The 55970-nt window shown below is 69.6% G+C and carries 55 protein-coding genes, 1 tRNA gene and 1 pseudogene (2 of these 57 cut by a window edge); 36 read left to right on the top strand and 21 right to left on the bottom strand.

The window, feature by feature from the left end; translation table 11 throughout:
• The 4 genes from SPF06_RS05435 to SPF06_RS05420 all read left to right on the top strand — a co-directional run.
• Window positions 1-244: the final stretch of an ABC transporter ATP-binding protein gene (locus SPF06_RS05435; protein WP_323277944.1), read on the top strand. Its footprint begins 1658 nt before the window's first position; the window shows 244 of its 1902 coding nt (coding positions 1659-1902); the start codon falls outside the window, past its left edge; the stop codon is at window positions 242-244.
• A gap of 66 nt (window positions 245-310) precedes the next feature.
• Entirely contained in the window at window positions 311-724 is a 414-nt protein-coding gene (locus SPF06_RS05430) for an NUDIX hydrolase (protein ID WP_323277943.1), read from the top strand.
• Window positions 725-829: 105 nt separating this feature from the next.
• Window positions 830-2110: an alkaline phosphatase family protein gene (locus SPF06_RS05425; RefSeq protein WP_323277942.1), complete on the top strand. Its 1281-nt coding sequence runs from the start codon at window positions 830-832 to the stop codon at window positions 2108-2110.
• Entirely contained in the window at window positions 2107-3255 is a 1149-nt protein-coding gene (locus SPF06_RS05420; protein ID WP_323277941.1) for an alkaline phosphatase family protein, read from the top strand. Before SPF06_RS05425 ends, SPF06_RS05420 begins: the two co-directional genes overlap by 4 nt.
• Window positions 3256-3312: 57 nt before the next feature.
• Here the strand turns inward: SPF06_RS05420 and SPF06_RS05415 are convergent, their stop codons facing one another.
• Both SPF06_RS05415 and SPF06_RS05410 read right to left on the bottom strand, forming a co-directional pair.
• A complete protein-coding gene (locus SPF06_RS05415) occupies window positions 3313-3771 on the bottom strand; it encodes a DUF6314 family protein (RefSeq protein WP_323277940.1) in 459 nt (152 codons plus the stop codon).
• A gap of 1 nt (window position 3772) precedes the next feature.
• Window positions 3773-3846, bottom strand: a tRNA-Arg gene (locus tag SPF06_RS05410).
• 92 nt (window positions 3847-3938) lie between these two features.
• Between SPF06_RS05410 and SPF06_RS05405 the strand changes: the two genes are divergently transcribed.
• A complete protein-coding gene (locus SPF06_RS05405) occupies window positions 3939-4739 on the top strand; it encodes a DUF998 domain-containing protein (protein WP_323277939.1) in 801 nt (266 codons plus the stop codon).
• Here the strand turns inward: SPF06_RS05405 and SPF06_RS05400 are convergent.
• Entirely contained in the window at window positions 4699-5334 is a 636-nt protein-coding gene (locus SPF06_RS05400; protein WP_323277938.1) for a hypothetical protein, read from the bottom strand. The genes SPF06_RS05405 and SPF06_RS05400 overlap by 41 nt on opposite strands.
• A 299-nt stretch (window positions 5335-5633) precedes the next feature.
• Here SPF06_RS05400 and SPF06_RS05395 point away from each other — a divergent pair, with 299 nt between their 5' ends.
• From SPF06_RS05395 to pcrA, 5 genes are all read left to right on the top strand, one after another.
• On the top strand, window positions 5634-6452 hold the full coding sequence (locus tag SPF06_RS05395) for an inositol monophosphatase family protein (protein WP_323278024.1): 819 nt from the start codon (window positions 5634-5636) through the stop codon (window positions 6450-6452).
• 107 nt (window positions 6453-6559) lie between these two features.
• The gene (locus SPF06_RS05390; protein WP_323277937.1) at window positions 6560-6751 is read left to right on the top strand and encodes a hypothetical protein; all 192 of its coding nucleotides are present in this window, start codon (window positions 6560-6562) and stop codon (window positions 6749-6751) included.
• A 163-nt stretch (window positions 6752-6914) separates the two neighbouring features.
• Window positions 6915-7424 (top strand): DUF892 family protein, encoded by a 510-nt coding sequence (locus tag SPF06_RS05385; RefSeq protein ID WP_323277936.1) that lies wholly within the window; start codon window positions 6915-6917, stop codon window positions 7422-7424.
• 16 nt (window positions 7425-7440) lie between these two features.
• The gene (locus SPF06_RS05380; RefSeq protein ID WP_323277935.1) at window positions 7441-7800 is read left to right on the top strand and encodes a hypothetical protein; all 360 of its coding nucleotides are present in this window, start codon (window positions 7441-7443) and stop codon (window positions 7798-7800) included.
• A gap of 62 nt (window positions 7801-7862) precedes the next feature.
• Window positions 7863-10382, top strand: a complete 2520-nt coding sequence (pcrA, locus tag SPF06_RS05375; protein ID WP_428985714.1) for a DNA helicase PcrA — start codon at window positions 7863-7865, stop codon at window positions 10380-10382.
• A 15-nt stretch (window positions 10383-10397) separates the two neighbouring features.
• On the opposite strand, the gene SPF06_RS05370 is transcribed toward pcrA, so the two are convergent.
• On the bottom strand, window positions 10398-11114 hold the full coding sequence (locus tag SPF06_RS05370; RefSeq protein WP_323277933.1) for a haloacid dehalogenase type II: 717 nt from the start codon (window positions 11112-11114) through the stop codon (window positions 10398-10400).
• A gap of 32 nt (window positions 11115-11146) precedes the next feature.
• The gene (locus SPF06_RS05365; RefSeq protein ID WP_323277932.1) at window positions 11147-12598 is read right to left on the bottom strand and encodes an amino acid permease; all 1452 of its coding nucleotides are present in this window, start codon (window positions 12596-12598) and stop codon (window positions 11147-11149) included.
• A gap of 309 nt (window positions 12599-12907) precedes the next feature.
• Between SPF06_RS05365 and sucC the strand changes: the two genes are divergently transcribed.
• Window positions 12908-14086, top strand: coding sequence for an ADP-forming succinate--CoA ligase subunit beta (gene sucC, locus SPF06_RS05360; RefSeq protein ID WP_323277931.1), 1179 nt, complete (start codon window positions 12908-12910; stop codon window positions 14084-14086).
• Between the two features lie 11 nt (window positions 14087-14097).
• Window positions 14098-15033: a succinate--CoA ligase subunit alpha gene (gene sucD / locus SPF06_RS05355; protein WP_323277930.1), complete on the top strand. Its 936-nt coding sequence runs from the start codon at window positions 14098-14100 to the stop codon at window positions 15031-15033.
• A gap of 159 nt (window positions 15034-15192) precedes the next feature.
• Here the strand turns inward: sucD and SPF06_RS05350 are convergent, their stop codons facing one another.
• The 3 genes and pseudogenes from SPF06_RS05350 to SPF06_RS05345 all read right to left on the bottom strand — a co-directional run bounded on the left by SPF06_RS05350 (window position 15193) and on the right by SPF06_RS05345 (window position 17887).
• Window positions 15193-15777 (bottom strand): NAD(P)/FAD-dependent oxidoreductase, encoded by a 585-nt coding sequence (locus SPF06_RS05350; protein ID WP_323277929.1) that lies wholly within the window; start codon window positions 15775-15777, stop codon window positions 15193-15195.
• A gap of 113 nt (window positions 15778-15890) precedes the next feature.
• Window positions 15891-16310 (bottom strand): annotated as a pseudogene (locus tag SPF06_RS22085) (FAD-dependent oxidoreductase); the annotation flags it as partial.
• 218 nt (window positions 16311-16528) lie between these two features.
• Window positions 16529-17887 (bottom strand): helix-turn-helix transcriptional regulator, encoded by a 1359-nt coding sequence (locus SPF06_RS05345; protein WP_323277928.1) that lies wholly within the window; start codon window positions 17885-17887, stop codon window positions 16529-16531.
• An 88-nt stretch (window positions 17888-17975) separates the two neighbouring features.
• Between SPF06_RS05345 and SPF06_RS05340 the strand changes: the two genes are divergently transcribed.
• Window positions 17976-19046 (top strand): zinc-dependent alcohol dehydrogenase family protein, encoded by a 1071-nt coding sequence (locus SPF06_RS05340; RefSeq protein ID WP_323277927.1) that lies wholly within the window; start codon window positions 17976-17978, stop codon window positions 19044-19046.
• Window positions 19043-19477 carry a nucleoside deaminase gene (locus SPF06_RS05335; RefSeq protein ID WP_323277926.1) on the top strand — a complete coding sequence of 145 codons (435 nt, stop codon included), beginning with the start codon at window positions 19043-19045 and terminating at the stop codon, window positions 19475-19477. Before SPF06_RS05340 ends, SPF06_RS05335 begins: the two co-directional genes overlap by 4 nt.
• A gap of 227 nt (window positions 19478-19704) precedes the next feature.
• Here the strand turns inward: SPF06_RS05335 and SPF06_RS05330 are convergent, their stop codons facing one another.
• The 3 genes from SPF06_RS05330 to SPF06_RS05325 all read right to left on the bottom strand — a co-directional run bounded on the left by SPF06_RS05330 (window position 19705) and on the right by SPF06_RS05325 (window position 22151).
• Entirely contained in the window at window positions 19705-20460 is a 756-nt protein-coding gene (locus tag SPF06_RS05330; protein ID WP_323277925.1) for a flavodoxin family protein, read from the bottom strand.
• 66 nt (window positions 20461-20526) lie between these two features.
• Window positions 20527-20685, bottom strand: a complete 159-nt coding sequence (locus SPF06_RS22200) for a PLDc N-terminal domain-containing protein (RefSeq protein WP_487399473.1) — start codon at window positions 20683-20685, stop codon at window positions 20527-20529.
• Window positions 20686-20774: 89 nt separating this feature from the next.
• Complete coding sequence (locus SPF06_RS05325; protein ID WP_323277924.1) at window positions 20775-22151, bottom strand: FAD-binding oxidoreductase; 1377 nt, start codon at window positions 22149-22151, stop codon at window positions 20775-20777.
• A gap of 201 nt (window positions 22152-22352) precedes the next feature.
• Between SPF06_RS05325 and SPF06_RS05320 the strand changes: the two genes are divergently transcribed.
• The gene (locus SPF06_RS05320) at window positions 22353-23696 is read left to right on the top strand and encodes an MFS transporter (RefSeq protein WP_323277923.1); all 1344 of its coding nucleotides are present in this window, start codon (window positions 22353-22355) and stop codon (window positions 23694-23696) included.
• Here SPF06_RS05320 and SPF06_RS05315 read toward each other — a convergent pair.
• Window positions 23693-24523: an HAD hydrolase family protein gene (locus SPF06_RS05315; RefSeq protein WP_323277922.1), complete on the bottom strand. Its 831-nt coding sequence runs from the start codon at window positions 24521-24523 to the stop codon at window positions 23693-23695. The two genes, SPF06_RS05320 and SPF06_RS05315, sit on opposite strands and share 4 nt — an antisense overlap.
• Window positions 24520-25206: a histidine phosphatase family protein gene (locus SPF06_RS05310; RefSeq protein WP_323277921.1), complete on the bottom strand. Its 687-nt coding sequence runs from the start codon at window positions 25204-25206 to the stop codon at window positions 24520-24522. Before SPF06_RS05310 ends, SPF06_RS05315 begins: the two co-directional genes overlap by 4 nt.
• Window positions 25207-25335: 129 nt before the next feature.
• On the opposite strand from SPF06_RS05310, the gene SPF06_RS05305 reads away from it, so the two are divergent.
• From SPF06_RS05305 to SPF06_RS05260, 10 genes are all read left to right on the top strand, one after another.
• Complete coding sequence (locus SPF06_RS05305) at window positions 25336-25740, top strand: tautomerase family protein (protein WP_323277920.1); 405 nt, start codon at window positions 25336-25338, stop codon at window positions 25738-25740.
• A 119-nt stretch (window positions 25741-25859) separates the two neighbouring features.
• Window positions 25860-26849 (top strand): 5-dehydro-2-deoxygluconokinase, encoded by a 990-nt coding sequence (gene iolC, locus SPF06_RS05300; protein WP_323277919.1) that lies wholly within the window; start codon window positions 25860-25862, stop codon window positions 26847-26849.
• 41 nt (window positions 26850-26890) lie between these two features.
• The gene (locus SPF06_RS05295) at window positions 26891-27868 is read left to right on the top strand and encodes a Cgl0159 family (beta/alpha)8-fold protein (protein WP_323278022.1); all 978 of its coding nucleotides are present in this window, start codon (window positions 26891-26893) and stop codon (window positions 27866-27868) included.
• 14 nt (window positions 27869-27882) lie between these two features.
• The gene (iolD, locus tag SPF06_RS05290; RefSeq protein ID WP_323278020.1) at window positions 27883-29811 is read left to right on the top strand and encodes a 3D-(3,5/4)-trihydroxycyclohexane-1,2-dione acylhydrolase (decyclizing); all 1929 of its coding nucleotides are present in this window, start codon (window positions 27883-27885) and stop codon (window positions 29809-29811) included.
• A 30-nt stretch (window positions 29812-29841) separates the two neighbouring features.
• Entirely contained in the window at window positions 29842-31341 is a 1500-nt protein-coding gene (locus SPF06_RS05285; RefSeq protein ID WP_323277918.1) for a CoA-acylating methylmalonate-semialdehyde dehydrogenase, read from the top strand.
• A gap of 25 nt (window positions 31342-31366) precedes the next feature.
• Window positions 31367-32296 carry a sugar phosphate isomerase/epimerase family protein gene (locus SPF06_RS05280; protein ID WP_323277917.1) on the top strand — a complete coding sequence of 310 codons (930 nt, stop codon included), beginning with the start codon at window positions 31367-31369 and terminating at the stop codon, window positions 32294-32296.
• Window positions 32297-32335: 39 nt separating this feature from the next.
• A complete protein-coding gene (locus SPF06_RS05275) occupies window positions 32336-33373 on the top strand; it encodes a Gfo/Idh/MocA family protein (protein ID WP_323277916.1) in 1038 nt (345 codons plus the stop codon).
• On the top strand, window positions 33370-34254 hold the full coding sequence (locus tag SPF06_RS05270; RefSeq protein ID WP_323277915.1) for a sugar phosphate isomerase/epimerase family protein: 885 nt from the start codon (window positions 33370-33372) through the stop codon (window positions 34252-34254). The genes SPF06_RS05275 and SPF06_RS05270 overlap by 4 nt, the downstream gene beginning before the upstream one ends.
• A gap of 216 nt (window positions 34255-34470) precedes the next feature.
• On the top strand, window positions 34471-35040 hold the full coding sequence (locus SPF06_RS05265) for a hypothetical protein (RefSeq protein WP_323277914.1): 570 nt from the start codon (window positions 34471-34473) through the stop codon (window positions 35038-35040).
• Window positions 35041-35357: 317 nt separating this feature from the next.
• Window positions 35358-35828 (top strand): hypothetical protein, encoded by a 471-nt coding sequence (locus SPF06_RS05260; RefSeq protein WP_323277913.1) that lies wholly within the window; start codon window positions 35358-35360, stop codon window positions 35826-35828.
• A 24-nt stretch (window positions 35829-35852) separates the two neighbouring features.
• On the opposite strand, the gene SPF06_RS05255 is transcribed toward SPF06_RS05260, so the two are convergent.
• Window positions 35853-36428 (bottom strand): TetR/AcrR family transcriptional regulator, encoded by a 576-nt coding sequence (locus tag SPF06_RS05255; RefSeq protein ID WP_323277912.1) that lies wholly within the window; start codon window positions 36426-36428, stop codon window positions 35853-35855.
• A 124-nt stretch (window positions 36429-36552) separates the two neighbouring features.
• Between SPF06_RS05255 and SPF06_RS05250 the strand changes: the two genes are divergently transcribed.
• Window positions 36553-37182 carry an NAD(P)-dependent oxidoreductase gene (locus SPF06_RS05250; RefSeq protein ID WP_323277911.1) on the top strand — a complete coding sequence of 210 codons (630 nt, stop codon included), beginning with the start codon at window positions 36553-36555 and terminating at the stop codon, window positions 37180-37182.
• 15 nt (window positions 37183-37197) lie between these two features.
• Here the strand turns inward: SPF06_RS05250 and iolB are convergent, their stop codons facing one another.
• On the bottom strand, window positions 37198-38100 hold the full coding sequence (iolB, locus tag SPF06_RS05245; protein ID WP_323277910.1) for a 5-deoxy-glucuronate isomerase: 903 nt from the start codon (window positions 38098-38100) through the stop codon (window positions 37198-37200).
• 50 nt (window positions 38101-38150) lie between these two features.
• Window positions 38151-38891, bottom strand: coding sequence for a GntR family transcriptional regulator (locus SPF06_RS05240; protein ID WP_323277909.1), 741 nt, complete (start codon window positions 38889-38891; stop codon window positions 38151-38153).
• A 216-nt stretch (window positions 38892-39107) separates the two neighbouring features.
• Here SPF06_RS05240 and SPF06_RS05235 point away from each other — a divergent pair, with 216 nt between their 5' ends.
• Both SPF06_RS05235 and SPF06_RS05230 read left to right on the top strand, forming a co-directional pair.
• Window positions 39108-40112 (top strand): Gfo/Idh/MocA family oxidoreductase, encoded by a 1005-nt coding sequence (locus tag SPF06_RS05235; protein ID WP_323277908.1) that lies wholly within the window; start codon window positions 39108-39110, stop codon window positions 40110-40112.
• The gene (locus SPF06_RS05230; protein WP_323277907.1) at window positions 40109-41134 is read left to right on the top strand and encodes a Gfo/Idh/MocA family protein; all 1026 of its coding nucleotides are present in this window, start codon (window positions 40109-40111) and stop codon (window positions 41132-41134) included. Before SPF06_RS05235 ends, SPF06_RS05230 begins: the two co-directional genes overlap by 4 nt.
• Window positions 41135-41204: 70 nt before the next feature.
• On the opposite strand, the gene SPF06_RS05225 is transcribed toward SPF06_RS05230, so the two are convergent.
• On the bottom strand, window positions 41205-42254 hold the full coding sequence (locus tag SPF06_RS05225) for a LacI family DNA-binding transcriptional regulator (protein ID WP_323277906.1): 1050 nt from the start codon (window positions 42252-42254) through the stop codon (window positions 41205-41207).
• Between the two features lie 145 nt (window positions 42255-42399).
• Between SPF06_RS05225 and SPF06_RS05220 the strand changes: the two genes are divergently transcribed.
• From SPF06_RS05220 to SPF06_RS05210, 3 genes are read left to right on the top strand one after another with little or no spacing between them, the layout of a single operon-like run.
• Window positions 42400-43587, top strand: coding sequence for a Gfo/Idh/MocA family oxidoreductase (locus SPF06_RS05220; protein WP_323277905.1), 1188 nt, complete (start codon window positions 42400-42402; stop codon window positions 43585-43587).
• Window positions 43584-44597 carry a sugar phosphate isomerase/epimerase family protein gene (locus tag SPF06_RS05215; RefSeq protein WP_323277904.1) on the top strand — a complete coding sequence of 338 codons (1014 nt, stop codon included), beginning with the start codon at window positions 43584-43586 and terminating at the stop codon, window positions 44595-44597. Before SPF06_RS05220 ends, SPF06_RS05215 begins: the two co-directional genes overlap by 4 nt.
• Before the next feature lie 38 nt (window positions 44598-44635).
• Window positions 44636-46183, top strand: a complete 1548-nt coding sequence (locus tag SPF06_RS05210) for a succinic semialdehyde dehydrogenase (protein WP_323277903.1) — start codon at window positions 44636-44638, stop codon at window positions 46181-46183.
• Between the two features lie 49 nt (window positions 46184-46232).
• Here SPF06_RS05210 and SPF06_RS05205 read toward each other — a convergent pair whose 3' ends face one another.
• Window positions 46233-47240 carry a LacI family DNA-binding transcriptional regulator gene (locus SPF06_RS05205; RefSeq protein ID WP_323277902.1) on the bottom strand — a complete coding sequence of 336 codons (1008 nt, stop codon included), beginning with the start codon at window positions 47238-47240 and terminating at the stop codon, window positions 46233-46235.
• Window positions 47241-47379: 139 nt separating this feature from the next.
• On the opposite strand from SPF06_RS05205, the gene SPF06_RS05200 reads away from it, so the two are divergent.
• Together SPF06_RS05200 and SPF06_RS05195 are read left to right on the top strand one after the other, a co-directional pair.
• Entirely contained in the window at window positions 47380-48480 is a 1101-nt protein-coding gene (locus SPF06_RS05200; protein WP_323277901.1) for a Gfo/Idh/MocA family oxidoreductase, read from the top strand.
• Window positions 48477-49244: a TIM barrel protein gene (locus SPF06_RS05195; RefSeq protein WP_323277900.1), complete on the top strand. Its 768-nt coding sequence runs from the start codon at window positions 48477-48479 to the stop codon at window positions 49242-49244. Before SPF06_RS05200 ends, SPF06_RS05195 begins: the two co-directional genes overlap by 4 nt.
• Window positions 49245-49374: 130 nt before the next feature.
• Here the strand turns inward: SPF06_RS05195 and SPF06_RS05190 are convergent, their stop codons facing one another.
• A complete protein-coding gene (locus SPF06_RS05190) occupies window positions 49375-50370 on the bottom strand; it encodes a LacI family DNA-binding transcriptional regulator (RefSeq protein WP_323277899.1) in 996 nt (331 codons plus the stop codon).
• Window positions 50371-50497: 127 nt separating this feature from the next.
• On the opposite strand from SPF06_RS05190, the gene SPF06_RS05185 reads away from it, so the two are divergent.
• Window positions 50498-51535 (top strand): Gfo/Idh/MocA family oxidoreductase, encoded by a 1038-nt coding sequence (locus SPF06_RS05185; RefSeq protein ID WP_323277898.1) that lies wholly within the window; start codon window positions 50498-50500, stop codon window positions 51533-51535.
• 249 nt (window positions 51536-51784) lie between these two features.
• On the top strand, window positions 51785-52909 hold the full coding sequence (locus tag SPF06_RS05180) for an LOG family protein (protein ID WP_323277897.1): 1125 nt from the start codon (window positions 51785-51787) through the stop codon (window positions 52907-52909).
• Between the two features lie 12 nt (window positions 52910-52921).
• Here the strand turns inward: SPF06_RS05180 and SPF06_RS05175 are convergent, their stop codons facing one another.
• Complete coding sequence (locus tag SPF06_RS05175) at window positions 52922-54043, bottom strand: VIT1/CCC1 transporter family protein (protein ID WP_323277896.1); 1122 nt, start codon at window positions 54041-54043, stop codon at window positions 52922-52924.
• Window positions 54044-54262: 219 nt separating this feature from the next.
• Entirely contained in the window at window positions 54263-55780 is a 1518-nt protein-coding gene (locus SPF06_RS05170; RefSeq protein WP_323277895.1) for a sodium:solute symporter family protein, read from the bottom strand.
• 112 nt (window positions 55781-55892) lie between these two features.
• Between SPF06_RS05170 and SPF06_RS05165 the strand changes: the two genes are divergently transcribed.
• A protein-coding gene (locus tag SPF06_RS05165) for a zinc-dependent alcohol dehydrogenase family protein (protein ID WP_428985706.1) crosses the window boundary here: on the top strand, window positions 55893-55970 show its beginning. The gene runs 978 nt beyond the window's last position; the window shows 78 of its 1056 coding nt (coding positions 1-78); the start codon lies at window positions 55893-55895; the stop codon falls past the right edge of the window.

Raw genomic sequence — 55970 nt, 5'->3', positions numbered from 1 at the left:
GGCCGCGGTGCAGGCTGCGCTCACCGAGGCGCTTGAGGGCCGCACCGCGCTCGTCATCGCGCACCGGCTCTCGACGGTCCGGGCCGCGGACCAGATCCTCGTCGTCGAAGGCGGGCGAATCGTCGAACAGGGAACCCACCTCGCGCTGCTCGCAGCCGGGGGACGCTACGCGGAGCTCTACAACACCCAGTTCGCTGAGGCCGTCGCCGTGGCCGAGGATGCCGGGGCGGACCTCGCGAGCTGAGCGTCGAGCCGGGGGTCCGGCCGGACGCGCTCCGAGGCGCCGCCCGCGAGAGGCTAGGCTCGAAGCGTGACTCCCCGCATCGTCGTCTCCGCCGTCTGCGTCTTCTCGCCCGAAGGACGCCTCCTCACGGTGCGCAAGCGCGGCACCGACCGGTTCATGCATCCGGGAGGGAAGCCCGAGCCCGGCGAGACCGCGGCCGAGGCTGCGAGCCGCGAGCTCGCCGAGGAAGTCGGCATCCGCGTCGCGCCGGACGATCTCGAACTCATGGGATTCTGGGTCGCGCAGGCCGCGAACGAGGCGGGCAGCGTCATCGACGCGACCGTCTTCAGCGCGCCGGGCGTGCACGATCCCGCGGAGATCAGTGCGTCCGCGGAGATCGCCGAGCTGCGGTGGCTCGATCTCGACGCCGAACTGCCCGGCGACCTCGCACCGCTCCTCACGGACCACGTGATCCCCGCGCTCGAGTCGGCGCGCCGCTGACGCAGGAACGGCGTCTGGGCGTTCGCTGGGAATTGGGCGACGTCCGGCTGAACTCTTGGGAACATCGGGAGTTTTGCGGCCTACCGTTGGGTAACTTAGTGGGTCGTGACCATCCCCCGCCGCAGTTTCCTCTCGGCCACAGCGCTGGCAGCTGTCAGCGCCGCCGCACTTCCGGGTGCCTTGCCGCAGGCCGACGCCCGCGGCGTCGTCCCCACGGCCCTGCCCACCCCCGCCACGTCGGGGATCGACCATCTCGTCGTCGTGATGATGGAGAACCGCTCGTTCGACCACTTCCTCGGCTGGCTCCCCGGCGCCAACGGCAAGCAGGACGGGCTCACCTACACCGACCGCTACGGCATCCAGCATGGGACCTATCACCTCTCGGACTACCAGGGGTGCAGCCATCCCGATCCCGACCACTCCTACGAGGGCGGAAGGATCGAGTTCAACAACGGCAAGTGCGACGGCTGGCTCCGGGCGGGCGACAACGACCCATTCTCGATCGGCTACTACACGTCCTCGGACCTCGCGTTCTGGGCCCAGGCTGCGCCGGCGTGGACCGTGTGCGACAACTACTTCGCCGCCGTCATGGCCGAGACGTATCCGAACCGCTTCTACCAGCACGCGGCCCAGACGGACCGCATCCACAACTCGACCGCCACCGCGACCATGCCGACCATCTGGGACAGCCTCGCTGCGGCGGGCGTCTCGGGCCGGTACTACTTCTCGGACGTCCCATTCCTCGCCCTCTGGGGAACGAAGTACCTCCCGATCTCGGCCCCGTATTCGCAGTTCCTGAGCGATTGCGCGGCGGGAACCCTTCCCTCGGTGAGCTTCGTGGATCCGCGGTTCATGGACGAGGGCTCGGGCACCTCGGGCGACGACCACCCGCACGCCGACGTCCGCTCGGGCGAGCTGTTCCTCAACGAGGTCTATAGCGCCGTGACGACGTCCCCCGCATGGTCGCGCACCCTCCTCGTGGTCAACTTCGACGAGTGGGGCGGCTTCTACGACCACGTCGCCCCCGGCGTGGCCCCCGACGTGAGCACGACGACGGCGCAGCGCGGCTTCCGCGTGCCGGCCCTCGTGGTCTCGCCATACGCGCGGCGGGGCGCCGTCGCCTCGGGCGTCTACGACCACACCTCGGTCCTCAAGGCGATCGAATGGCGCTGGGGCCTCCCGGCGCTCACGCCGCGGGACGCGAACGCGAGCAACATCGCCGAGGTGCTCGACTTCGCGAGCGGCCCGAATCTCTCGGCGCCGAAGTACATCGTTCCGCCGTTCGTCGCCGGTCCGGCGTGTACGCCGCTGCCCGGCGGGGACCCCGAGGACGAATGGCACCCGCTCAAGGACAAGGCCATTGCGGAAGGATGGAAGCTCCCATGACCCGAAGCCAACTCGCCGCCGTGGCACGCCGCCGGCCCCTCGCCGTCGTCCTCGCGGCCCTCGCCGTGCTCGCGCTCGCCGCCGTCGTGCTCGTGCGCGGCGGGCTCGGCCAGGCCAAGGCCGACGACGCCGCGCCCCGCTACCTGCCGCCGAGCGCCCACGTCTTCGTCATCAACCTCGAGAACGAGGGCTTCGACACGACGTGGGGCGCGAACTCGGCCGCGCCATATCTCTCCCAGACGCTCCGCGCGCAGGGTGTCCTGCTCAACAGCTACTACGGGATCGGGCACAACTCGCTCGACAACTACATCGCGGAGATCTCCGGCCAGGGGCCGAACAGCCAGACCCAGGGCGACTGCCAGGTCTACAGCCCGTTCGTCCAGACCGGCACGGTGGCGCCCGGCCAGGCTGTCGGGAGCGGGTGCGTCTACCCGACGGGCGTGCAGACGGTTGCCGATCAGCTCACCGCAGCGGGGAAGATCTGGAAGGGCTACATGGAGGACATGGGCACGCCATGCCGCCACCCTCAGCTCGGCGCGGTCGACGACACGCAGAAGGCCAAGGTCGGCGACCAGTACGCGGCCCGGCACAACCCGTTCGTGTACTTCGCGAGCATCACGGGCTCGCCTGCGTGTGCCGCGAACGACGTCGACCTCTCCGCCATGAGCGGCGACCTCGCCTCCGTCGCGACGACCCCGAGCGTCTCCTTCATCACGCCGAACCTGTGCCACGACGGCCACGATTCGCCGTGCGTCAACGGGGAGCCGGGCGGGCTTGTCTCGGCCGACGCGTGGCTCAAGCAGTGGGTTCCGGTCATCACGGGCTCGCCCGCGTTCCAGCAGGACGGGATCCTTGTCATCACGTTCGACGAGGCCGACGTCGCAAGCGGCGACGCGAGTGCGTGCTGCGGCGAGGGCCCCGGCCCGAACGCGCCGCTCCCGGGGCTCACCGGCCTCGGCGGTGGCCGCGTCGGTGCCCTCGTGCTGTCGCCGTTCACGGCGGGCGGGACGTGGTCGACGACCTCGTACAACCACTACAGCCTGCTCGCGAGCATCGAGGACCTGTACGGCCTCCCGCACCTCGGGTACGCGAACACGCCCGGGCTCAACCGCTTCGGCCTGGACGTCTACAACAAGGGTCTCTGAGCGAAAGCTGGCCACTCGTCGGGCGGGAGGCGGCCAGGCGTTAAAGGGGCCAGGCGTTCAGGTGGCTCTGCGGCGCAGCGTCGTGGAGAGGAGCAGGTCCTTCGCGGGTCCCGTGACATCCCATTCGTAGCGGAGCTCGTCGGGGCCCACGGGCACATAGGCCACGCGGTACGTGTCCGGTTCGCACCAATGCGCCGCGTGCGAGCCGGGTTCGCCGGCGGCTCTTGGGCCGGCGAGCCGCACCGAATGGAAGAAGCGCCCGTCGGGGAAGAACACGTCCATGGCCTCGGGGGAGGGGCCCGGCCGCCACACATAGGAGCGCGTTGCGGGCCCCACATGAGCACCCCAGCGGACGGTGCCCTCTTCGTGCTGGAGGAGGGCGCCGTCGTCTGCGTCCTTGAACACCACGACGCCGGAGAAGCTGCCGCGCTCGCCGGACGAGCGGTCGAGCATCGTGCGTTCGACCGTCCACTCGCCGCGGAGATACGCGCGCAGAACTGGGACCGGATACGACAAGTGCCCCCGACCGGAATCGAACCGATGGCCTGCCCTTTAGGAGAGGGCCGCTCTATCCTACTGAGCTACGGGGGCCCGCCCGGCGTGCCGGGCACGCTCTCAAGCATATCCGTTCGCAACGCCCGATTCGCACGGGCCTGGCGCGGTGCGCTCGCTACGCTGGGCTCGTGCGCTCCCGGAACCCGTACCCCGCCCCGGCCGACATCCGCCACTATCTTGGCGCGTGGTCCGCTGTGAGCGTCATCCAGTACATCGTGGCCGAGGCGGCGGCCGCGATTGCGTGGGCCGGGTACGAGGCCTACAGCTACGCGACGAACGTCATCAGTGACCTCGGGGCGGCCCATTGCGCCGTCCACAACGGCCGTTACGTGTGCTCGCCGCTCAACTGGCTCATGGACGGCTCGTTCGTCCTCCAAGGCGTCGGGCTGATCATCGCGGCCCTGCTCATTTCGACGACCGTCCTCCGCGTCGCGGCGCACAGGACCGCTGTGCAGGCCCACGAGCGGCTCGCCGCCGCGATCGGGGGTGCGGCGGCACGCCGGCACCCCGCCGTGCGGCGCGGGCATCTCGTCGCGCTCGCGGTGCGCATCCTGTTCGGCGTCGGCGGCGTCGGGCTCATCGCCGTGGGGCTCGTGCAGGAGGACGTCCTAGGGTGGCTCCACGGGGCGGGGGCGCTCGCCTATTTCGTGAGCGGCTCGGCGGCGCTTGTGCTCCTCGGCGTCCAGTGGCGGCGGCGCACGCGCGCGGGATGGGTGCTCGTGGCCCTCGGCGTCGTCGCTGGCGCCTCGACCGTGATCCTCGTCGTCACCCGCCTCGCCGTCCCGTTCCCGGGGACGCTCGAGCGCGGAATCGTCTACCCGATCACGCTCGGGATGGTCGTGATGGGCGGCGTCATCGCGACCGGCGCGCGGCGCACGCGGGCAGCGGTCAGGCGCGAGCGGGCGGCCGCTGCCGCGCGCGCCACGTGAGCACGCCGAGCGCGGCGGCGCCGAGGAGCACGACGGCGAAGAGCACCCAGCCGACGACGACGAGCACCGAGGCGAGCACTGCCTGCCCCGCGCTGAGCGGCTGGCTGCCGAGCGCGCCGTCGATCGCGACGTAGCTCCCCACACGGACGACGACGAACGCGGCGACAAGAGCGAAGCCCGCCCAGCGCGCGGCACGCCGCCGCAGGAGCATCCCCGCGACGAGCGCGAACGTGAGGCCGAACGCGAGCGCGAAGATCGTGCCCGCCGTCTTGTGCACGTAGCTGAGCTGGCCGAGCGCGTCCCCGTTCATAGCCGCCCGAAGCTGCTCGATATAGGCGGGCGGGAAGCCCGCGAGCATCGAATCGGGCATCGCGAGGCCGTTGGAGAGCTGGGTCATCTGGGCGAGCGTGAGCAGATGGAAGTACCAGAACATGAACACGGTCGCGCCGAGTGCGGCGATGACGATGAGCTTGGGATTCCCCTCGCCCGGCTGCGCCTTCCGCTTCGACGGCTCGGGCAGCGAGGTGCGCCCGGACGGGGCGACGGCGGCGCGCTCGCCATGCTTGCGCGCACGCTGGGCGGGGGTCTTGGACATACCTTCATTATCGCTAAAGCCTGTCGAACAATTCGTTCGGCAGCGCCCTTCTCGGGCGTCCGTTGGTCAGGCTGCTGCCCCGGTCGCTGGTTCCCGCGTCGTCCACGCTGCGAGGAGGCCCAAGCGAACCGCCGAGGCTATCGACGCCTCGACAAGGGCTACACCGGCCAAATCGTCGCCGAAGCCGCCGCAGCGGCAGGGATCGAGACCGTGATCGTCCCAGGCCAACTCCGCCCCATCCTCAAACGCCTCGACAAGGCCAATTGTTCGACACGCTTTAGGCTTGGTGTGTGCCTGAGCTGACCGACGATCTTGCCCTCGATCCCGCCCTCGACGACTCTGCCCTCGCCGCCGCGCTCGTGCGCAACGCGGGCGGCCTCGCGCTGCGCATGCGCACGGAAGGCCTCTCCGCCGAGCGGAAGACCTCCGTCTCCGACATCGTGACGGCCGCGGACAAGGCCGCGGAGGCGTACGTCGTCGACCAGCTGGCGCGCTGCCGGCCCGACGACGGCGTGTTCGGCGAGGAGGGCGCGTCGGTTCCCTCGGCCTCGGGGCGCACATGGGTCATCGATCCCGTGGACGGGACGTACAACTTCTTCGCTGGTTCGCGCTATTGGTGCTCGGCGATCGCGCTGCGGGGCGAGGCCGATTCGAGCGAGGCGGACCCCGCCGTCGAGCTCGGCGCGATCTATCAGCCCCAGGAAGGCAAGCTGTGGGTCGGCGGTTCCGGCACTCCCGCGACGCTCAACGGCACGCCGCTCGCCGGCCCTGAGGACCTAGAGCTCGCGCTCCTCGGCACGGCGACGTCGATCCAGCCCAAGTGGCTTGCGCAGCCGCTCTCTGCGATGCCGTGGCACAACGCGGCGGTCAAGGCGGCGTCGATCCGGATCCTCGGCTCGGGCTCGTGCGATCTGGCCCGCGTCGCCGAGGGCGAGATCGGCGCATGGTTCCAGCACTCGTGCCCCCAGTGGGACTGGCTGCCGGGCAAGGCGATCGTGGAGGCCGCGGGCGGCGCAACAGGGACGGTCGTGGTCAACGGCCTCACGTGGTTTGCCGCGGGAGGGACGACGGCGGTGGGCGAGATCCTCGAGGCCCTCGCCGAAGTGCATTTCGCGTGAGGCGCCGCCCGGTCTGAGGCGCAGGAGCCCTTGACCTGCCCTCTCCGCGGTGCTGTGCTGGAGGGATCCTGAGGGACACCCGCGAGGCCTCATCCAAGGAGGACACGATGGTCAGCGTCGAAGGTCAGGACCCGGTTCACAGCCTCAACGAGGACGAGGACCCGTCACTCGACTATTCGGTGGAGCCGGACCTTCCGGTGTGGGACGAAGAGGATGGCTTCATCGACAGCGAAGAGGTCGTTGTCCCGGAAGCCGACCCGGCAGATGTCGCCGAACAGCATCGGGACGTCGAGGCCTGAGCGGCGGCGCGGCAAGAGCTGCTTCCCCGCTCGGCGCCCCGAGCCATTGCCCGCCCCTCTGCGGCGCGGGAAAATTGACTCAGGCACTGCCCGGCACGGACAGCATGTCGTTAGAGCCTGAGGCTCTGGCCGATGCGGCGGCAGTGCGGAAAGCGAGGTCGCTGTGTTCGAGTATTTCACCGAAGCCCATGAGCTCTTCGTCTATCGCCTGGGGATCGCGCGCGGCGCGAGCCGCAGGGCGATCGTGACCCTCGGCACCCTGGAGCAGCACGCCCAGCGTCGCGAGGTCAACGCCCTCCTGCGCGATCTGCAGGAAGAGGCACGGGCCCACGCGGCCATCCTCGAGGACGTGTTCGCCGATCTCGAGCGGAATGTCGCCGTTCCGCCGGGGCATGCGGCCGACGGCCTCGACCACGAGGCCCACATGGTGCTTCGCAAGACCGAGACCGCGATCATGGACGTCGCGGTCCTCCCGCTCGCCCTCGAGGTCCTCTATGGGGCGCTCGCCGCGTACGAGCCGCTCGCCATCTACGCGCGCGATTGGCTCGACGAGGGCGTCGCGTCGCGGCTCGAGAAGATCCTTGTCGAGCTGCTCTCGTCGAGGAACCGCGTGCTCGAGATGACCCGCAAGGTGTTCGCGAGCAGCGAAACCGTTGAGGCGCAGAAGGACTGAGAGGAGGGAACCATCCATGGGCGAATCGACGACCGATGGCGAGCCGCGGCTCGACGACAGCACTCCCTTTGAGGACGAGGTCCGGGAAGACGAGGTGCGTGAGCATCGGGGATCCGGCGAGCCGCGAGGTGAGCAGGGAACCCCGCATACGAAGGTCGGGCGCTTCATGCGGACCATGGGGCATCTTCGCAGCGTCTACGGACCCGCGGATCATCGCGACCTGAGGGAGTCGCAGCCGGATACCCACAATCCGGAGGACGTCAAGGAATCCCACGAGCTCGACGGGATCGACGTCCAGACGGACTCCCAGGGCCACCATTACGGCGTGCGGCGGGAGCCGGGCGAATCCCAGGGGTCCGAAGAGCCAAACGAGTAGGCGAGGGGCCGGCGCGGGCCGAAAATGTCGGGGTGCGGTCTTAAACTGGGTTCACCATGGAGATGCTCTTCGACCCCTATGCTGATCTGCCCAAGCCCGGCACGCCCGGAGGAGCGGAAGAGCCGGACCCAGGCGACCCTATGAGCCACGCCGACCCGTCCATGGGCGGGGGCATGGCGCCTCCCTCGTGGGCCACGAGCGATCCTGACGGCGCGGCGTCGTCGTACGTGCCGCCGTCGGCGATCGTCCCGTCCGCCGCCGCGGAAGCGCTGCTCGAGGGGCTCAACCGCCAGCAGCACGAAGCGGTCGTCCACGCCGGCAGTCCGCTGCTCATCGTCGCGGGCGCGGGCTCGGGGAAGACCCGGGTGCTCTCGCACCGGATCGCCTACCTCATCGCGACGGGGCGCGCGCATCACGGCGAGATCCTCGCGATCACGTTCACGAACAAGGCCGCCGCCGAGATGCGGGACCGCATCGAAGGCCTCGTGGGAGACCGGGCGAAGCGCATGTGGATCTCGACGTTCCACTCGTCGTGCGTGCGGATCCTGCGCCGCGAGGCCTCCTCGGTTGGCCTCAACTCGAACTTCTCGATCTACGATTCGGCCGATTCGCTGCGGCTCATCACCCTCGTCCACAAGGGGCTCGAGCTGGACCCCAAGCGCGTCCCGCCCAAAGCCGTGCAGCACAAGATCTCTGCGCTCAAGAATGAGCTCATCGACGCAGACGACTTCGCGTCGCGGGCCAACATGAACGATCCCTTCGAGTCGGGCGTGGCCGAGGTCTACAGGGGGTACGCGGAGCGGCTGCGGCAGTCGAACGCGATGGACTTCGACGACCTCATCGCGCAGACCGTGTACATGTTCCGGGCGTTCCCCGCGATCGCGGACGGTTACCGGCGCCGCTTCCGGCATGTCCTCGTCGACGAGTATCAGGACACGAACCACGCGCAATACGCGCTCGTGCGGGAACTCGTCGGGGAGGGCGCCGCCGCGTCGGAGCTTACCGTGGTGGGCGATTCGGACCAGTCGATCTACGCGTTCCGCGGGGCGGACATCCGCAACATTGTCGAGTTCGAGAAGGACTACCCCGACGCCCGCACGATCAAGCTCGAGCAGAACTATCGCTCGACCCAGACGATCCTCTCCGCCGCCAACGCCGTGATCTCGCGCAATCCCAACCGCCCCGAGAAGACGCTCTGGACGGCCGAGGGCAACGGCGAGAAGATCATCGGCTACGCGGCCGAGAACGAGCACGAAGAGGCCCGGTTCATCGCGGGCGAGATCGACCGGCTCGTCGACACCGGCGACTACCGGCCGGGCGACGTCGCGGTCTTCTACCGCACGAACGCCCAGTCCCGCAGCCTCGAGGAAATCCTCATGCGTGTCGGCCTGCCTTACCGGGTGGTCGGCGGCACGCGCTTCTACGAGCGCAAAGAGATCAAGGACGCGCTCGCCTACCTGCGCGTCCTCGTCAATCCGGACGACGACGTCAATCTCCGCCGCGTGCTCAACGAGCCGAAGCGCGGGATCGGGGATCGGGCCGAGGGCGCGCTCGCCGCGCTCGCCGAGCGGGACCGCATCCCCTTCATGGCCGCGATGCGGCGCGCCGGCGAGGCCCCGGCGATGGCGACGCGGTCCGTCAACGCCGTCGTGGGCTTCGTGAAGCTCCTCGACGACCTCGCCGTTGTCGCGGCGGGATCGGGCGCTGTCGCGGCGCTTGAGGCCGTCCTCGAGCAGACCGGCTACCTCGCGGCGCTGCGCAACTCGACTGATCCCCAGGACGAGTCGCGCGTCGAGAACCTCGCCGAGCTTGTCGCCGTCGTCCGCGAATATGAGCGCGACAACCCGGAAGGGACGCTCTCGGAGTTCCTCGAGCAAGTGGCCCTCGTCGCCGACGCGGACCAGATCCCGGACGCACCCGGGGCGTCGCCCGCCGAGGTGGAGGCGGCCGTCGCCGAGGCGAAGCGGCAGGGCGTCGTGACGCTCATGACTCTCCACACGGCCAAGGGGCTTGAGTTCCCCGTCGTGTTCCTCACGGGCCTCGAGCACGGCGTGTTCCCGCACCGTCGTTCGGCGACGGACCCCGAGGAGCTCGCGGAGGAGCGCCGGCTCGCGTACGTGGGGCTCACGCGAGCGCGCGAGCGCCTATATCTCACGCGGTCCGAGGTGCGGAGCCTGTGGGGCCAGAGCGAGTACTACCCCGCGAGCCAGTTCATCGGCGAGGTCCCGGCCGAGCTCGTCGAGTGGAAGCGCGAGGGATCCGCCCGCCCGCCCGCCGTGGGGACGGCGGGGGACAGGTTCTCGTCGCGGTACGGCGGATCCTCGTGGGGCGCGAGCGTGAGCCGGAACGCCCAGTTCGACGCGATCTCGTCGCCGCCGGCCTCCGTCCGGGCCAACCGCGTGCAGCCGCAGAAGGAGATCATCTCCGTCTCGGTCGGGGACAAGGTCAACCACACGGCGTTCGGAGACGGCACCGTGATCGGCCTCGAGGGCTCGGGGGACAAGACTGTCGCGAAGGTGACCTTCTCGATGGGCGAGAAGCGGCTCCTCCTCCGGTACGCACCCCTCACGAAGGTCAGCTGACCACGGCCCCTCGCCTCAGCTAACCGGGGCTGGCCGCGGGACTGCGGCGTCGGCGAATTCGGCCATGGAGGTGAAGGTCCAGTCGGGCGTCACGTCCTGGCCGGGGTCGGGGGTCGCGCCCCAGCCGGGGCGGTCGTGGCGGCGGTTGATCCAGACGCCCCTGAGGCCGGCCCGCCTGCCGGGGACGTGGTCGTGGAAGAGGCTCTGCGCCACGTGGAGGAGCGTGAGGCCCTCGCGGTCCGTGTAGTCCTTGAGGGCGTCGAAGTTCTTCTGGGCGGGCTTGTAGCTTCCCACCTCCTCGGCCGTGATGACTCGGTCGAACTCGACGCCGAGGCGCGCGTTGCTGCCGGCGAAGCTCGCCTTGTCGATGTTCGAGAGGACGATGAGCTTGAACCGCGTGCTGAGCCTGCGCAGGGCCTCGGCCGAATCCGGGAAGGCGGGCCACTCTGGGACGGAGGAGCCGAGTCGTTCGGCGTCGGCATCCGCCACGGGGATGCCGAGCTTGGCGCCGGTGGCGCGGAAGGCGTCGGCCAAGACCTCGGGGTAGAGGGCAGTCGGGTTCTCCCTCTCGACGCGCGCCTCCTCGTCCGCGTAAGCGAGCAGGAGGTCCTCGTCCGTCAGCTCGGGACGGACGGCCCGCCCCCACGGACCCAGTACCGCTGCGATGCCGGCCTCCCAGTCGATGAGCGTGCCGTAGCAGTCGAAGCTCAGGGCATCGAATTCTTCGAACATGGTGCTTTCCTTCTCTGGATGTGAGGCCTTACTCAGGCGTGGAGGCTGCGTTCGCGCTCATGGCGCGGGCTGTCAGGGTTCATGAGGGAATGCCTGCGCCCGTACCCGAAGTAGACGGCCAGGCCGATAACGAGCCAGACCACAAAGCGGAGCCAGGTCTCCCAATGCAGCTGGGTGATCAAGAGCAAGGAAGCGATGACGCCGAAGGCGGGAACGACCGGCATCCATGGGAGACGAAACGTGCGCGGGGCGTTGGGCTTGGTGTAGCGGAAGACGATGACGGAGATGCATACGACCACGAATGCGGCCAAGATGCCGATATTGGTCAGGTCCGCGACTGCGCGAATGGGGAAGACGCCCGCCAAGAACGCGGAGCCGATGCCGGCGATCCACGTGACTCGCTGCGGAGTCCCGTGGCCGTCGACCTTCGAGAACCACCTGGGGAGCAGGCCGTCGCGGCTCATGGAGAACCACACGCGGGTCACGCCGAGAAGGAAGGTCAGCATGACGGTGAGGATCGAAAGCACCGCGAACACCGAGATGATGCTCGCGATGACGGGGAGGCCCACACCTGCGAACGCGGACGCGAACCCGGCCTTGGGGTCGATGTCCTTGTAGTTCTGCATGCCCGTCAGCACGAGGGTCGCTGCAACGTAGAGCAGCATGGCAATGATGAGCGAAAGGATGATGGCCTTCGGCATGTGCTTCTTGCCGTCTTTGGCCTCCTCGGCCGCCGTGCTCATGGCGTCATAGCCGAAGACGGCGAAGAAGACCGTGGCGGCGCCGCTCGCCACCGGGCCGAAGCCGCTGGGCATGAACGGGCTGTAGTTGTTCGTGTTGATGTAGAAGACACCGAGGCCCACGATGAAGAGGATCAGCACCACCTTGATGGCCACAACCGCGAGTTCGAAACGGCCGAACGCCTTGGTCCCTCGGCTCAGGATGAAGGTCACGACGAGGCAGATCAGGATCGCAGGCAGATTGATGAGGCCGCCTTTCCCCTCGTCGACGGTCGACGCCATCCAGCTGGGCAGGTGAACCCCGAATCCACTGAGGAAGGCATCCAGATAGCCCGAGATGCCGATGGCCACCACCGCGACGATCGCGATGTACTCGAGCAGGAGGTCCCAGCCGATGAACCAGCCGGTGATCTCGCCGAGCGCGACATAGCCGTACGTGTATGCCGACCCGGCTCGCGGGATCATTCCCGCGAACTCGGCGTAGGAGAGCGCGGCAGCCGCGGAAGCCAGACCGGCGATGAGGAACGAGACGAGGACGGCGGGTCCCACGGCCGGATTGGCTGCATCGCCGTGCGCGACGAGCCCCGCGAGGGAGAAGATGCCGACTCCGATAATGCCGCCGACGCCGATGGCGGTGAGCTGCCATAGGCCAAGACTCTTGAAAAGCCCGCTCTTGACGGTTTCATCCTCCATCTCTTCCACGGGCTTGCGGCGCCATACGGATCGTGGGTTGTGGATGCTCATGCGGAACTCCTTCGACGTGACGGCGGTTACACGAGTCCTGAACAGTATGAAAACGACCCTTCGATAAGGTAAAGCGACTATTTCGGACTTATAGTGTTCAGCTTTTCTGATGGTTCCGCCGGTGAGCCGCTTATTCTACAGGTTGTAGAGCTGTGCGCTTGGTCACGAAACAGGCCCCGGTAGGACGCTGCCGCCGGGGAGGGGCTAGAGTTTCCCCTTGGAGCACTGGGCCCGCCGACGGGGGAGCTCCCGCGGCGAACCACACGGTGTTTCGAGTCAGAACTACTTCGACGTAGAGGACACTGAACCGTGGACCTGTTTGAATATCAGGCGCGCGATCTGTTCGAGGCACACGGCGTTCCCGTGCTGGCCGGAATCGTTGCGCACACCCCTGAGGAAGCGAAGGCTGCCGCCGAGAAGATTGGCGGCGTGACCGTCGTCAAGGCCCAGGTGAAGGTCGGTGGCCGCGGCAAGGCCGGCGGCGTCAAGGTCGCGAAGTCCGCGGATGAGGCGTTCGACTACGCGCAGAACATCCTTGGCATGGACATCAAGGGCCACACGGTCAAGAAGGTCATGATCGCGGCTGGCGCGGACATCGCCGAGGAATACTACTTCTCCGTCCTCCTCGACCGCGCGAACCGCAACTACCTCGCGATGTGCTCGGTCGAGGGCGGCATGGAGATCGAGCAGCTCGCGGTCGAGCGCCCCGACGCGCTCGCGAAGATCCCGGTGGACCCGGGCACGGGCATCGACGCGGCTAAGGCTGCGGAGATCGTCGAGGCCGCGGGGTTCGCCCCCGAGCTGCGCGAGCAGGTTGCGGCCGTCATCGTCAAGCTGTGGGACGTCTTCAAGGACGAGGACGCCACACTCGTCGAGGTCAACCCGCTCGTGAAGACGGGCTCGGGCCAGATCATCGCGCTCGACGGCAAGGTCTCGCTCGACGAGAACGCCGCGATCCGCCACCCCGAGCACGAAGAGCTCGCGGACAAGGAGTCCGAAGACCCGCTCGAGGCCAAGGCCAAGGCGCTTGACCTCAACTACGTCAAGCTCGACGGCGAGGTTGGCATCATCGGCAACGGCGCGGGCCTCGTCATGTCGACGCTCGACGTCGTCGCCTACGCGGGCGAGAAGCACGGCAACGTGAAGCCGGCCAACTTCCTCGACATCGGCGGCGGGGCCTCGGCTGAGGTCATGGCCAACGGCCTCTCGATCATCCTCGGCGACGAGCAGGTCAAAAGCGTGTTCGTGAACGTCTTCGGCGGCATCACGGCGTGCGACGCCGTCGCGAACGGCATCGTCGGCGCCCTCAACAAGCTCGGCGACTCGGCCAACAAGCCGCTCGTCGTGCGCCTCGACGGCAACAACGTCGACGAGGGACGCCGCATCCTCCACGAGGCCAACCACCCGCTCGTGACCCTCGCGGAGAACATGGACCAGGGCGCCGACAAGGCTGCCGAGCTCGCTTACTCGTCGAGCGCTGCGAAGTAAGGACGAAGAACATGTCGATCTTCCTCAACAAGAACAACAAGGTCATCGTCCAGGGCATCACGGGCAGCGAGGGCTCCAAGCACACCGCCCGCATGCTCGCGGCCGGGACCAACGTCGTCGGCGGCGTCAACGCCCGCAAGGCCGGCACGACCGTCAAGCACCAGGACCAGCACGGCACCGAGATCGAGCTCCCGGTCTTCGGCTCCGTCAAGGAGGCCATCGCCGAGACCGGAGCGGACACGTCGATCGTGTTCGTTCCCCCTGCCTTCACGAAGGACGCCGTGGTCGAGGCGATCGAGGCCGAGATCGGCCTCGTCGTCGTCATCACCGAGGGCGTGCCGGTTCAGGACTCGGCCGAGTTCTGGGCCCTCGCGCAGTCGAAGAAGGACGCCGACGGCAAGCAGACCACGCGCATCATCGGCCCGAACTGCCCCGGCATCATCACGCCGGGCGAGGCCCTCGTGGGCATCACGCCGGCGAACATCACGGGCAAGGGCGGCGTCGGCCTCGTGTCGAAGTCCGGCACCCTGACCTACCAGATGATGTACGAGCTCCGCGACCTCGGCTTCTCGACCGCGATCGGCATTGGCGGCGACCCCGTCATCGGGACGACGCACATCGACGCCCTCGCGGCGTTCGAGGCGGACCCCGAGACGAAGGCGATCGTCATGATCGGCGAGATCGGCGGCGACGCCGAGGAGCGCGCGGCCGAGTTCATCAAGAACAACGTCACGAAGCCGGTCGTCGGCTACGTGGCAGGCTTCACGGCGCCCGAGGGCAAGACCATGGGCCACGCCGGCGCGATCGTGTCCGGCTCGTCCGGCACCGCCCAGGCGAAGAAGGAGGCCCTCGAGGCCGCGGGCGTCAAGGTCGGCAAGACGCCGTCCGAGACAGCCCACCTGCTCCGCACCGTGTACCCGAAGCACGAGGCGCAGTCGAACCTCTGAGCAGAGGCCGAACCTCGGAGTGAAGCCTGACGGCGGCCGGCGCCTTCCCGAGCGGAAGGCGCCGGCCGCCGTCGTCTTCGTTTCTTGGGGGGCACGTTCCGTGGGTGGGACCCGCGTGAGGTGACTCCTGAACGGGGTGGGACCCGCGTTAGGCGACTCTCAAACCGTTTGGAGGGCCCGGGAGGCGGCGCGCTCGGCGATACGCTCCGCGATGAACTTGGCGTCCCGGCCCACGCCGCCGACCAGGTGCGAAGTGAATCCGCGCTGGAAGAGGAGCCCCACGAAGAACAGGCCTTCCACGCCGTCGGCCACACCCTCCGTCTCGGCCGGGAACCCGTCGTCGCCAATCCGCAAGGGGCGCGCGAACGAATAGTCCGGCCGGAATCCTGTGCACCACACGATGTTGGAGACGTCGAGGACGGTGCCGTCGTCGAGCTGCGGCTTGCCGTCGACCGAGCCCACCGTCTGGGCCTGCGTTCGCCTCACGCCCACCGCGTCGAGGTCGGCGCGCTTGGTACGGATCAGCGGCGCGCCGCCGGGGCGTAACTTGGGACGGAACTTGCGTCCGATTGGCGTCTTGAGCGTGAAGATGTAGTTCCCCAAGAGCCGCATGATCGGTCCGGCAATCCGTTCATCGATGGGAATCTCTCCAGGGTGCCGTCCCGAGAGCCACGTCTCGTGCCCGGACTGAGCCACCTCGTAGGCAACATCCGCGCCCGACTGGCCCGCGCCGACGACGAGCACGGGCCCGGAAGGAGCTGGCCCGGATTCCGGTACGCGATCGAATGCAGCTGACGGATGCCCGGATCGAGCTCCGCAGCCACCTCGGGAATCTTTCCGGCCGCGTCGGTGCCGATCGCCAGAACGACGTTGTCCGCCCTCAGCTCCCCAGCGCTTGTCGCGAGTACGAAGCCGTCGCCAACTGGGTCCCGCTCCACCGACGTCACGCGGACTCCCATGCGCAGTGGGGCGCTCACGAAGCCAGCGTACGACTCAAGGTAATCGGCGAGTTCTTTCGCCGTCGGGTAGTCCGAACGCCGGCCCGGGAAGGGCATGCCCGGCAGGCCGTTCGTGCGCGCGGGAGTGAAGAGCCGGAGTGAGTCGTAGCGTTCGCGCCATGCCTCGCCGACCCTCGTGTGATCGTCGAGCACGACGCATTCGCGGCCAGCGCGCGTAAGCCAGTAGGCGGTCGCGAGCCCGGCTTGGCCGCCACCGATGATCACCGTCTCGACGCGGTCGCGGCCGCCGGACGCAGCGTCCTGTGCGAGGGGCTCCATGCTCGTCATGATGCGCTCCCAAGAAGCTCTGAGGCCCGCCGTCCGGACCGTTTGTTCGACGGTACGACCGGGGGTGACCGGCCCGCGTCGGGCGGATTGCGTATCTTGGCCGCCGGTCATGTGGGCAATTCTGTGCAGCCGGAACAGTACGCCACATTTCACAGTGCTTATGGGCCGCCAAACGCTCGAAATGGCTCTGAATTGTGGCGAATGAAACCCTACGGACGCTCGACGAGCCCGTGGTCGTACGCGTACGCGGTCGCGGCGGCCCGCGAGGCGATCCCGAGCTTCGCGTAGATGTTTGCGAGGTGCCGTGCCACGGTCTTCTCACTCAGCATGAGTTCCTCGGCCACGGCTCTGTTGGTGAGGCCTCTGGCGACGAGTCGCACGACGTCGACCTCGCGCGCGGTCAGGGGACCGGAGGATGACGGCGCCTGGCCGGGGGAGCGCCGCGAGGTCCGGGGCGGCGCCGAGCCGTTCGAACGCAGTGCGGGCGGCTTCGATTTCGAGGGCAGCCGCGTCGTCGTCGCCGAGGGCGGCGTAGCAGGTGCCGAGTGCGGCGCGGGCCCGCGCTTCGAGGTACGGCATCCCGAGGTCGTGCCACGCGAGGGATGCCTCGCGGAGCCTCGCGACGGCGACGGCACCTTCGCCGGCTGCGCACAGAGCCGTGCCGACGGCGGTGAGCGGGCGGCATCAGAATCGCCTGCAGCGGCCATCACCTCGACGTAGGCCGGAAGGAACTCGGCACGTTCTCCGGGCAGGAGCCGCTTGCCCGCGGTCATGGCCTCGTCGAGCGCGCCCTGCCAGTCGCCGTCGAGCATCTTCACGACGGATCGGTGCACAAGGCACAGCCCGCGAAAGGGCACGAGGTCGGGGTACTGCGCGCACCAGTCGGTCGCGGCTGTCGTCCATTCGCGGGCCCTGGCTACGTCGGAGGCCTGCAGCGACGCCGAGATCACCGAACAGTAGGCGATGCCGTTGACCAGGGGAGTGCGCACCTCGCCCGACGTCACAGTTGCCATGGCTTCGTCGAATTGCGCGAGGCCCTCCGACGTGCTCCCGAGTCGCAAGAGCGCCAAACCCGCATTGAGCCGCGAGAATACCTCGGTATCGGTGTCCTTCGCAGGACGAGCGATCGCGATGGCTTCGCGGGAGAGTTCGAGCGCGCGGCGGGTGTCCGCGGGGTCCCGGGACCAGAGAGCGAAGGAGCTGAGACCCAAGGCAACCAGCGCGCGCTCGGTCTCGAGGCCCTCGTCGTCCACGATCCCCGCGAGTCGGCGGCCCCAGGCCTCGGCGCGGGCGGCATCGCGGCGGACCCCGTGCATCGAGGCGAGCCAAAACGCCATGCGGGCGGTAGCGGCGCCGTCGTTCTCTGCGAGAAAGCCCCGGAAGGCACGTCCCAAGAGGTCGATGCACAGCTCCTCGCGGCCAATCAGGTAGGCGCTGAAGGCGTAGCGCTCGAGATCTGCGGCGGGGAGAGCCGAGTCGCGCCCCGCACGCTCGAACGCCGCGAATGCGTCAGCCCAGGCCCGGGCGTCATAGAGCTTCCGACCGCTTTCGAGCAGGGTCTGGGGCATGGGAACCACCTCGATCCGAGCATAGACCGGGGTAGCTTGGGTTCAACACTGCGGCTGCCCGGCCAGCCGACGTCGAACAGGAGGCAGCATGCGCGCCGTCGTCATCCACGGACCCCGCGACATCCGCGTCGAGGACCGACCCGATCCCACGCTGCACGCGCCGGGAGACGCGATCGTGCGCGTCGTCGCCGCGTGCGTGTGCGGATCGGACCTCTGGCCCTACCGGGGCGTGCGTCCCACCGCGGATCCTCACCCGATCGGGCACGAGTTCGTCGGCGTCGTCGAGGCGGTCGGGGACGGCGTCACATCGGTGTCGGCGGGCGACTTCGTCGTGGCGCCGTGGGCCGTCTCGTGCGGCGTCTGCCCGCAATGCCTCAACGGCGTGCAGGTCGCGTGCGACCGCCGCGCGTCCTGGGGTGGCACGGACGATCTGGGCTTCCCGGTCGACGGCGGGCAGGGCGAGCGCGTGCGTGTGCCCATGGCGGACGGCACCCTTGTGCCGGTCGCGGGGGTCACCGATCCCGACGAGCCCCTTCTCAAGAGCCTTCTCACGCTCTCCGACGTCATGGGCACGGGCCACCACGCCGCGCTCGCGGCGCGCGTCGGCCCCGGACGGAGCGTCGTGGTGGTGGGCGACGGCGCCGTCGGACTCTGCGGGATCCTCGCCGCGCGGCGGCTGGGCGCCGAGCGGATCATCGCGATGTCGCGGCACACGGACCGCGCCGAGCTGGCTCGGCGCTTCGGGGCGACCGACGTCGTCGCGGAGCGCGGCAAGGCCGCGGCGGCGGCGGTCCGGGGGCTGCTAGGCGGCGTGCTCGCGGATTCGGCGCTCGAATGCGTCGGGACGTCAGAGTCCATGGACCAAGCCCTCCGCTGCGTGCGGCCGGGTGGCAGCCTCGGGTTTGTCGGGGTGCCCGCGGGAGGGGCCGAGCTGCCGATCGGGGTGCTCTTCTCGAAGAACATCGCGGTGGCGGGCGGCGCGGCGTCAACGCGGGCGTATCTCCCGGAGCTGCTCGAGGACGTCCTCGCCGGATCCATCGCGCCGGGTCTCGTCTTCGACGCCGTCATGCCGCTCGAGGATGCCGCGAAGGCGTACGCTGCGATGGACGAGCGGCGGGCCATCAAGGTCATGCTGCGACCTTCGGGGGAGGCACGATGAGCGATACGGGGTTCGAGGCAGCGCTTGAGGCCGCGCGCGCTGGCCTCGCCGAGGGCGGGATTCCGATCGGAGCCGCGCTCGTCCGCGCGGGCGAGGTGGTCGCCGTCGGCCATAACGAGCGCGTGCAGCAGGGCGACCCGATCGCGCACGGCGAGATGTCCGCGCTGCGCGCCGCGGGACGGCAGCGGACGTACCGCGACACCGTGCTGTACACGACGCTCGCTCCGTGCGCGATGTGCGCGGGGACCATCATCCAGTTCAAGATCCCGCGCGTCGTCGTGGGGGAGTCGCGGACGTTCCCGGGCGAGCTCGAGCTCCTGCGATCCCGAGGTGTCCAGGTCGAGGTGCTTGACGACGCTCGGTGCGTCGAGCTCATGGAACAGTTCCAGCGCGAGTACCCGATCTTGTGGGCGGAGGACATCGCCGAATAGCCCTGACGGCGAAACACTGCGTCGCGCCGACTTGCGGAATCGTGTTCCGAGCTGGTTAAGGTGTGAAACGCACGTTGCATACCGACCGCACTGGGGACGGAAGTAGTTGCTCGTGCCGCGCGCCGCGCGATCGGCGACCATCCGGCCGCCGGACGAGCGCGTGCGGGCGCGTCCGGTTCAGCCCACACAGCGGAGCTGGGCGCGCCACCTTCTCGGTTCGCGCCCGCTTACCCCCGGTACTCCGGATTCGGGTGGTCCTGGTTGCTGAGATCCCAGTTGAACGTCACATTCCCGTAGGCCGGGATGCCGCCCGCGTCCTTGATCCTCCGCGCGGTGTGGAGCATATTCCACGCTGCGAAGACCGTGTTGCGCGTGGTCCAGTGGTTCTGGGCGCCCCGGTTGTCGTCGAGGTAGGACGGGCCCGGACCGGCCTCGCCGTTCCAATAGGAATCGGCCTGCGGCGGGATCGTGAAGCCGATGTGGCTCAGAGCGTACAGCAGCTGGGCGGAGCAGTGCTTGCCGCCGTCCTCGTTGCCCGTGACGATGACGCCGCCGACCTTGCCGTAATACGACCACTGGCCCGCCGAGTTGAGCTCGCCGGACCACCCGTAGAGCCGCTCGACGAGCTTGCGCGTCACCGAGGACTGGTCGCCGAGCCAGATCGGCGTCGCGAGGACGACGATGTCCGCGGGCTCGATGAGGCTGCGGTACAGGTCCGGGAACGCGTCCGTCTCCCAGCCGTGCTCACGCATGTCGGGATAGACGCCGGGCGGGATGTCGTGATCGACGGCGCGCACGACGTCGACCTGCGCGCCGACGCCTTCAAGCACATGCCGGCTGACCGCGATGAGCCCGTCCGTGTGGCTGCGCTCCGGCGATGGCTTGAGCGTTCCGTTGAGGTAGACCGCGCGGAGGTCCGTGAAGTCCGTAGGGTTTGCGGCGATTTCGGCGTCGATGAACTTCTGGACCGATTCCGGCAGCATGGCCGGCTCCTTCCGTCGGGGACCCTCCGATGGTAGGAGAGCTGCGCCGATGTCGGGAGGCTTCGATCAGAAGCGATCCTCTCTGAACCCTCTCGGCCTCGTGTACCACCACGCCGCAAGGCCGATGAGCGGAAACGCCCAGACGACAAGGATCCAGAGCGGACGTGCCGCGTCCGAAAGCGGTGCCTTCAAGATATCGAACGTCGCCCAGATGAGAGCACTCATCAAGGCGAGTCCAGCAAGGGCCACGAGAGCCGCGGCCACCACATTCGTATACATGGTCCCCCCAAACAGCCGGTTCCGGTGGTCCGAGTCTAGATCGCCTTCCCCGGGTTCAGGATCCCCGCCGGATCGAGAGCGGCCTTGATGGCCCGCTGCAGCTCGACCGACATCTCCCCGAGCTCCTCGGCAACCCACTCGCGCTTGAGCAGACCCACGCCGTGCTCGCCTGTGAGAGTCCCGCCGAGGCGCTGGGCGAGATGGAACATCTCGCCCAGCGCGATCTTCGCCGGTCCTTCGGTGATCGATTCCTGAGGCTCGACGACGATCATCGGGTGCAGGTTCCCATCGGCCGCGTGCGCGATGCTGAAGATCCGCACGCCCGTCCGCGCGGAGATTTCCTCAAGCCCCGCGAACGCGTCGGCAAGCCGGTTCCGCGGCACCGCGATGTCGCCGATCGAGACCCGTCCGAGCTTCTCGAGGGAGGGGATCGCATCGCGGCGGGCCTTGACGAGTGCGGCGGCTTCGTCGTCGTCGGCCGCCGGGTGGACCGACATCGCAAAGGGGGCGACCGCGCGCGCGATCTCGTCCAGCTCGAGGTGCGCGCCGTAGCCGTCGGTCTGCGCGAGGAGGAACGCCGCCCCGAGCTCGCGGTGCCGCGTGCCCTCGGCGAGGTCGACCGCGGCGAGCGTCGGCCCGTCCATGAGCTCGAGGATCGAGGGCTGGATCCTTGCCGCGGTGATCGCGGACGCCGCCCGGCCGGCGGACTCGACGTCAGCGAAGTACGCGGCGAGCGTCTCGGTCCGCACGGGACGGGGCCGGAGCCGCAGCGTCGCCTCGATGACGATCCCGAGCGTGCCTTCCGAGCCGATAAAGAGCGCGTTGAGGTCGTAGCCCGTGACGCCCTTGATCGTGGTCCGTCCCGTGCGGAGCACTCGCCCATCCGCGAGGACCACGCGGAGCCCGAGCACCGACTCGCGCGTCACGCCGTACTTCGCGCACCACATCCCGCCCGCGTTCGTCGCGATGTTCCCGCCGATCGAGCAGATCGCCGTGCTCGCGGGATCGGGCGCGTAGAAGAGGCCGTGCTCGGCCGCGGCCGCGTTGACGTCGGCGTTGAGGACGCCGGGCTCGACGACGGCGATCATCTCCACGGGGTCGATGCTCAGAATCCGGTTCATGCGGGACACGTCGACGACCACTTGCCCCTCGTGCGCGCTCGCGCCCGCGGCGAGCCCGGTGCCCGCGCCGCGCGGGACCACAGGCAGTCCGCGGGCGTGGGCGAGGCGGAGCGCGTCGACGACGTCCTCGGCGGATTCGCAGCGGACGACGACGTCCGGCGGCGTTGCGGGCACGTAGCCCGAGCGGTCGGTCGCCGCGGCGGCGCGGGCTTCGGGATCGGCCGTCGCGCGCGGATGGGCCGACATAAGGGCGGCCGTGGTGGCCGCTCGGGAGGCGTTCTCGTTGCGCATGGGCCTGCTTCCGTAGGAGGCGTCTCCCGTGAGACTACCGCCCGTGCGGCATAACCGTCGGTGAGCGGCATAACCGTCCCTGAGATCGCGGGCCAAGGGACGGTTGTGTCGCCGAAGGACGGTTGTGTCGCGACGAGACGGTTGTATCGCGGTCGGCGTGAGAGGGTGGTAACCGCCGCCCCCCTTGGAAAGGACACAGTTGTGACCCGCCGGATCAGCCGCGCCGCGGCACTGGCCCTGCTCGCCGTCGGAGTCATGTCGCTCAACGCCCGCGCCCCGCTCGTCGGCCTCGGGCCCGTGCTCGGGGGCATCCAGCGGGACACGGGCCTGAGCGCGACTGTCGCGGGCCTGCTGACCGCGATCCCGGTGCTGTGCTTCGGCCTCGTGACCCCGGCGGCGGCCTGGTTCATCGGCCGCATCGGCATCAACCACGCGAACCTGTACTTCTTCGGCGGCCTCGCGGCCGGGATCGCCTTGCGCTCATTCGGCGGGGCCGCGGGGGCGATCGCGGGAACGGTCGTGATCGGCGTGGCCATGACGATCGTCAATGTCGTGACGCCGCTCCTCGTGGGCCGCGACTTCCCGCACCGCGCCGCGCTCATGACCGGGCTCACGACGGCGGCCGTCAACGTCGGCACGACCCTCGCCTCGGCGCTCACGGCCCCCCTCGCGGACGCGGTCGGATGGCAGTGGTCGCTCGTCTCGTGGCTCGGCCTCACGGCGATCGCCGCGGGGGTGTGGCTCTTCGTGTTCCCGCCGTCGAAGGACGGGCCGCGGTGGTCCGACGAGGACTTCCCGAGCCCGCTCGCGAGGGCGGCCGCGCGTCGTCGTGCGGAACTGCGCGCAGCCCAGGGCCAGCCGGGAACGCAGACGGGCCAGCTGCCCGCCGTGCCCGCGCGAGCCCCCATGAGCGCCGCCAACCGTCGCATGATGTACCTCTTCACGGCGGCGTTCGCGCTCCACAACCTCGGCTACTACGCGATCACCCTGTGGCTCCCGACGTTCCTCGTGCAGACTCGCGGCATGACCGCGTCCCAGGCTGGCCTGGCCGCGAGCCTCTTCCAGGTCTTCGCGATCCTCGGCCCGCTGCTCGTGCCAGCCCTCGCCCGCGCGTTCGGGTGGGGCGCGCAGCCGCTCTTCGTGCTCGTCGCGGCGTGCTGGATCGCGCTCCCGGCGGGTCTTCTCGTGGCCCCCGCGCTGTGGCCGCTGTGGGCGCTCCTCGGGGGAATCGCGCAGGGAGGGACGTTCGCGGTGGTCTTCACGGTCGTGATCCAGCGCGCCCGCTCGCTCGACGAGAATCGGCGCATGACGGCGTTCATCCAGTCGGTCGGCTACGGCTTCGCCTCGGTGGGGCCGATCCTCATGGGCTTCCTGCGCGACGCCGCGGGAGGGTGGACGGCGCCGTTCCTCCTCGTGCTCGCCGCCGTCGTCGTCATGGCCGTGTGCGGGCTCGCGGCGGTTCGAACGGACGACGGCGTGCGGCGGCAGGGTGCCCGGCGTGCGGAGGCCCGGGTGTCGGAGACCGGGGCCGCGGCGAACGACTAGAGGAGCCCGAGCTTCCCGAACGCAGCGACGAGTCCCGCATCGCCGGGTCCGGGCGTGAGGAAGTCGGCGACGGCGACGACGTCCGGGTGGGCTCCGTCGATCGCGACACCGACGCCCGCGTAGGCGAGCATTTCGACGTCGTTGAGGCCGTCGCCGACCGCCACGACGTCCTCCCGGGCGATCCCGAGATGCTCGACGACCGCCTGGATCCCCACGGCCTTGTGCACGCCGAGCTGGTAGAGCTCGCCCGCGGATCCGTCCATGCCCGCGAGCGAGGACGCGATGACTCCGATCCCGGGGCCGATCTCCAGCGCGAGCTCGCTCACCGGAACCGGCGATCCGAAGCAGCTCACCTTCCCGAACGACGCGGCGCTGAGGTCCGCGGACATCTCGAGCGCGTCGAGGATGTCGAGGCGGCCCTTCTGGGCGCCATCGCCCGTCGAGGGGAAGAGCCCCGCGAGCAGGTTCTCGAGCCGGACGTCCACGCCGAGGGGGCCGTAGACGCGCTCGGGGGCCTCGAGGACATACGCGACGCCGTGGCCGTCGAGCACGGAGACGACGCGCGCCGCGACGTCGGCCGGGAAGCGGCGGTCGGCGAGGACTTCGCCGTCGAACTCGACGTAGCCGCCCGCCGCCGCGACGACGCCGTCGAATCCGGGCGCCAGGAGCTTCGCGGAGAGCATCGACTTCGGGCGGCCCGTGCAGAGGAGCACCCGGTGGCCCGCCGCGCGGAGGTCTCGCACGGCGGCTTCATGCGCGGCGGGGGCAACGCCGTGGTGCGCGTAGGTTCCGTCGACGTCGAGGAAGATCGCCTTGCGGCCTGTCACGCGTCCTCCTCAACGGTCTCGGCGAGGCTCTTGGCGCCCGTCACGTCGCGTGCCGAGAAGCCCTCGAGCCCGGCCCCGCCGATCGGCTCGGTGTACCACGCGGCGAGCCTCCACCCCTCAGACGGCCCGCCCTCGAGGAGCGCGCCGCCCGTGTTCATGATCTGCAGCTGAGCGCCGGCGGCCGCATCCAGCCCGCCGCGGATCGCCGTGTACACGCGGATCGCGGCGCCGTGGCTGAAGGCGACGGCGGTCTCCTCGGGAGCATGTGCACGGGCGATCTCGGCCAGGGCGGCATCGAACCTGGCGAGGAACTCGCGGCCGTTGGAACCCCCGGGCATGCGGCGGGCCAGATCGCCGTCGATCCAGGCGAGGAGGCACCCGACGTAGGCGTCCCGCGACGGGGGGTCGCTGCGCATTTCGAGGTCGCCCGCGGAGATCTCCTCGAGCCCGTCGACGACGGCGATCGTGTGCCCGTGCGCGGCGGCGAGGGGCGCGCCCGTGAGCTGCGTGCGGACGAGCTTCGAGGCGTAGATCGCGGCGATACGGTGCTCGGTGAAGGCGCGGGGGAGGGCCGCGGCCTGACTGTGGCCGAGTTCGGTGAGCCCGGCTCCTGGGAAGGCCGTGTCGAGTTCGCCCGTGATGTTGCACGGCGTCTGCCCATGGCGAATGAGGAGAATGCGCATCGGATCAATCCTATTCCGTGGGGAGACCTCAACCACGGCGACTTTGTTAGGACAAAGTCTTGCCTTGCTCGCCAAGCGCAAGTAGTCTCAGTTTGTCAGTACAAACTCACTCACGACAGGAGCCTCTCCATGCCCCTCGTTCGCATCGACGTCAACGCCGGCCGCAGCCCGGAGCAGCTCTCCCGCATCAGCCGCGCCGTCCACGACGCCATCCTCGCCGAGTACCGCATTCCCGAGCGGGACTACTTCCACATCCTCACGGAGCATGCCCCCGGACAGATTGTCGCGCAGGATGCGGGGCTCGGCTTCGAGCGCACGGGCGGGGTCGTGATGATCCAGATCTTCACCCAGGGCGGCCGCACCCAGGAGGCCAAGGAGGCGCTCTTCGCGGCGGTTGCGCGCGAACTCGGGGATGCGGGCGTTGCCGGCGAGGACGTCTTCATCGGCTACGTCGAAAACGGGGCGGGGGACTGGTCGTTCGGCTTCGGCCGGGCGCAGTACATGACGGGGGAACTCGCTGTTCCGCGCGGTTAGCATGTCAGTACAAACCTTTGACAGGACATTAATTCTGTAGCAGAGTTGACCTGTGGCCGCCGCCACAGGCAACGAAGCCGGCTCGGTTTCCCGGGCTTGAGCAGGAAGGCACAGCTATCGTGACCTACGACGTTCTCACGATGGGGCGCATCAGCGTCGACATCTATCCCAACGACATTGGCGTCGGCCTCGCGGAGGTCTCGAGCTTCGGCAAGTATCTGGGCGGGTCCCCGTCCAACGTGGCCGTCGCGGCGTCGCGGCATGGGCGCCGCACCGCCGTCGTCACCCGCACGGGAGATGACCCGTTCGGCGAGTACCTCCACCGCGAGCTGGACAAGTTCGGCGTTGACGATCGCTTCGTGACCCCGGTGGCGGGCCTTCAGACTCCGGCAACGTTCTGCGCGATCATGCCGGAGACACACGAGTTCCCGCTGTACTTCTACGGCCGCTTCCCGACGGCTCCGGACCTCCAGATCAAGGCCGAGGAGCTCGATCTGGACGCGATCCGCGGCGCGCGGATCTTCTGGTCCACCGTCACAGGCCTGTGCCAGGAGCCGAGCCGCTCGGCCCACATCGCGGCGCACGAGGCGCGCCCCCGCACGGGGCTCTCGGAGGGACAGTTCACGGTCCTGGACCTCGACTACCGGCCCATGTTCTGGGATTCGGAGGACGCCGCCCGCGAGCAGGTCGGCCGGGTCCTCCCGCACGTGACGGTCGCGATCGGGAACGAGGAGGAGTGCGCCGTCGCCGTCGGGCACGGCACTCCGGACGAGCAGGCAGACCGCCTGCTCGAGGCCGGCGTGGAGATCGCCGTGGTCAAGCTTGGGCCCGAGGGCGTCATGGCCAAGACCCGATCGGAACGGGTCGTCTCTGCGCCGGTTCCCGTGCAGACGCTCAACGGCCTCGGGGCCGGCGACTCGTTCGGAGGCGCGTTCTGCCACGGCCTCCTCTCGGGCTGGCCGCTGGCCCAGGTGCTGGACTACGCGAACGCCGCGGGCGCGATCGTCGCCTCGCGCCTTTCGTGCGCGGACGCGATGCCGACGCCGGCCGAGGTCACCTCACTGCTCGCCGAGCGCGGCCGGCTCGTTCCTGAGGCGGTGGCCCAGTGACGACGACGACCCCTGCGGCGGGCCGCTCTAACCGACCAAGAGTGCCGCAAGCGGCGACCACCCCTGGCGCGTTCGACGACGACCCCCGCCGCTACGAGCACCTCACCAAGATCCGTCTCGAGGATCCGGACGCCGTCGCCCGGGCCGCGCAGGCCCGCCGCCGCCACCCCGGCGTTGTGCTCGGGAAGCAGAACTTCATCGTGGCCGCCGACCACCCCGCCCGCGGCGCGCTCGCGGCGCAGGGCCGCGCGGACGCGATGGCGGACCGGCGCGAGCTCCTCGACCGGCTCCAGATCGCCCTCGCGAACCCGGCGGTGGACGGCGTGCTCGCGAGCCCCGACATCATGGACGATCTGCTCTTGCTGGGCGCGCTCGAGGGCAAGCTCGTCTTCGGGTCGATGAACCGGGGCGGCTTGGCCGGGTTCGTGAACGAGTTCGACGACCGCTTCACGGGCCACACCGCCGAGGCCCTGGAAGCGATCGGTGCGGACGGCGGGAAGATGCTCACCCGGATCTGCCTCGGCGACCCGGCCACGGCACCGTTCCTCGAGGCCACGGCGAAGGCGATCGACTCCCTCGCGGCTCGGAAGCTCGTGGCGATGGTCGAGCCGTTCCTCTCCTCGTGGGTGGACGGGAAGGTCAAGAACGACCTGTCGTCGGACGCGGTGATCAAATCGATCGCGATCGCCTCGGGCCTCGGTTCGACGAGCGCGTACACGTGGATGAAGCTGCCCGTCGTCGAGGAGATGGACCGCGTCATGGCATCGACGACCATGCCGACTGTGCTCCTCGGCGGGGACCCGACCGGGCACCAGGACGAGGTGTTCGCCTCGTGGGGCGAGGCGCTCGCGCTCCCGGGCGTCCAGGGCCTCACCGTGGGCCGCACCCTGCTGTATCCGGCCGACGGCGACGTGGCCGGGGCCGTCGCAGCCGCGGCGTCGCTGCTGCACACCGAAGAGATCGCGCCTTCCAGCACCCACCCAGCCACCCGTAACAACGGCAAGGAGGCCGCTAAGTGAGCGCAACGCGCAGGATGACGGTTGCCCAGGCGCTCGTCGAGTTCCTGGGTCGTCAGTACACAGTCGACCGTGTGGGGGGCCAGGACTACCGCGAGCGGCTTGTTCCGGGGATGTTCGGCATCTTCGGCCACGGCAACGTCGCGGGCGTGGGCCAGGCGCTCAAGCAGTGGCAGGTCGCGGACCCGACGCTCATGCCGTACTACCAGGGACGCAACGAGCAGGCCCAGGTGCACCAGGCCGTCGGCTACGCGCGGCACACGCGCCGCCGCCAGACGTTCGCGATCTCGACGTCGATCGGCCCGGGCTCGTCGAATCTGCTCACGGGGGCGGCCCTCGCGACGGCGAATCGGCTTCCGGCGCTGCTCCTGCCCTCGGACACGTTCGCGACCCGCGCCGCGGACCCGGTGCTCCAGCAGCTCGAGCAGCCGCACGGCTACGACATCACGGTCAACGACGCGTTCCGGCCGCTGTCCAAGTACTTCGACCGCGTGAACCGCCCCGAGCAGCTGTTCTCGGCGCTCCTGCACGGCCTCCGGGTCCTCACCGACCCGGCCGAGACCGGCGCCGTGACGATCGCTCTCCCGCAGGACGTCCAGGCCGAGGTCTTCGACGTGCCCGAGGAGTTCCTCGCCGAGCGCGAGTGGCGCATCCGCCGCCCCGAGCCCGAGGCCGAGGACATCGCCCGCGCCGCCGAGCTCATCCGAGCGGCGAAGCGGCCGCTCATAGTGGCCGGCGGCGGCGTCCTGTACGCGTTCGCCAACGAGCAGCTGCGCGAGCTCGCCGAGGCCACGGGCATCCCCGTCGGCTGGACGCAGGCTGGCGTCGGCGTCCTCCCGTGGGATCACGCCCAGGCGCTCGGGGCCATCGGTTCGACGGGCACCACGGCCGCCAACGCCGTCGCCCGCGAGGCGGACCTGATCATCGGCATCGGCACCCGCTACGAGGACTTCACCACCGCCTCCCGCACGGCCTTCCAGAACCCGGACGTGCGCTTCGTGAACATCAACGTCGCCGCGATCGACGCCTACAAGCACGGCACCTCACTGCCGATCGTCGCCGACGCGCGCAAGGCGCTCGTGCAGCTCACGACGGCGCTGGGCGGCTACCGCGTCGGGGCGGACCTCGAGCAGGTGGTCGCCTCGGAGAAGGCGCGCTGGGACGCGACCGTCGACGCCGCCTTCGACGAGCGCTACTCGCCGCTGCCGAGCCAGAACGCGATCATCGGCGCCACGAACCGGGCGATGGACCCGCGCGACGTCGTCATCTGCGCCGCAGGATCCCTCCCAGGCGACCTGCACAAGATGTGGCGAGCGCGCGACCCGTTCGGCTACCACGTCGAGTACGCGTTCTCCTGCATGGGCTACGAGATACCGGGTGGCCTCGGAGTGAAGCGCGCTGCCCTGGACGCCGCCGCCCGCGGCGAGGGGAGCCGCGACGTCGTCGTCATGGTCGGGGACGGCTCGTACCTCATGATGCACACCGAGCTCGTCACCGCGGTCGCGGAGGGGATCAAGCTCATCGTCGTGCTCATCCAGAACCACGGCTACGCCTCGATCGGCGCGCTTTCGGAGTCCCTTGGCTCGCAGCGCTTCGGCACGAAGTACCGCACCCTGGACCGGGAACGCCATACGTTCGACGACGGCGAGAAGCTCCCGATCGACCTCGCCACGAACGCAGAGAGCCTTGGCGTCACGGTGCACCGGATCGAGCCGGGGCCGGACGCGATCGCCGATCTGGAGGCCGCGATCTCGAAGGCCAAGGCCGCGCCCGAGGGGTCGGGGCCCATCGTGATCCACATCGAGTCGGACCCGCTCATCGACGCCCCGTCCTCGGAGTCGTGGTGGGACGTGCCCGTCTCCGGAGCCTCCGAGCTCGAATCCACCCAGAAGGCCTACGAGACGTACACCGCCCACAAGGCCGAGCAGCGGCCCTTCCTCGGCTGAGCTCGCCGACCCCTTGCAAAGGAGCAATCCATGACCATCAAGACCATTCCGCACTTCCTCAACGGCGAAGAGACCAACGGCGTCGGCGAGCGGACGCAGCCGGTGTTCAACCCGGCCACAGGCGAGCAGACCGGCGAGCTGCGCCTCGCAGACGCCGCGGATCTCGAAACCGCCGTCGCGAACGCGCGCAAGGCCGCCGAGACGTGGGGGGACATCTCCCTCGCGAAGCGCACCGCGGTCCTGTTCAAGTTCCGCGAGCTCGTCGCGGCCCACATCAATGAACTTGCCGAGCTCATTACGTCAGAGCACGGCAAAGTCATCTCGGACGCGAAGGGCGAGATCGGGCGCGGCCTCGAGGTTATCGAGTTCGCGTGCGGGATCCCGCAGCTGCTCAAGGGCGCCTACTCCGATCAGGCCTCGACCGGCATCGACGTGTTCTCGTACCGCCAGCCGGTCGGCGTTGTCGCCGGCATCACGCCGTTCAACTTCCCGGTCATGGTGCCGCTCTGGATGGCGCCAGTCGCGATCGCGACGGGCAACACGTTCATCCTCAAGCCCTCCGAGCGCGACCCCTCGCCGTCGATGCTGCTTGCGAAGCTGTGGAAGCAGGCGGGCCTGCCGGACGGCGTGTTCCAGGTGCTGCACGGCGGCAAGGAGACCGTGGACGGGCTCCTGACGCACCCGGACGTCGACGCGGTCTCGTTCGTCGGCTCGACGCCGATCGCGAAGTACGTCCAGGCCACCGCGACGGCGCACGGCAAGCGGGTCCAGGCCCTCGGCGGGGCGAAGAACCACGCGATCATCCTCCCGGACGCGGACCTCGACAACGCCGCGGACCACCTCGCGTCCGCCGCGTTCGGCTCCGCGGGGGAGCGCTGCATGGCGATCTCGGTCGCCGTCGCCGTCGGTTCCGTCGCGGACGAGCTCGTGGCGAAGGTCAAGGACCGCGCCCAGGCCGTCAAGGTCGCCGAGGGCACCGACCCCGAGGCGGAGATGGGCCCGATCATCACTGCCGCGTCGAAGGAGCGCATGAAGGGCATCGTCACGGCAGCGGCCGACGCCGGAGCGAACCTCATCGTCGACGGGCGCGAATTCACCGTGGCCGGCAAGGAGAACGGCTACTGGTTCGGCCCGACCGTGATCGACAACGTCGGCACCGACATGACCGCGTACACCGAGGAGATCTTCGGGCCGGTCCTGGGCGTGGTCCGGGTCGAGACCGTCGAAGAGGCCATCGAGCTCATCAACTCCAACCCGTACGGCAACGGCACCGCGATCTTCACGTCATCCGGCTCGAACGCGCGCAAGTTCCACCGCGGCGTGCATGTCGGGATGATCGGGATCAACGTCCCGATCCCGGTCCCGGTCGCGTACCACTCCTTCGGCGGCTGGAAGAGCTCGCTCTTCGGCGACAAGCACATCTACGGTGAGGAAGGCGTCTCGTTCTACACGCGCGCCAAGGTCATCACCCAGCGCTGGCCCGAGCCCACCCACGCCTCCGGCGCCTCCTACAACTTCCCCTCCAACTGACCGCCGACGCTCCGAAAGGCATTCGATGACGGACATCGACAACAAGCTCATCATCGGGACCGCGCCCGATTCATGGGGCGTCTGGTTCGCCGACGACCCGAAGCAGACCCCGTGGGAGCGCTTCCTCGACGAGGTGGCCGAGGCCGGCTACAAGTGGATCGAGCTCGGGCCGTACGGCTACCTGCCGAATGACCCGTCGCGACTCGCGGATGAGCTCAAGGCCCGCGATCTGCAGGTCTCGGCTGGGACGGTGTTCACGGCGTTCCACCGGGGCGGGCATCCAGGGGATGCAGCATTCGAGGAGGCGTGGGAGCCGGCCCGGCGCGTCGCCGAGCTGACCGCGGCCATGGGAGGCGAGCACATCGTCGTCATCCCCGCCATGTGGCGCGACGACGTCACGGGCGAGGCGGTCGAGAACGAAGTGCTCACGCCCGAGCAATGGGACTCGCTCTTCAAAGGCCACGACGAGCTGGGACGCCGCCTCGGCGAGCAGTTCGGCCTCAAGCAGCAGTTCCACTCGCACGCCGACTCGCACGTCCTCACACAGGCGGACATCGTGCGCCTGCTCGAGAACACGGACGCCGAGCTCCTCAACCTGTGCCTCGACACGGGCCACGCGGAGTACGGAGGAGCCAGCAGCGTGGACCTCATCCGCAAGTACCCCGAGCGCATCGGCTACCTGCACCTCAAGCAGGTTGACCCGGACGTCCTCGCGAAGGTCCGCGCCGAGAACCTCACGTTCGCTGCCGCCAACGCGGCGGGCGTCATGACCGAACCGCCGGGCGGCCTGCCCGATCTTCGCGAAGTCATCGAAGCCGTCGAGGGGCTCAACCGCCCGATCTTCGGAATCGTCGAGCAGGACATGTACCCCGTCGCGTTCGACGTCCCGCTTCCGGTCGCCAGGCGCACCCGCAACTACCTGCTCTCGTGCGGCTCGCGCACGCGCGTTTCCTGACCTCCGGCTCTTGCCGGACCTCCTGTGAAAGGTTCACCCATGGCTGACAACCTGCGCGTCGCCGTCATCGGCGCCGGTCGTATGGGCGCTGACCACATTCAGCGCCTTCACACGCGCATCCACGGCGCCGAGGTGGCCGCCGTCGTCGATATCGACCTTGAGCGTGCCCAGGCCGCAGTCGCCCACATCCCCGGGGCACGTGCCTTCGCGACCGCTGCCGAGGCCTATGCGACCAGCGTAGAAAACGGCGACGTGAACGCCGTCCTCATCGCCACGCCCGGGTTCCTGCACGAGCAGGCGCTCCTCGAGGCCCTCCCGCTCGACATCCCGATCCTGTGCGAGAAGCCGCTCACCCCGGACGCCGATTCTGCGTGGAAGATCGTCGAGGCCGAGGTCGCGATGGGCCGCAAGCGCATCCAGGTCGGCTTCATGCGCCGCTTCGACGCCGAATACGCCCAGCTCGGCGGCCTCATCCGCTCGGGCGAGCTCGGGGAGCTGCTCATGCTCCACTGCCGCCACCGCAACCCGGACACCCCCGCGGGCTTCACGAACGAGATGCTCATCAACGACTCGGTCGTGCACGAGTTCGACGTCATCCGGTACCTCACGGGCGAGGAGATCACGTCCGTGCAGGTCCGGCTCGGCAAGGCCTCGTCGAAGGCGCCGAACGGGCAGCACGATCCGCAGCACGTCCTCATCGAGACGTCCACGGGCGTGCTCGCCGACGTCGAGATCTTCGTCAACGCCCAGTTCGGCTACGAGGTCGCGACGCAGGCCGCGTTCGAGGACGGCATCGTGGACATCGGCGGCGACGGCGGCCCGTACCTGCGGCGTGCCGGCCGCTGGGGCGGCACCGTGACCCCCGGCTTCGAGGCGCGCTTCGGCGCAGCGTACGACGCGGAAATCCAGTCGTGGGTCGACGCCGCCCTTCGCGGGGAGATCGGCGGGCCCTCGGCGTGGGACGGCTACGCGACCGCGGCCTGCTGCGAGGCGGGCGTCGAGGCGCAGAAGAGCGGCGAGAAGGTCGCCGTCGTCCTCCGCGAGCGGCCCGCGCTGTACGGCGAGGGGGCGCCGTGAAGATCGCCCTGGATCCCACCCCGTTCCACCACTCGCATTCGCTCCTCGAGTTCCCGGCGCTCGCCGCCGATCTCGGGTACGAGTACCTCCAGCTCACCCCTCACCGGGACATGATCCCGTTCTTCACGCACCCCAAGGCTGACGACGAGCTTGTCCGCCAGTTCCGCAAGGCGTGCTCGGACGCGGGCGTCGAGGTCGCCTCGGTGCTGCCGGTGCTCCGCTGGTCGGGCCCGGACGAGACCGCCCGCGATGCCGCCGTGCGCTACTGGAAGCGGGCGATCCAGATCACGGTTGATCTCGGCGCGAACCAGATGAACACTGAATTCTCGGGGCGCCCCGAGAAGCCCGAGGAGTCGGAGGCCTGCTTCTACAAGTCCATGGAAGAGCTCCTGCCGATCTTCGAGCGCGAGGGCGTCCACGTGGCGATCGACCCGCACCCGGACGACTTCGTCGAGGAGGGCCTCGCCGCGCTGCGCGTGATCCGCGGGCTCAACTCGCCGAACGTCGGCATGGTCTACGTCGCGTCCCACACGTTCCACATGAAGGACGCCCCGCTCGACATCATGCGTGCCGCGGGCGACCGCCTCCGCGTCGTGCACGTCGCGGACACGATGAACCACCACGCCTCCCACGGCCTGCGGTACATCACGAACCCGCCCGGCAACCCGGTCCGCGTGCACCAGCACCTCAAGATCGGCGACGGCGACGTCAACTGGGACGAGTTCTTCGGCGGCCTCGGCGAGATCGGCTTCCTGGACCGGGACGATACCGTCATGGTCTCGAGCGTCTTCGCCGAGGACGAGAACGCGCACGAAGTCTCGCGCTACCAGTTGCGCACGATGCAGGAACGCGTTTCGCGAGCGCAGGCGGCAGGCCACTAGGCCGGCACCTACTGTTCAATGGGGCCAGGTCCCGTGGGCTCGCACCCACTGGACCTGGCCCATTTGCCTGACCTCTTAACGGCACTTTCGCGCCGACTTTGGGGCATTTCCGCGCCAATCCGCGCTTCCTGCTTGCTGAACCGCAGAAAACCCTGACAGCGTTGTCCACGGGAGATCCCCGAAATGAGTGGAGGATACCTGTCGAGGTGGGGGAACATGAAGAAGATCGCGGTGGCAATAGCTGGAACGGTGGCGAGCCTGGTGTGCCTGGGCGTCACGCCCGTTTATGGGGCGGCTTCATTAGATGAGGTGGAGGTCCTTCGGAAACAGGCTGCCTCCTCAAGCGCGACTGATCCGAGCAAGGATCTGCTGCGTGACGCCGTAGGTGATCGGCTCGTGATAGATCGAATGCCATCAACGTCGGTGGAAGTTGGGGGCGGCGAAGTCGTTGTGCATGCCGACGCTGGCTCGCCTATCGAGATCAAATCGGAGCACGGAACCATTGCCATCTCGCAGCCTTTTGCTGCCGAGGCGGCACCTGCGAAGAATCTTCGTGGCGGCGTGGTGTCCCATGACAACAAGAACCAATCCAAGACGATCAAGGCAGTCAAGAACGACGGTTCCGTCCAGCTTGGAACCATCATCGAATCTGAAAATGCTCCTAGCCGCTACACATACAACCTCACTGTTCCACCGGGTGCTGCGGTCGAATCCAGATCGTCGATCATCGGGCGTCGGGGGTTTCCTACCCCGTGGTGGCCGACCCAGCCTATTCGCGCGGCATGATCCATCATGTCCTACGAGAGACGTGGCGTAACGGAGGATGGGAAGTAAGCCAGGTGACCGCCCTGGCCCGTTGGCTCCAACCGTTCAATCCGGGGCTCGTATACGCAGAGGGTCTTGCCGACTTGCGCCAACATCATCCACGTTCGATGTGGTATGCCACGATGGCGCAGCAGTGGGAGTGCCATGTTGTTGGCCCTCCCGGAACGATGACCATTGATCTGGAGAGTTGGCGATACAGCAACCCGAATTGGCGGTCGAGAATCGCGTGGCCAAACAACCGGAACGACGTTTACCGAGTGTGCAACTGGTAGCGGCCAATGAAGAAGGTGCATGTATGGCTGGTAAGCACTGCGGGGATGACAGGATGGCTGGCCTTTGATGTCCTGTCAACCTTGGCCTCGTTCGATGTGAGCTTGTATGACGTTCTATCGTCCGGTTGGGCCGGTGAAGCTGATCTCTTGGCTTTTCATCTTGCCGTGTGGTTCGTGCTCGTGGTGAGTGGAACCTGGTTGGTTTCCAACTATCGAGACGAGCTTCCAGCGTTCGGAATTGCGAACGGCGGAACCTGGCTCTTCGTGAATATCTCGTACGGGATGGTCGCCGCGACTGGATTGCTTTCGATTATGTTCGACATTGCGTGGTTTGCGCATGTCGCGGATGTCGTTCCGTGGGACCCACGGGAGTCGAATCTCTTGGATCGAGCTCCGTGGGTTCTTGCATGGTCTGGAGCGTTGGCCGTTCCGATCAGCGAGGCGCTTCGCCGCAGATTCATCGCCCGACGTGCATGATCTATGCGCAATGCCCGCTGGCCCTTAAGCGCACTGGCGCGTGAGAAGGGCGTCCACGAGCGCCTCGGGGCTCGGCCCCGCCTCGTTCGTGAAGTTCCCGAGGAACGCCTGCATGAAGCACGCGCCGAGCAGGAGCGCTGCTGCGGCCTCGGGATCGGCGTCTGGCCCGAGGTCGCCGTCGGCCTTCGCGTTGGCGAGGTAACGCGCGAGCGCTTCGCGGACGTGCTGCGGGCCAACGCCCCGTTCTGTCAGTGCCCCTCGGTGCGCTGCGAGGAGCGCGGGCTCGGAGAAGATCGAGGCGGCCATGGGAAACGTCTCGGTGTAGAACTCGATCGCCGTCCGCGCGACCTCAAGGAGATTCGCTCGCAAGTTGCCGCGGCCCGGCTGCTCTGCGAGCGCGGCGAGCAGCTCGGGCAGATGGCCGGGCGCGCGTTCACGCAGCACCGCGAGGAAGAGGTCGGTCTTGTCGCGGAAGTGCTTGTAGAGCGCGGCTTCGGAGAACCCAGACTCTCGCGCGATCTCCTTGGTCGTGGCCCGCGCGAGGCCCTTTGTGCGCATAACGTGCGCGGCGGCGTCGAGCATCCGGCCCCGGGTATCCATGGCGCGCCTCCAGTTCGAGCCGGCATTCGTCGACGGCTTCCATTGACAGGTTAGTAATTACTCACTCACGATGGTAGCGAACCATCCGGTTAGTAAGTGCTCACCAACTATGGAAGGGATCGACATGAAGATCACCGTGTTCGGCGCGACCGGCGGCACCGGACTTGAAGTCGTCCGGCAGGCGGCCGCGGCAGGCCACGAGGTCACGGCTGTCGTCCGCGATCCGGCGCGCCTTGCTCCCGTGCCGGGTGTCGCCGTCGTCCGTGCCGACGTCATGGATCCGGCGAGCATCGCGCCTTCGCTGGTCGGGGCCGACGCCGTCGTGTCCGCGCTCGGCAATCGCGACATCCGCCACGCGACCACCGTGTGCTCGGGTGGGGTCGCGAGCATCATCGAGGCGATGGAGGGCGCAAACGTGCGCCGGCTTGCCGTCGTGAGCGCGAGCGGCTTGGTGACGGACGGCGCCGACGACTTCCTCACACGGTACGTCGCCAAGCCGATCCTCCAGCGGATCCTCGCGTACAACTTCGCGGACCTGCGGCGCATGGAGGAGATCGTGCGGGAGTCCGGCCTGGACTGGACGATCGTGCGCCCTTCGCGGCTCCTCGACCGTCCGCGCGGGAACTACCGCGTGGAGATCGGGCGGAACCTTCCGCGCGGCTACAACACGCGCCGCGCCGACGTCGCCGATTACATCCTGAGGAGCCTGGACGACGGCGCCGCCGTGGGGGAGGCGGTCGCCGTCGCCATCTAGGGGCTCGCCGGTGGGTCAGGACGTGAACGGAAGCCGGGGGTCGATGGCCTGGGCGTCCCACGTGCTGCGGATCCAGCCGTGGTGCGGGTCGTCGCTGATGAGCCACTCGCGCACGCGGCCGGGGCCGGCCATGACGTTGAGGTAGTACAGGTCGTACCCGGGGGCCGCCATCGCGGGGCCGTGCCAGCCGTAGGGGACGAGGACGACGTCGCCTGTGCGCACCTCCGCGTTGACGTCGATGGGCCGCTCGTCGGACGCGTAGACGCGGGCGTAGCCCACGGGGTCTTGGCCCGCGCCGTCAGAGTGGGTGGGCGAGCCGGGCGCGAGGCGCGTCTCGAAGTAGTAGATCTCCTCGAGCGAGGTCTCGCCGTCCTTCTCCTCGTCGTGCTTGTGCGGCGGGTAGGAGGACCAGTTGCCGGCGGGCGTGATGACCTCGCAGACGATGAAGCGGTCGGCCTCGAGTGCGGCGGGGGTGCCGAAGTTGTGGACCTCGCGCGAGCAGTTCCCCGCACCGCGCAGCTCGACGGGGGTTTCCTCGGCGCGGATGAGCCTCGTGGGGTATTCGGCCTTCGCGGGGGCGAGGGCGACGGCGACGCGCCCGCCCAGCGGGCTCGTGATCTCGACGGCCTTGCCGATGCCTGTGTAGAGCACATCGCTCGGGCCCGCGAAGACGGACGCGCGGCCGCGCAGGGAGTACATTTCGCCGTCGACCGTTGCCTCGAAGGCACCGCTCAGCGGGACGACGATGCGCTCCTCGCCCGCGGCTTCGAGCGAGATGGTCGCGCCGGGGGCGAGCTCGGCGACCTTGATGCCGGTGTGCGCCCAGCCGCGCAGCGGGGTCGCACTGTCGTGTGCGCCGAGCGAAACCTGCCATGCGCCGTCTGCGGCGCTGCCGAGGGAGTAGACCCACTCTGCCATGGGGGTGTTCCTTTCCGGTGGTGCGGGCCCGGCGCCGGAACGGGGCGTTCTCAGCGCTGGACGAGAGTCATTTCGAAGCTGTAGGAGTCGGCCCGGTAGACGTGCCGGCCAGTCTCGACGTTCCGGCCCGTATCGTCGACGGCCGTGCGCTCCATCGTGACGAGCGCGGCCCCCGGTGCGGTTTGGAGGAGGTCGGCCTGGTAGTCGTCGGCCACCGTGGCGCCAATGCGCTGGTTCGCGAGCCGGAAGTTCACCCCGGCCTCGCGCAGGATCTGGTACATGCCGTGGGCGCGGAGGCCCTCCTCGGTGAGCTCGGCGACGTCGTCCCGCACCCAGTTCTCCATGAGGGCCAGGGGCTTGTCCCCGACGGAGCGGAGGCGCGTGAAGTGGTACACGCCGACGCCCGGGGGAAGCTGGAGAGTCGTGGCGACCTCCTCCTCGGCGGGGCCGTGGCGGAAGGCCAAGACTCTCGTCGTGGGTTCCTGCCCGCTCTGGGAGAGGTCGTCGTAGAGGCTCGAGAGCTCGAGGTGACGGCGCACCTGGCTCGCCACGACCTGCGTTCCGACGCCGCGCTTGCGGACGAGGAGCCCCGCGCGGACGAGCTCGTCCATGGCCTTGCGCATCGTCGGCCGAGACAGGTTGAGCTGGGCGGCGAGCTCGATCTCGTTCTCGAGCTTCGAGCCCGGCTCAAGCGCACCGGTGCGGATCATCGCCTCGATGCCCTGGACCACCTGATGGTAGAGCGGCACAGGGGAGGACCGATCGATAGGGATGTTGAGGCTGGTCGCCATAACCCCTCCTTGGGCTGGGCGGTAGGCCCTGCTTTGTTTAATTGATAGGACAAACTCCTGTGGGTCATCCTAGCACTTTGTGCGGGACTCGTCGGGAATGTCACGCCGTTTCCCGGCCCGCGCGCGATGCGGGCCTCTTGACAGGACAAATGGGCCGAACGCTAAAGTGTCGGTGGACCTTGGAACGTTCCACTATTTCCTGAGAAGGGACTCAGCATGACCATCCGAGTGGGCGTCATCGGCGCTGGCATCATGGGCGCGGATCACGCGCGCAACCTTGCGGGCGCGGTGAGCGGCGCGCGCGTATCGCTCGTCGCGGACCTCGACGCCCAGCGCGCCGCGAGGACCGCGAGCGCCGCGGGGGCGCGCAGCACCACCGACCCGAACGCGCTCATCGCAGATCCGGACGTCGACGCCGTCGTCATTGCGTCCCACGACTCGACCCACGCCGAGCTCATCACGGCCTGCCTCGCGGCGGGCAAGCCCGTGCTGTGCGAGAAGCCGCTCGCCCCCACGGTCGAGGAGGGGCGCGCCGTCGTCGAGGCGGAGGAGAAGGTGGCCGCGGAGCTGGGCCGAAGCCTCGTCTCCCTCGGCTTCATGCGCCGCTTCGACCCTGCCCACACCGAGCTCAAGCGCCGGATCGAGGCGGGCGAGCTCGGCGACGTCCTCGCCGTCCACTGCGTGAGCCGCAACGTCCGCTCCGCGCCGGATGCCACGAATGTCTCCGCCATCACGAACTCCGCCATCCACGAGCTCGACTCGATGCCCTGGCTCCTCGGCACGGAGGTCGCGGAGGTCGCGTGGGTCTCGGGCCGGAAGACGAGCGCGCTCGCCCCCGCGGGGCTTCAGGACCCGGCGTTCATGCTCCTGCGCATGGCCGACGGCGTCCTCGTGACGCTCGAGCTCTTCCTCAACGCCGAATATGGCTACTCGACGCGCTGCGAGGTCGTCGGGGAGCGTGGCTCGGCGGCCTTCACGGAGGCGCCCCTGCTCGAGCTCAACCTCGAACGCTCCCGCGCGACGGAGTACCCCGCCGACTGGCGGCCCCGGTTCGCGGACGCGTACCGGATCGAGCTTCAGGCGTGGGTCGACTCGCTCCGAGACGGCAAGGCGTCCGCCCTCGCGACGGCGCGCGAGGGGCTGCGCGCGTCGGAGATCGGTGCGGCGCTTGCGGCGTCGATCGAGGCTGGTGGCGCGTTCGTCCCGGTGGTCCACGCGTGAGCGGCTTCGACTTCCCCGCGCCCCGTGTCCCGGATCCGGCGGCTGCCCCGAGGCTGCGCTGGGGGATCGCGGGGCCGGGTTGGATCGGGGAGCGGTTTGCGGAGTCCCTCGCGCGGCACGGTTCGCAGCGCGTGACGGCGGTGGGCTCGCGCTCGCTCCCGCGGGCCGAGGCGTTCGCCGGCCCCCGCGGGCTCCGGGCGCACGGCTCGTACGGCGGGCTCGCGGCGGATCCCGAGGTCGACGTCGTCTACGTCGCGACGCCCCACGCCGCCCACCTCGAGGTGGCGCTCGAGGCGATCGAGGCCGGCAAGCACGTGCTCGTCGAGAAGCCGATCGGGATCAACGCTGCGCAGGCCGAGCAGCTCGCCGACGCCGCGACGGCGCGCGGGGTGTTCGCGGCCGAGGCACTGTGGACGGCGTTCCTTCCCTCGTGCGACGTCGCCCGGCAGCTCGTGCGCGGCGGCCGCCTGGGCGAGCTGACCGCCGTCGTCGGCGACTACGGCGAGTACCTCCCGCCGTCGCACCGCGCCCACGAATCGGCCCTCGCCGGCGGCCCGCTTCTCGACCTCGGCATCTACCTCCTCGCGCTTGCGACCGACATCCTCGGCGAGCCAGATCGCGTCCTCGGGCTTGGCTCCCCCCTCGCGAACGGCGTCAACGGCCAGCTCTCGGCGCTCCTCGGCTTCCCGGGCGGGGCCCAGGCGACGCTCACGACGACGATGCGCGGCTTCACGCCGGCCCTGCTCACCGTTGTCGGCACCGAGGCCGCCCTCACGTTCGACGGGCCGTTCAACTCCCCGGGCGGGCTCACCGTGCGGACGGCCGACGGCGCGACGCACCGCTGGGAGGGACCGCGGGGTTCGCACGTGGAGGGGCTGCATTTCCAGGCCGCTGCGGTGGCGCGGGCTATCGCCGACGGACGGCTTGAGGCCGACGAGCGGCCGCTCGCCTCAAGCATCCTTGCGCTGCGCGTGGCCGACGAGCTGCGCCGGCAGGCGGGGATCGTGTATCCGGGGGAGTAGCGCGCTCGGAATCCCGGCGCGTCCCGCGTTTTCGCCGTGTCGCGCCTCAACAAGCGGACGGGAGCGCGATTCAACCGCGCGGCGCCGTGGACTCCCTGACGACGAGCGAGGGCTCGATGAGCGCGTGACGTCGCGGGGCGCCAGGGTCGTCGAGGCGGGAGAGGAGCGTGCGGGCGGTCTCGGCGCCGATCTCGCGGCTGTGCGGGTCCACGCTTGTGAGCGCGAGATAGCGGTAGGCGGCGAGCGGCGAGTTGTCATAGCCGACGACGGCGACGTCCGCGGGCACTGACAGCCCCCGTTCGCGGAGGGCGGCGAACGTGCCGACAGCCATGAGGTCGTTCGAGGCGACGAGCGCGGTGATCTCGGGGTGCTCCGCGAAGAGTTCGTGCGCCGCCGCGTAGCCCTCGGCCTCCGTGGTCGTCCGGTCCGCGCCGACGACTCTGGAAGCGAGCCCGGCCCCGCGCATCGTCCGTTCGTAGCCGCGCCGCCGGTGGGCCGCAGGGCCGCTCCGGCCCGAAATGTGCGCGATCGCGCGGTGGCCGAGGTCGAGGAGGTGGCGCGTGGCGAGCTCGCCGCCGAGTTCGTCGTCGCCCGCTACGACATCGGCGTGGGGCAGCGCGCCTGAGCCGAGCTCGCGGACGCCGGCCACGACGACCGGCACCGAAACGTCGCGCAGGAGTCCTTCCTCAGGCTCGGCGGCGAGGACGAGCGCGTCGACGTGCTGGGCGATGAAGCCGTCCACGGGGTTGCGCCCCGACGCGGCCTCGAGCTGGAAGTCCGCGACGCTCACGGTATAGCCGGCCGGGTCGAGGACGGACCGCAGGCCCCCGAGGAGCTCGACGAACCAGGGGTTATGGAAGTCGTCGATGAGGACTCCGACGGATCGCGTGCGTTGGCTCGCGAGGGCGCTTGCGGCTCGGCTCGGACGGTAGCCGAGCTCCTCGATCGCGTTCAGCACGGCGAGGCGCCGGGCATCGCTCACGTGCGGCGCGTCGCGCAGCACGAGGGAGACGAGGGACTTCGAGACGCCGGCTCGTTCGGCGACGTCGTAGATCGTCGGCCGGGCGGGGAGCGACGGGGCTTCGGAGCCCGGGCGGGCGGGCGGGTTTCGATCTGCCACGGGATCATCATGGCACTTCGGCGAGCTGCGCCGTCGTCGTCCGCATCGCCCGCGCTCGGGGCCATTGACAGGACAAAAGAGCCTCCCTATCCTCGTTGTGGAGCGCTCCAAAACTACCTCCAGACTTCCTCAAAGGAGAGAGACCATGTCCGAGTCCCTCGGCGTTGCCGTCATCGGCGCAGGCATGGCCGGCAAAGCCCATGCCGCCGCCTACCGCGCCGCGAGCACGCTCTATCGCCCGACGCTGCCCGAGATCCGCCTCGTCTCGATCGGCGACGTCAACGCCGAGTTCGGCCGGGCCGCCGCCCGCCGCTTCGGCTACGCGCGCCACGACTCCTCGTGGCAGGCGATCGCGGAGGCGGACGACATCGACGTCGTGAGCGTCGTCATCGCCAACTCGCTGCATCGCGAGGTTGTCGAGGGCTTGCTCGCCGCCGGAAAGCACGTCCTGTGCGAGAAGCCGCTCTCGGACACGCTCGCCGGCGCCCGCGCGATGGCCGAAGCCGCCGCGGCGGCGGAGGCCCGCGGAACCCTCGGCCGCATCGGCTTCACGTTCCGCCGCACGCCCGGCATCGCCGCGATCCGCGAGCTCATTCAGAACGGGACGCTCGGCCGGCCGCTCCACTTCTCCGGCCGGTACTGGACCGACTACGGCTGCAGCCCCAGCGCGCCCATGAGCTGGCGGTACAAGGGCAGTCCCGGCTCGGGTGCGCTCGCCGACGTCGGCAGTCACCTCGCGTACGTCGGCGAGTTCCTGTGCGGGGACATCAAGTCGGTCTCGGGCGGGCAGCTCTCGACCGCGATCGCGAAGCGACCGCTTCCCCTCGGGGCCGTCATGGGCCACGACCACGCGGCCGTGAGCGACACGTTCGAGGCCGTCGAGAACGACGACGTCGCCTCCTTCTCCGCCGAATTCGAGCAGTGCATCGGCTCCCTGTCCGTCTCCCGTGTGGCCGCGGGGCACGCCAACTCGCTCATGTTCGAGGTGTTCTGCGAGAACGGCGCGGCCGTGTTCGACCAGCGCCGCCCGGCCGAGATCGGGCTGTTCCTCTCCGAGGGCCCGTACGCGCAGAACGGCTATCGTCAGGTGATCCTCGGCCCCGACCACCCGTACATCGCGGGCGGCCTCGCGATGGATGCGCCGAGCGTGGGCTTCGGCCAGAACGACGCGTTCGGGTACCAGGCGCGCGCGTTCCTCGAGGAGGTCGCTGGCCTGCCTGAGTCCGAGTCGCTGCCGCGCTGCGCGAGCTTCGACGAGGGCGTGCGCAACATGGAGATCCTCGCCGCCGTCGCCGAGTCTGCCCAGGCTGACGGGAAGAAGGTCTCGCTGTGAAGCTCGGCGTCTACAACGCGATCCTGCACGACCGTCCCCTTCCAGAGGCCCTCAAGGTCATCGCGGGCCTCGGCCTCAGCGGGATCGAGATCAACACGGGCGGGTTCCTCCCCGCGGTCCACGTCCCGACCTTCGACGACATCCTGGTCTCCGATGCCGCGCGGGACGACTACCTCGGGATCTTCGAGGGAACCGGCGTCTCGATCGCGGGCCTCAACTGCAACGGCAATCCGCTGCACCCCAAGCCCGAGATCGGCGAGAAGCACGCCGAGGACGTCCGTCGCTCGATCCGCCTCGCGGAGCGCCTGGGCCAGAATCGGGTCGTGACCATGTCCGGGCTCCCGGGCGGAGAACCCGGAGCGACGGTGACGAACTGGATCGTGAACGCGTGGAACTCGGCCGCCCTCGACGTGCTCGACTACCAGTGGGACATCGCCGCGAAGTTCTGGCGCGAGACCGACCGCTTCGCGGCGGACCACGGTGTCAAGGTCGCGCTCGAGCTGCACCCGCAGAACATCGTGTTCAACACGGCGGACGTCTACAGGCTCGTTGAGCTCACGGGCGCCACGCATGTGGGCGTCGAGCTCGACGCGTCCCACCTGTTCTGGCAGCAGATGGACCCTGTCGCGGTGGTGCGCGAGCTCGGCCCGCTCGTGTTCCACGCCGCCGCCAAGGACGTGCGCGTCAATACGGAGAACGCCAGGCTGTATGGCGTCCTCGACAACCGGTTCCGCCGCCTCTCGCCCGAGGAGAACCGCACGAACCTCGGCGGCGACGAGTGGGCCAACGAGTGGCCCAAGGACTCCGCGTGGGACTTCGTCGCCCTGGGCCGCGGGCATGACACCGCCTACTGGGCCGAGTTCCTCCGCGCCCTCTATGAGGTGGAACCGGACATGATGGTCAACATCGAGCACGAGGACGTCTCGCTCGGCCGGATCGAGGGCCTCGAGGTGGCGGCGGGCGTGCTGCTCGAGGCGGCCAGATCGATCGGAGTGCTCGCGCAAGCCTGACGCTGAGGTTGGGGGAGCGGGGTGACTATGCTCGTCCTGTGAAAACGCGGACGACGGCGTCCCCCGCTTCCCTGAACATCACGCGCCTCGCCTCACTGGCTACTGGATCCGGCCCGGGGCTCGAGGTGACCCGCCCGACCGACGGCCAGCCACTCGGCGTCGTCCCCCAGACCGCGGGAGGCGAGGTTGAAGCAGCGGTTGGGCGCGCCCGCGCCGTTCAGAAGCAGTGGGCCGCAAGACCGCCGAGGGAACGCGCCGTCGTCGCGCGCCGTTTCGCCAGATCGATCCTCGATCGGCGCGACGAGATCCTCGACCTCATCCAGGCCGAGACGGGCAAATCCCGCCTGGCTGCGCTCGAGGAAGTCATCGATGCTTCGATGATGTCCTCTCACTACGCGCACGCCGCTCCCCGGGCGCTCAGGCCGCGCCGCCACGTGGGCGCGTTCCCCGTCTTCACCCAGACGACCGAGCTGCGGCAGCCCAAAGGGGTCGTCGGGGTCATCACGCCGTGGAACTACCCGTTCACGCTCGTCGCGAGTGACTCCGTTCCCGCCCTCCTCGCGGGCAACGCCGTCGTCGTCAAGCCGGACCTCCAGACCCCTTTCACCGCCCTGCTCGTCCTCGGCCTGCTCCTCGAAGCGGGCCTGCCGCCCGGCCTCATGCAGGTCGTGGTCGGACCCGGCCCGGTGCTGGGACCGCAGCTCATCGGCTCCGTGGACTTCGTGATGTTCACGGGATCGACTGCAACCGGCCGACTCATCGCGCAGCAGTGCGCGGCACGGCTCATCGGATTCTCGGCGGAGCTTGGGGACAAGGGCGCGCTCATCGTGCTTGAGGACGCCGACATCCGCGCGGCGGCCGTCGGCGCGGTTCGCGCCTGCTTTGCGAACGCCGGCCAATTGTGCGTGGGTCCGGAACGGATCTACGTGCACGAGAACGTCCGCGAACGCTTCACGAGGGCCCTCCTCGGCGAGGTGGAGCAGCTGACGCTGGGCGCCGGGACCTCATGGGAGACAGCCATGGGCTCGCTCATCTCGCCCGAGCAGCTCTCGAGCGTTAGGGCCCACCTCGACGACGCCGTGGGGAAGGGTGCACGGATCCTGGCGGGCGGGATCCCGCGCCCCGACCTCGGGCCGAGCTTCTTCGCCCCGACCGTCCTGACAGACGTCCCCGACGACGCAAAGCTCGCCCGGGAGGAGACCTTCGGCCCGATCGTGGCGCTCTACCCCGTCGCGTCGGCCGAGGAGGCGATCGCGCGCGCCAACGACAGCGAGTTCGGGCTCAACGCCAGCGTGTGGACCACGCCGTCGCGCGGCAGGGCACTCGCCGCGCGGATCGAGGCTGGAACGGTCAACGTCAACGAGGGGTATTCCGCGGCGTGGGCTTCCCATGGCTCGCCCATGGGCGGCTGGAAGGAATCCGGCTTGGGCCGTCGCCATGGTGCCGAGGGCCTCCTCAAGTACACCGAGCCCCAGACTGTTGCGGTTCAGCGGGCCATTCCCGTTGCGCCGTTCGCCGGCATGAGCAACGAGACCTTCGCGAACTTCTTCACGCGGGCCACGCGGATCCTCAACCACTTCCGCTGAATCGCGCCCGCGGGTGCGGGGCCATGCCAGCGCCCGGAGGGCCTCCGGGCTAGCGCGCGACGGCGGGCGGCGGCGCTGTGCTCGACCTCACCGTGAGTGATGGAGCCACGAGCGCGTGGGTGTGCCGTCCGTCGAGCGCTTCTGCGGCCGCCCCGACCGCCGCGGCGGCGAGTGCGTCCGGATCCTGGCGCACGCTCGTGAGCTGCACGTGGGCGAGAGCGGCGAGCCGGGAATCGTCGTAGCCGACCACGGAGAGGTCCTCGGGGATCCGGATCCCACCCTCGCGGAGCCCGTGCATGAGGCCCACCGCGAGCGCGTCGTTGAACGCCACGACTGCGGTCAGCGGAGGGTGACCAAAGGGTGGCGTCTTCACGAGCGTCGCGATCAGGCCCGCTGCCGTCATGCCATCTGTCTCCGTCGACCCGCCCCGAAGGAAAGCGGGTGTCTCCCCGGCCTCGTTCATGAGGCGGTCGAAGGCGCCCGCTCGGGCGTCCGACCCGACCGCGGAGCCACCGTCGACATGGGCGATGTGCCGGTGCCCGAGCCGCCGAAGGTGTTCGACGGCAAGGCCGATCCCCGCCGCTTCGTCCGTGGCGACGCTGGCAAGCCGTGGCCGGTACTGCGGTTGGAGCACTGAGACGGCCGGAGCCGCAAGCTCCACAAGTTCCATGTCATCGGATTCGGGAGCGAGGACGATGATGGCCTCTGCGTTGAGGTCGAGGAGCGAGCGGATGGCCTCCTCCTCGGAGCGCCGCGGCCCCCGCGCGCTCAGCGTGATGTCGAATCCGGCCTTCGCGGCCGCCGGATACAGGGCCTCGACGATTTCGGCGTGGAACGCGCCGTCGAGCGCGAAGACGACGCCGAGGAGATGGCTGCGGGAGCTGCGCAGGAGGCGGGCGCGCGCGTCGGGACGGTAGCCGAGGCGGGCGGCGGCGGCGAGGACCCGCTCGCGCGTCGCGTCGCTCGCGCCCGGGGCATGGCGCATGACGATCGAGACCAGCGCGCGCGAGACCCCCGCCTCGGCGGCGACGTCCGCGAGCGTGGGGCGTTTTGCCATGTGGCCTCCCTTCGGGAATTGTTCCACCACTGTACTAGAACGATCTAGACACGACTGGCCGCGCCGTGCCAGACTGCTCATATCTCTCGGCCTAGAACGTTCTAGGCTCGTGCCCGAGCTTCTCTCGAGAGGACCTCCCATGACTTATCTCCCCGTAACCTCGGCCCGGCCAGAGGCGGTCCGCGTCGGCCTCATCGGCGCCGGCTGGATGGGCGCGTTCCACGCCCGTAGCCTCTCGCTCCGCATCCCGGGCGCGGACCTCGTCGCGATCGCCGACCCCGCAATCGAGGCCGCGCAGTCCCTCGCCGCCGAGCTCGGCGTCGCCAGGGTGACCCCGGACCCCGCCGACCTGTTCGCGGATCCCGAGATCGACGCCGTCGTCATCGCCGGGCCCGCGCGCTTCCACGCCCAGCTCTCGATCGACGCCGCGCGCGCCGGCAAGCACGTGTTCTGCGAGAAGCCGGGCGCGGTGAACCTCGACGAGCTCGGGCGCGTCGAGGATGCCGTCGCGGCCGCGGGCGTGCACTGGCAGATCGGCTTCAACCGCCGCTACGCCGCCGACTTCCTCGCGGCCCGCCGCGACGTCGCGTCCGGCGCGGTCGGGACGCCGCAGCTCCTCCGCTCGCTCACACGCGACCCGGGCAGCGGCAGCATCCCGCACGCGGCGCGCGTCCCGCGGGGGACGATCTTCCTCGAGACCCTCATCCACGACTTCGACGCGCTCAACTGGTACAACTCCGCCGCCGAGCCCGTGAGCGTCCACGTCACGGCGGACGCCCTCGTCGAGCCGGGCTTCAAGGGGGCGGGCTTCCTCGACACCGCCGTCGTGACCGTCCGCTACTCCAACGGCGCGATCGCCGTCGCCGAGGCCCACTTCTCCGCGCTCTACGGCTACGACGTGCGCGGCGAGGTGTTCGGCTCCGCCGGGATGGTCCAGGCTGGGCGGGCGACGGCTACTGCCGCGGTCCGGTACGGGGCCACAGGGCTCTCGGCCGAGACGCCGCGCCTCAACATCGAACTCTTCGCCGACGCCTACACCGCTGAACTCGCCGACTTCGCCGAGCATGTCCGAGCGCGCCGAGACGGCGCCGCAGCCCCCGACCATGGCGTGCCGCTCACGCCGGGACTCCTGGACGCGCGGCGCGCGCTCGCCGTCGCCCTCGCGTGCATCGAGTCCGCCCAGACCGGCCTCCCGGCCGCCGTCGCTGGTTCGTCTGCAGGGGCGGAGGCCCGCGCATGAGGCTCGCGGTGTGCGCCGAGATGGTCTTCACCGACCTGCCCTTCATCGAGCGGGTGCGCCGCATCCATGAGGCGGGGTTCGACGTCGAGCTCTGGGACTCGCGCACCAAGGACGTCGCCGAGCTTCGCGCGACGGGCGCGCGGTTCTCGTCGATGACCGGCTACTCGGCGGGTTCGCTAGTCGAGCCGGACACGGCTGAACTCGTGGTGAGCACCGCCGAGGCGCTCATCCCCACGGCACTCGAGCTCGGCGTCGAACGCCTCGTCGTGCACCCGGCCGAGCTCGTCGACGGCCAGGCGGCACGCCCGCACTGGCGCGCCGACGGCACGATGTGGCTCACGGCCGCGCGGGCGCTCGAGCGGCTCGGCGAGCTCGGCGCCCGCCACGGGCTCACGTTCTGCCTCGAGAACCTCAACACGATCCTCGACCACCCCGGCATCCCGCTCGCCCGGGCGAAGGACACGCTCGCGCTCGTGCGCGCCGTCGGCCACCCGAATGTGCGGCTCATGCTGGACCTGTACCACGCGCAGCTCGGGGAGGGGAACCTTATCGAGCTCGTGCGCGACGCGCTTCCGTGGGTGGGGGAGATCCAGGTGGCCGACGTCCCGGGGCGCCGCGAGCCCGGCACGGGCGAGATCAACTACGCCGCCGTGCATCGGGCGCTCGCCGACGCCGGATACGAGGGGACCGTAGGTCTCGAGGCCTACGCATCCGGGGACTCGGACTCCGCGCTCACGGCCTTCCGGGCGGCCTTCGGCGGCTGAGGGTTACATTCGCCACAACTCACGGCCCGGAACGGGGCAAACGGTCCCCCAAGAGCCGCGAGTTGTGGCGCTGCGAACCAATTCGGGCTCGGCGGGCCGAGATTGAGCCGCCCAAGGTGGACAGGCGCGATCAGCGGGCGGCGGGCGGCGGCGCGGTGCTGCTGCGCGCCTTGAGCTCCGGGGCGAGAAGCACGGCCACCCCGGCGCCTGCTGCACCCGCGATCTGATCCGCGAGGAGCTGGGCGGCGACGCGTCCGGCCTCGCCGCTTGCGTTGTCGACGCTCGTGAGGCCGACGGCGCGCAGGCGGGCGGTGGGGGTGTCGTCGTAGCCCGCGAGGGAGACATCGGCGGGAACCGAGAGGCCGAGGTCCCCTGCGGCCGAGAGGACCCCGAGCGCGGCCATGTCGTTGACGGCGAACACCGCCGTGGGCCGGTCGGTCTCGGCCAACAGTGCCCGACCCGCGCGGTACCCCGCCTCCTCGGTGAGGCCCGCGCCGACCGTACGGTGTTCGAGCCCGAGTCGCCGGGACTCGTCCTCGAAGCCGACCCGCCGCGCGTCGCCCACAGCCGTGCCAGGCGCGCCGAGGTGAGCCACTCGGCGGTGGCCCAACGCCGCGAGGTGCCGGACCACGCGGCGGGCGCCCTCGGCGTCGTCGTTGGTCACGACCGCCGCCCCCGGAGCCTGGGCCTGGGGCGACCCGACCTGAACAACGGGAGCCGCGATGCCTGTGAGGGCCGCCTCGGCGCCGTCGAGCGTTCCGACGAGGACGATCCCCTCGACGCGCAGCTCGAGGAAGCGCTCGACGAGCGGGGCGCCCTCGAGCCGCCAGTCTCCGAGCAGCGGCCGCAGTCCCGCGCTGTGCAGCCCGTCGGAGAGGCCCTCGACGGCGGGGACGAACCACGGGTTCCGGAGGTCGTCGAGGATGAGGCCCACGATCCCGCTGCGCCGGGCGCCGAGCGCGCGGGCCGCGGCGTTCGGCCGGTAGCCGAGCTCGGCGGCCGCATCGAGGACGGCGCGGCGCTTGGCCTCGTTCACGTAGCCGGTGCCGCGGAGCGCGAGGGACGCGGCCGACTTCGAGACGCCCGCGAGCGCGGCGACGTCGAGAATCGTCACGGGTTTCGCCACGGCCCCTCCTTCGGCTCTTTGTCAGGACAAAGCTTGACCGTCAGCTCCTCCCCGGGGATACTCTAGAGGAAAACCTTGGAACGTTCCCACATTTCCGGGAATCTTCCGACACGAAGGAGTGCCCCCCATGAAGCAAGTGACCCTCGGCCTGGTCGGCGTCGGCCGCATCGGCGTCATGCATGCCCGCAACATCGCGGCCCTCCGCGCCCAGTTCGCGGCCCGCGGCGTCGACCTCCAGCTCAAGCTCACAGACGTCGCGGAGCAGCATGCGGGCAATGTCGCGGCCGAGGTCGGCGCCGAGTTCGTGCGGGGCGGTGCGGCGCTGCTCATCGGTTCGGGCGTGGACGCGCTCGTGGTCGCGACCGGCACGCCGACCCACCCCGAGCTCATCCGTACGGGCGTCGACGCTGGTATCCCCGTCTTCTGCGAGAAGCCCGTCGCGGGCTCAGTCGCGGATTCGCTGCCTGTGCTCGAGTACATCGCGGAGCGCGGCGGCGTCGTGCAGATCGGCCACCAGCGCCGCTTCGACGCCGGGTACCTCGAGGCCAAGCGGCGCTTCGACGCCGGGGAGATCGGCTGGATCCACTCGCTCCGCGCCATGACGGGGGACATGTTCCCGCCGTCGGTCGAGTTCATCGCGACGTCCGGTGGCCTGTTCCGCGACTGCTCCGTGCACGACTTCGACATCCTCCGCTGGCTCACGGGGCGCGAGATCGTCGAGGTCTATGCGCGCGGCTCGAACAACGGCGACCCCGCGATCGGCGAGGTCGGCGACGTCGACACCGCGCTCGCCGTCGTGACGTTCGACGACGGAACGGTCGGCACCGTCTCCGCGACCCGGTACAACGGGGCTGGGCACGACGTGCGGCTCGAGATCCAGGGCTCGAAGTCCTCGGTCATGGTGGGGCTCGACGACAAGACGGCGCTGCGCTCGACCGAGCCCGGCGTTGCGTTCCCGGCCGGGGAGACGCACAAGACGTTCGCCGAACGGTTCGACGCCGCCTACCGGGCCGAGCTCGCGGCGTTCGTCGAGCTCGTGCTCGGCGAGCGGGAGAACCCGTGCACGCCTGCCGACGCGGTTGCCGCCTCGCGCGTCGCCGATGCGGCACAGGAATCGCTGGAGACGGGCCGGCCCGTTCGCGTCGAGGTCGCCGCGCGGGCCTGAGGCTCGCCGGGTTCCCCGCCGTCTTCCCCAGTTTTTCGGGGAGCACCTGCGGTGGCCCTGCACCAACATCCGCGGGATTGCGCGGAAGTGGGGTCCCGCGGTCGGGGAATGCCGGGGAGATTGGCTGAAAGACTGGGGAGTTTGTCCGCAGGCCTCGGGCGACCGCGGGAGCCGGGCGTGCGGCGCGGCGCACGGCGGCCTGCACGAATTCATCGGGGATTCCCTCGGAAGCCCGACTAATCTGTCCCCATGAATGCGACGCCCGCGCTTGGTCCCATGCCGCGGACGCTCGAGGTCGAATCACTCGAGCGCTTCGATGGACTGGTGGCCTCGGGTGCTCGCCGCATGGCCGGCTGGCAGCTCCAGTCCATCGACTTCACGGGCAGGTCGGCCCAGCTCAAGGCCATGGATCCGATGGGGGCGATGTTCCTGGGCTGCGCGCTCCAGCCGGGCATGGAGGACTCGCTCCGTGCGCGCGGCGCGCTCGTGTTCCCCGCTCTGCCCGGGCTTCCGTTCGACCCGTACCGGCCCTCGCTCTACACGGGCCCTGAGCTGTACCGCGGCGTCGAACTCGAACCGTACGAGCAGACCCCCGACGCCCGGATCTACGCGTGGACGCGCCGCCAGGGGCGAGAGGGGGTCGAGGGCGCACTGTCCGCGGCGCTCCACGACCACCACATCGGCGAATCGCTCCTCGACGCGCTGTCGGGACCCTTCGCAGGCCGCAAGATCGTGGGCGTCATGGGCGGCCATGCGGGCGCGCGGGGGAGCAGGACGTACGACGACGCCGCCCGCCTCGGGCGCGGGCTCGCTGCGGCAGGGTTCGTGGTCGCCACGGGCGGTGGGCCCGGTGCGATGGAGGCCGCCAACCTCGGCGCCTATCTCTCGGCGAGCCCCGCCGAAGCCCTCGACGACGCGCTGCGGCGCCTCGCCGTCGTCCCTCGCTTCCGGCCGTCGGTGAGCGCGTGGGCGCGCGCCGCGCTCGCGGTCCTCGGGTTGAACCCGGGTGGGACGCCGAGCCTCGGGATCCCCACATGGTTCTATGGCCACGAGCCGCCGAACCTGTTCGCGACGCACATCGCGAAATACTTCGCCAACGCCGTGCGCGAGGCGGTGCTGCTCGAGAAGAGCACCGGGGGCGTCGTGTTCCTCCCGGGAGCCGCGGGCACCGTTCAGGAGGTGTTCCAGGACGCGTGCGAGAACTATTACGGGACGCCCGAGACCATCACGCCCATGGTGCTCGTGGGGCGACGGTATTGGACCGAGGAGCTTCCCGCGTGGCCGCTCCTGGCGAGCCTTGCGCGCGAGCGTGGGATGGCGGATCGGCTGCACCTCGTGGATGCGGTGGACGAGGCGGTCGCGGCCCTCGCTTAGGCCGCGGCCCCGCTAGCCGACGGTCGCGCCGAACGCCCACCCGAGCACGTAGGTGACGGCGGCCGCGCCGAAGCCGATGAGCAGCTGCCGCAGCGCGCGCCACAGCGGCGAAGCGCCCGCGAGCAGGCCCACGATCGCGCCCGTCCCGAGGAGCACGAGCCCCACGAGCACGGCCGCGACGACGAGCGCCGGGACGCCCACCATGCCGAACAGGAACGGGAGGATCGGCACGACCGCGCCCGACGCGAAGAAGCAGAAGCTGCTCACAGAGGCCTGCCACGCCGAGCCGATCGCCTCGTGCTCGTCCTCGTCGGAGGCCTTCTCGGGGTGCAGCGAGAGGCTCGGGTCGCAGTCGCATGTGAAGTAGCCGAGCCGCTCCGCCGCCCGGTGCTCGGCGGCCTCCTGGCTCATGCCGCGCGCCTTGTACACGAGCACGAGCTCGTTGTGGTCGAGGTCGAGCGCGGGTGCCGCCGAGAGCGTCACCTGAGTCGGGCGTGAGGCGGAGAGGAGCTCGCGCTGCGACCGGACCGAGATGTACTCGCCCGCGCCCATCGAGAGCGCACCCGCGAGGAGCCCCGCGACGCCCGAAAGCAGCACGACATGCGCCGACACGCCGGACGCCGCCATGCCCGTCACGAGCGAGAGATTGCTCACGAGGCCGTCGTTCGCGCCGAACACGGCGGCGCGGAATGAGCCCGAGAGGCGTGTGCGGCCGCGGATCGCGAGCCCGCGCACCACTTCTTCGTGGATGCGCTCGTCGGCGGCCATGGCCGGCGTCGCGAAGGGATCCGTCGAGTACGGCGAGCGGCTCTCGGCGCGTTGGGCCATCGCGAGCACGAACACGGAGCCGAAGTGCCGCGCGAGGAAGCCGAGGAGCTGGCTGCGGAGGGATGCCGGACGCGGCTTGCCGAGTTGGTCGCCGAGGAGCGCCGTCCAATGCGCTTCGTGCCGGCCCTCGGCCTCGGCGAGCCCGAGGAGGATCGACCGCTCTTCGCCCTCGCGCCGCTCGGCGAGGGCGCGGTAGATGCCGGCCTCGGCCTTCTCGTCGGCGAGGTACTGACGCCACCGCCGGTAGTCGGCTGCGGTGGGCTGGGGACGCGGTTGCGCGGGCTGGCTGTCCAGGGGCTTCGGCATGGTTCTCCTGCGTGCGGGTGGGAACGGTCCGGGCGCCTTTGCCCACAGCACTCTAGCCCCGAATTGCGCGGATTTTCGGCCGGTCCACCCCCGCTTGAGAGTTCGGCCCGCCTGAATTTCGCCCGCCCGGGGAACGACGACGGCGAGCGGACCCGCGTGGGCCGCTCGCCGTCGTCGTACCTTGCTTTCCGGGGCTTTCCCGGCTCGGGTGATCCCGGATCAGGCGACGGTCGCCGTCTCCCGCGCGTCGTCCAGTCCCGCGACGCGGCGCTCCCACGCCCGCATCACGCCCTCATCCGTGCGGGGCGTGCGGAGGGAGACCGCCACGTAGGAGACCGCGGAGGTGATGAGCCCGTAGTAGATCGGCTCGTTCGCGTAGATGCCGTCGAGCGGGACGGCAGCGTGGATCTCGAGCCACGTCATGGTGCCGAGCGTCACGATCGAGCCGACTGCCATCGAGACCGCCGCGCCCAGCCCCGTGCCGCGCTTCCACACGAGGCCGCCGAGGATCGCGACGAGGAGGCCGCCAACGAGGATGTCGTACGCGATGGTGAGCGCTGCGACGACGTCCTTGACGAGGATCGCGATCACGATGGCCGCGACGCCGAGGCCGAGGACCCAGAGCCGGTTCTCGCGCACGTCTTCCTCGGGATTGCGATCGTGCTCGATCGCGACCTTCCGGCCGAACCAGCCCGCGACGAACGGCACGACGTCGGTGCGCGCGACCGTTGCCGCGGCGATGAGCGCCCCGGACGCCGTCGACATCATCGCGGCGACGGCCGCCGCGAGGACGAGGCCGCCGATGACGAGGGGGAGCACATGGGTGGCGACCTCGGCGTAGACGACGTCCTTGCCGAGGCTCTTGACGTCGATGTTCGGGAGCGCGACGCGCGCCGCCATCCCGATGACTGCGCCCGCGAGGCCGTAGAGCACGCAGTAGATCCCCGCCGTCGTCCCGCCCCAGCGGGCCACGCCTGGCGTCTTCGCCGTGAACACACGCTGCCAGATGTCCTGCCCGATAAGGAGGCCGAGCGTGTAGACGACGAAGTACGTCACGATCGTCTCGACGCCGATGCCGTCCCACTGGAAGAACGCCGCGTCGAGGCGCGAGCGGATCCCGTCGAAGCCGCCGGCGGCGTTGAGGACGAATGGGAGCATGAGGAAGAAGACGCCGACCGTCTTGATGACGAACTGGACCTGGTCCGCGAGGGTGATGGACCACATGCCGCCCACGGTCGAGTAGATGAGCACGATGGCGCCGCCGACGGCGATCGCGATCCAGCGCTCCCAGCCGAACAGGACGACGAAGATCGTCGCGTAGGCCGTCGTCGACGTCGCGCACAGCATGAGCGTGTAGGCGAGCATGATGATGCCCGAGGTCTGGGTCGAGCGGGTGCCGTAGCGGAGCGTGAGCATCTGCGCGACGGTGTAGATGCGCAGGCGCTGGATCATGCCGGCGAAGAGGAGGCTCAGGAGCAGGACGCCCGAGCCGATCGCGACCACGAGCCACATGCCCGAGATGCCGAACTTGTAGCCGAGGCCGACGCCGCCGACCGTCGACGCGCCGCCGAGGACGACGGCGGCCATCGTGCCGGTGTACAGGAGGGGGCCGAGGCGACGGCCCGCCACGAGGTAGTCGCTGTTGTTCTTGGTGCGGCTCTTGCCCCACCATCCGAAGGCCAGCATCGCCGCCAGATAGACGATGACAATGGCCGAGTTGATCGCGCTTGCGTCCATATCGGTCTCTCGGTGTTTGGGAGGGGGATTCCTGTGGTGCAACAGGTGTTGTCCAGTAGACTAAATGTGATCGGGCCAACAGGTCAAAGATGACGTCTGCGGGGGTCGTGGCATGGGCGATGAGCTACCTCGGACGATGCGCGCGTGGGAGGCGACTCCCGGCGGGCCCGGACGCATCCGCTTCGGTGAG

The sequence above is a fragment of the Sinomonas terricola genome (assembly GCF_034931225.1).
Classification (GTDB): domain Bacteria; phylum Actinomycetota; class Actinomycetes; order Actinomycetales; family Micrococcaceae; genus Sinomonas; species Sinomonas terricola.
The sequence above is the reverse complement of the archived record's forward strand: the minus strand, read 5'-3'. Positions and strand labels throughout refer to the sequence as shown.

Bases quoted from the DNA above. Each gene is read 5' to 3' on its own strand.
- SPF06_RS05420 (WP_323277941.1), top strand. From the start codon at position 2,107: ATGACCCGAAGCCAACTCGCCGCCGTGGCACGCCGCCGGCCCCTCGCC.
- SPF06_RS05400 (WP_323277938.1), bottom strand. From the start codon at position 5,334: ATGTCCAAGACCCCCGCCCAGCGTGCGCGCAAGCATGGCGAGCGCGCC.
- SPF06_RS05390 (WP_323277937.1), top strand. From the start codon at position 6,560: ATGGTCAGCGTCGAAGGTCAGGACCCGGTTCACAGCCTCAACGAGGAC.
- SPF06_RS05380 (WP_323277935.1), top strand. From the start codon at position 7,441: ATGGGCGAATCGACGACCGATGGCGAGCCGCGGCTCGACGACAGCACT.
- pcrA (WP_428985714.1), top strand. From the start codon at position 7,863: ATGCTCTTCGACCCCTATGCTGATCTGCCCAAGCCCGGCACGCCCGGA.
- SPF06_RS05370 (WP_323277933.1), bottom strand. From the start codon at position 11,114: ATGTTCGAAGAATTCGATGCCCTGAGCTTCGACTGCTACGGCACGCTC.
- SPF06_RS05365 (WP_323277932.1), bottom strand. From the start codon at position 12,598: ATGAGCATCCACAACCCACGATCCGTATGGCGCCGCAAGCCCGTGGAA.
- sucD (WP_323277930.1), top strand. From the start codon at position 14,098: ATGTCGATCTTCCTCAACAAGAACAACAAGGTCATCGTCCAGGGCATC.
- SPF06_RS05345 (WP_323277928.1), bottom strand. From the start codon at position 17,887: ATGCCCCAGACCCTGCTCGAAAGCGGTCGGAAGCTCTATGACGCCCGG.
- SPF06_RS05340 (WP_323277927.1), top strand. From the start codon at position 17,976: ATGCGCGCCGTCGTCATCCACGGACCCCGCGACATCCGCGTCGAGGAC.
- SPF06_RS05335 (WP_323277926.1), top strand. From the start codon at position 19,043: ATGAGCGATACGGGGTTCGAGGCAGCGCTTGAGGCCGCGCGCGCTGGC.
- SPF06_RS05330 (WP_323277925.1), bottom strand. From the start codon at position 20,460: ATGCTGCCGGAATCGGTCCAGAAGTTCATCGACGCCGAAATCGCCGCA.
- SPF06_RS22200 (WP_487399473.1), bottom strand. From the start codon at position 20,685: ATGAGTGCTCTCATCTGGGCGACGTTCGATATCTTGAAGGCACCGCTT.
- SPF06_RS05325 (WP_323277924.1), bottom strand. From the start codon at position 22,151: ATGCGCAACGAGAACGCCTCCCGAGCGGCCACCACGGCCGCCCTTATG.
- SPF06_RS05310 (WP_323277921.1), bottom strand. From the start codon at position 25,206: ATGCGCATTCTCCTCATTCGCCATGGGCAGACGCCGTGCAACATCACG.
- SPF06_RS05305 (WP_323277920.1), top strand. From the start codon at position 25,336: ATGCCCCTCGTTCGCATCGACGTCAACGCCGGCCGCAGCCCGGAGCAG.
- iolD (WP_323278020.1), top strand. From the start codon at position 27,883: ATGACGGTTGCCCAGGCGCTCGTCGAGTTCCTGGGTCGTCAGTACACA.
- SPF06_RS05285 (WP_323277918.1), top strand. From the start codon at position 29,842: ATGACCATCAAGACCATTCCGCACTTCCTCAACGGCGAAGAGACCAAC.
- SPF06_RS05280 (WP_323277917.1), top strand. From the start codon at position 31,367: ATGACGGACATCGACAACAAGCTCATCATCGGGACCGCGCCCGATTCA.
- SPF06_RS05275 (WP_323277916.1), top strand. From the start codon at position 32,336: ATGGCTGACAACCTGCGCGTCGCCGTCATCGGCGCCGGTCGTATGGGC.
- SPF06_RS05265 (WP_323277914.1), top strand. From the start codon at position 34,471: ATGAAGAAGATCGCGGTGGCAATAGCTGGAACGGTGGCGAGCCTGGTG.
- SPF06_RS05260 (WP_323277913.1), top strand. From the start codon at position 35,358: ATGAAGAAGGTGCATGTATGGCTGGTAAGCACTGCGGGGATGACAGGA.
- SPF06_RS05255 (WP_323277912.1), bottom strand. From the start codon at position 36,428: ATGGATACCCGGGGCCGGATGCTCGACGCCGCCGCGCACGTTATGCGC.
- SPF06_RS05250 (WP_323277911.1), top strand. From the start codon at position 36,553: ATGAAGATCACCGTGTTCGGCGCGACCGGCGGCACCGGACTTGAAGTC.
- iolB (WP_323277910.1), bottom strand. From the start codon at position 38,100: ATGGCAGAGTGGGTCTACTCCCTCGGCAGCGCCGCAGACGGCGCATGG.
- SPF06_RS05240 (WP_323277909.1), bottom strand. From the start codon at position 38,891: ATGGCGACCAGCCTCAACATCCCTATCGATCGGTCCTCCCCTGTGCCG.
- SPF06_RS05235 (WP_323277908.1), top strand. From the start codon at position 39,108: ATGACCATCCGAGTGGGCGTCATCGGCGCTGGCATCATGGGCGCGGAT.
- SPF06_RS05220 (WP_323277905.1), top strand. From the start codon at position 42,400: ATGTCCGAGTCCCTCGGCGTTGCCGTCATCGGCGCAGGCATGGCCGGC.
- SPF06_RS05205 (WP_323277902.1), bottom strand. From the start codon at position 47,240: ATGGCAAAACGCCCCACGCTCGCGGACGTCGCCGCCGAGGCGGGGGTC.
- SPF06_RS05200 (WP_323277901.1), top strand. From the start codon at position 47,380: ATGACTTATCTCCCCGTAACCTCGGCCCGGCCAGAGGCGGTCCGCGTC.
- SPF06_RS05195 (WP_323277900.1), top strand. From the start codon at position 48,477: ATGAGGCTCGCGGTGTGCGCCGAGATGGTCTTCACCGACCTGCCCTTC.
- SPF06_RS05185 (WP_323277898.1), top strand. From the start codon at position 50,498: ATGAAGCAAGTGACCCTCGGCCTGGTCGGCGTCGGCCGCATCGGCGTC.
- SPF06_RS05180 (WP_323277897.1), top strand. From the start codon at position 51,785: ATGAATGCGACGCCCGCGCTTGGTCCCATGCCGCGGACGCTCGAGGTC.
- SPF06_RS05175 (WP_323277896.1), bottom strand. From the start codon at position 54,043: ATGCCGAAGCCCCTGGACAGCCAGCCCGCGCAACCGCGTCCCCAGCCC.
- SPF06_RS05170 (WP_323277895.1), bottom strand. From the start codon at position 55,780: ATGGACGCAAGCGCGATCAACTCGGCCATTGTCATCGTCTATCTGGCG.